35 protein-coding genes and 1 pseudogene (1 of these 36 running past the window's edge) are annotated in these 42,476 nt (G+C 71.9%); 30 read left to right on the forward strand and 6 right to left on the reverse strand.

The annotated features are described in order from the left end of the window. Nucleotides 1–47: the 3' portion of an Rdx family protein gene (locus BMZ82_RS26295; RefSeq protein WP_093779870.1), read on the forward strand. 238 nt of this gene lie to the left of the window's left edge; only the last 47 of its 285 coding nucleotides appear in the window; its start codon lies off the left edge, out of view; it ends in the stop codon at nt 45–47. Nucleotides 48–64: 17 nt separating this feature from the next. Here BMZ82_RS26295 and aceB read toward each other — a convergent pair whose 3' ends face one another. Together aceB and BMZ82_RS26305 are read right to left on the reverse strand one after the other, a co-directional pair. Continuing rightward, complete coding sequence (gene aceB, locus BMZ82_RS26300; RefSeq protein WP_093779871.1) at nt 65–1,699, reverse strand: malate synthase A; 1,635 nt, start codon at nt 1,697–1,699, stop codon at nt 65–67. Nucleotides 1,700–1,882: 183 nt separating this feature from the next. After that, a complete protein-coding gene (locus BMZ82_RS26305) occupies nt 1,883–2,494 on the reverse strand; it encodes a nucleotidyltransferase family protein (RefSeq protein ID WP_093779872.1) in 612 nt (203 codons plus the stop codon). Between the two features lie 217 nt (nt 2,495–2,711). Between BMZ82_RS26305 and BMZ82_RS26310 the strand changes: the two genes are divergently transcribed. Beyond that, nucleotides 2,712–3,005 (forward strand): DUF5955 family protein, encoded by a 294-nt coding sequence (locus BMZ82_RS26310; protein WP_256252118.1) that lies wholly within the window; start codon nt 2,712–2,714, stop codon nt 3,003–3,005. A gap of 30 nt (nt 3,006–3,035) precedes the next feature. Here BMZ82_RS26310 and BMZ82_RS26315 read toward each other — a convergent pair whose 3' ends face one another. Beyond that, nucleotides 3,036–3,833, reverse strand: coding sequence for an IclR family transcriptional regulator (locus BMZ82_RS26315; RefSeq protein ID WP_093779874.1), 798 nt, complete (start codon nt 3,831–3,833; stop codon nt 3,036–3,038). Nucleotides 3,834–4,139: 306 nt separating this feature from the next. Between BMZ82_RS26315 and allB the strand changes: the two genes are divergently transcribed. The 5 genes and pseudogenes from allB to BMZ82_RS26340 all read left to right on the forward strand — a co-directional run bounded on the left by allB (nt 4,140) and on the right by BMZ82_RS26340 (nt 10,789). Continuing rightward, nucleotides 4,140–5,477 carry an allantoinase AllB gene (gene allB / locus BMZ82_RS26320; protein WP_093779875.1) on the forward strand — a complete coding sequence of 446 codons (1,338 nt, stop codon included), beginning with the start codon at nt 4,140–4,142 and terminating at the stop codon, nt 5,475–5,477. A gap of 92 nt (nt 5,478–5,569) precedes the next feature. Continuing rightward, the gene (alc, locus tag BMZ82_RS26325) at nt 5,570–6,685 is read left to right on the forward strand and encodes an allantoicase (RefSeq protein WP_093779876.1); all 1,116 of its coding nucleotides are present in this window, start codon (nt 5,570–5,572) and stop codon (nt 6,683–6,685) included. Nucleotides 6,686–6,769: 84 nt separating this feature from the next. Next, nucleotides 6,770–6,988, forward strand: a pseudogene (locus BMZ82_RS26330) (dihydrofolate reductase); the annotation flags it as partial. Between the two features lie 64 nt (nt 6,989–7,052). Beyond that, nucleotides 7,053–8,006 carry a class I SAM-dependent methyltransferase gene (locus BMZ82_RS26335; RefSeq protein WP_143098915.1) on the forward strand — a complete coding sequence of 318 codons (954 nt, stop codon included), beginning with the start codon at nt 7,053–7,055 and terminating at the stop codon, nt 8,004–8,006. A gap of 47 nt (nt 8,007–8,053) precedes the next feature. After that, nucleotides 8,054–10,789, forward strand: coding sequence for a helix-turn-helix transcriptional regulator (locus BMZ82_RS26340; protein WP_093779878.1), 2,736 nt, complete (start codon nt 8,054–8,056; stop codon nt 10,787–10,789). Between the two features lie 726 nt (nt 10,790–11,515). Here BMZ82_RS26340 and BMZ82_RS26345 read toward each other — a convergent pair. Together BMZ82_RS26345 and BMZ82_RS26350 are read right to left on the reverse strand one after the other, a co-directional pair. After that, nucleotides 11,516–11,848, reverse strand: coding sequence for a phosphopantetheine-binding protein (locus BMZ82_RS26345; protein WP_093779879.1), 333 nt, complete (start codon nt 11,846–11,848; stop codon nt 11,516–11,518). A 31-nt stretch (nt 11,849–11,879) separates the two neighbouring features. Next, nucleotides 11,880–12,911 (reverse strand): ketoacyl-ACP synthase III family protein, encoded by a 1,032-nt coding sequence (locus BMZ82_RS26350; protein WP_093779880.1) that lies wholly within the window; start codon nt 12,909–12,911, stop codon nt 11,880–11,882. A gap of 652 nt (nt 12,912–13,563) precedes the next feature. Here BMZ82_RS26350 and BMZ82_RS26355 point away from each other — a divergent pair. From BMZ82_RS26355 to BMZ82_RS26395, 9 genes are all read left to right on the forward strand, one after another. Then, nucleotides 13,564–14,211: a response regulator transcription factor gene (locus BMZ82_RS26355; RefSeq protein ID WP_371271305.1), complete on the forward strand. Its 648-nt coding sequence runs from the start codon at nt 13,564–13,566 to the stop codon at nt 14,209–14,211. A gap of 415 nt (nt 14,212–14,626) precedes the next feature. Further along, nucleotides 14,627–15,115 carry a PhzA/PhzB family protein gene (locus tag BMZ82_RS26360; RefSeq protein WP_093779882.1) on the forward strand — a complete coding sequence of 163 codons (489 nt, stop codon included), beginning with the start codon at nt 14,627–14,629 and terminating at the stop codon, nt 15,113–15,115. A gap of 33 nt (nt 15,116–15,148) precedes the next feature. Further along, on the forward strand, nt 15,149–16,324 hold the full coding sequence (locus BMZ82_RS26365; RefSeq protein WP_093779883.1) for a 3-deoxy-7-phosphoheptulonate synthase: 1,176 nt from the start codon (nt 15,149–15,151) through the stop codon (nt 16,322–16,324). A 175-nt stretch (nt 16,325–16,499) separates the two neighbouring features. Beyond that, nucleotides 16,500–17,123 (forward strand): isochorismatase family protein, encoded by a 624-nt coding sequence (locus BMZ82_RS26370; protein WP_093779884.1) that lies wholly within the window; start codon nt 16,500–16,502, stop codon nt 17,121–17,123. Continuing rightward, complete coding sequence (locus BMZ82_RS26375; RefSeq protein ID WP_093779885.1) at nt 17,120–19,003, forward strand: anthranilate synthase family protein; 1,884 nt, start codon at nt 17,120–17,122, stop codon at nt 19,001–19,003. The genes BMZ82_RS26370 and BMZ82_RS26375 overlap by 4 nt, the downstream gene beginning before the upstream one ends. After that, a complete protein-coding gene (locus tag BMZ82_RS26380) occupies nt 19,000–19,863 on the forward strand; it encodes a PhzF family phenazine biosynthesis protein (protein ID WP_093779886.1) in 864 nt (287 codons plus the stop codon). The genes BMZ82_RS26375 and BMZ82_RS26380 overlap by 4 nt, the downstream gene beginning before the upstream one ends. Nucleotides 19,864–19,959: 96 nt before the next feature. Continuing rightward, entirely contained in the window at nt 19,960–20,601 is a 642-nt protein-coding gene (phzG, locus tag BMZ82_RS26385) for a phenazine biosynthesis FMN-dependent oxidase PhzG (RefSeq protein WP_305729218.1), read from the forward strand. An 80-nt stretch (nt 20,602–20,681) separates the two neighbouring features. Further along, complete coding sequence (locus tag BMZ82_RS26390; protein ID WP_093779888.1) at nt 20,682–22,295, forward strand: amino acid adenylation domain-containing protein; 1,614 nt, start codon at nt 20,682–20,684, stop codon at nt 22,293–22,295. Further along, a complete protein-coding gene (locus BMZ82_RS26395) occupies nt 22,292–23,734 on the forward strand; it encodes an FAD-binding oxidoreductase (protein WP_256252119.1) in 1,443 nt (480 codons plus the stop codon). The genes BMZ82_RS26390 and BMZ82_RS26395 overlap by 4 nt, the downstream gene beginning before the upstream one ends. 83 nt (nt 23,735–23,817) lie before the next feature. Here the strand turns inward: BMZ82_RS26395 and BMZ82_RS26400 are convergent, their stop codons facing one another. Next, nucleotides 23,818–24,177, reverse strand: a complete 360-nt coding sequence (locus tag BMZ82_RS26400) for a YdhR family protein (protein WP_256252120.1) — start codon at nt 24,175–24,177, stop codon at nt 23,818–23,820. A 145-nt stretch (nt 24,178–24,322) separates the two neighbouring features. Between BMZ82_RS26400 and BMZ82_RS26405 the strand changes: the two genes are divergently transcribed. From BMZ82_RS26405 to BMZ82_RS26470, 14 genes are all read left to right on the forward strand, one after another. Next, nucleotides 24,323–25,450, forward strand: a complete 1,128-nt coding sequence (locus BMZ82_RS26405) for a phenylacetate--CoA ligase family protein (RefSeq protein WP_093779909.1) — start codon at nt 24,323–24,325, stop codon at nt 25,448–25,450. Further along, complete coding sequence (locus tag BMZ82_RS26410) at nt 25,450–26,865, forward strand: aldehyde dehydrogenase family protein (RefSeq protein ID WP_256252121.1); 1,416 nt, start codon at nt 25,450–25,452, stop codon at nt 26,863–26,865. Before BMZ82_RS26405 ends, BMZ82_RS26410 begins: the two co-directional genes overlap by 1 nt. 142 nt (nt 26,866–27,007) lie before the next feature. Continuing rightward, the gene (locus tag BMZ82_RS26415; RefSeq protein WP_177244676.1) at nt 27,008–27,373 is read left to right on the forward strand and encodes a phosphopantetheine-binding protein; all 366 of its coding nucleotides are present in this window, start codon (nt 27,008–27,010) and stop codon (nt 27,371–27,373) included. After that, nucleotides 27,370–30,189 (forward strand): type I polyketide synthase, encoded by a 2,820-nt coding sequence (locus BMZ82_RS26420; protein ID WP_093779891.1) that lies wholly within the window; start codon nt 27,370–27,372, stop codon nt 30,187–30,189. The genes BMZ82_RS26415 and BMZ82_RS26420 overlap by 4 nt, the downstream gene beginning before the upstream one ends. Beyond that, nucleotides 30,186–30,998 (forward strand): thioesterase II family protein, encoded by an 813-nt coding sequence (locus BMZ82_RS26425; RefSeq protein ID WP_093779892.1) that lies wholly within the window; start codon nt 30,186–30,188, stop codon nt 30,996–30,998. Before BMZ82_RS26420 ends, BMZ82_RS26425 begins: the two co-directional genes overlap by 4 nt. A gap of 20 nt (nt 30,999–31,018) precedes the next feature. Next, on the forward strand, nt 31,019–32,074 hold the full coding sequence (locus BMZ82_RS26430; RefSeq protein WP_093779893.1) for an aldo/keto reductase: 1,056 nt from the start codon (nt 31,019–31,021) through the stop codon (nt 32,072–32,074). A 50-nt stretch (nt 32,075–32,124) separates the two neighbouring features. Next, nucleotides 32,125–34,473: an acyltransferase domain-containing protein gene (locus BMZ82_RS26435; RefSeq protein WP_093779894.1), complete on the forward strand. Its 2,349-nt coding sequence runs from the start codon at nt 32,125–32,127 to the stop codon at nt 34,471–34,473. A gap of 78 nt (nt 34,474–34,551) precedes the next feature. Continuing rightward, nucleotides 34,552–35,796: a crotonyl-CoA carboxylase/reductase gene (ccrA, locus tag BMZ82_RS26440; protein ID WP_093779895.1), complete on the forward strand. Its 1,245-nt coding sequence runs from the start codon at nt 34,552–34,554 to the stop codon at nt 35,794–35,796. Nucleotides 35,797–35,895: 99 nt separating this feature from the next. Next, nucleotides 35,896–37,686, forward strand: coding sequence for a fatty acyl-AMP ligase (locus tag BMZ82_RS26445; protein WP_256252122.1), 1,791 nt, complete (start codon nt 35,896–35,898; stop codon nt 37,684–37,686). Between the two features lie 132 nt (nt 37,687–37,818). Continuing rightward, entirely contained in the window at nt 37,819–38,700 is an 882-nt protein-coding gene (locus BMZ82_RS26450) for a LysR family transcriptional regulator (RefSeq protein ID WP_093779897.1), read from the forward strand. 30 nt (nt 38,701–38,730) lie between these two features. Beyond that, entirely contained in the window at nt 38,731–40,059 is a 1,329-nt protein-coding gene (locus BMZ82_RS26455; protein WP_093779898.1) for a cytochrome ubiquinol oxidase subunit I, read from the forward strand. A 51-nt stretch (nt 40,060–40,110) separates the two neighbouring features. Continuing rightward, nucleotides 40,111–41,103, forward strand: coding sequence for a cytochrome d ubiquinol oxidase subunit II (locus BMZ82_RS26460; RefSeq protein ID WP_093779899.1), 993 nt, complete (start codon nt 40,111–40,113; stop codon nt 41,101–41,103). 4 nt (nt 41,104–41,107) lie between these two features. Further along, the gene (locus BMZ82_RS26465; protein ID WP_093779900.1) at nt 41,108–41,761 is read left to right on the forward strand and encodes a maleylpyruvate isomerase family mycothiol-dependent enzyme; all 654 of its coding nucleotides are present in this window, start codon (nt 41,108–41,110) and stop codon (nt 41,759–41,761) included. A gap of 145 nt (nt 41,762–41,906) precedes the next feature. Beyond that, nucleotides 41,907–42,476 (forward strand): carboxyl transferase domain-containing protein (locus BMZ82_RS26470; protein ID WP_305729219.1); only part of this gene is annotated, 570 nt, incomplete at its 3' end.

Raw genomic sequence — 42,476 nt, forward strand, 5'->3', positions numbered from 1 at the left:
TGGCCCCGGGAAAGTCCCTGGGCCACTCGGACCAGCCTGCCTCTTGATGCTCAGTGCTTGATGCTCAGCCCTTGAGCTGCTCGTACGCGGGGAGGGTGAGGAAGTCCGCGTAGTCGTCGTCGAGGGCGACCTCCAGGAGGAGGTCGTGGGCCTGCTGCCAGTGGCCGGCGGTGAAGGCCTCCTCGCCGAGCTCGGCGCGGATGTTCGCCAGTTCCTCGGCTGCGACCTCGCGGGCCAGCTCGGGCGTCGCCTTGACGGTCTGCCCGCCGTGCTCGAACTCGACGCCGGCGTTGATCCACTGCCAGATCTGCGAGCGGGAGATCTCGGCGGTGGCCGCGTCCTCCATGAGGTTGAAGATGGCGACCGCGCCGAGGCCGCGCAGCCAGGCCTCGATGTAACGGATGCCGACCTGCACGGCGTTGACGAGACCGGCGTACGTCGGCGCGGCCTTCAGCGAGTCGATCGCGATCAGTTCGCCCGCCTCGACGTGGACGTCCTCGCGCAGCCGGTCCTTCTGGTTCGGCTTGTCGCCGAGGACCTTGTCGAAGGACTCCAGGGCGATCGGGACCAGGTCGGGGTGGGCGACCCAGGAGCCGTCGAAACCGTCGCCGGCCTCGCGGTCCTTGTCGGCGCGGACCTTCTCGAAGGCGACCTTGTTGACCTCGGCGTCCCGGCGGGACGGGATGAAGGCCGCCATGCCGCCGATCGCGTGCGCGCCGCGCTTGTGGCAGGTGCGCACAAGGAGTTCGGTGTACGCGCGCATGAACGGGGCCGTCATCGTGACCGCGTTGCGGTCCGGGAGGACGAACTTGGCACCGCCGTCACGGAAGTTCTTGACGATGGAGAACAGGTAGTCCCAGCGGCCCGCGTTCAACCCCGAGGCGTGGTCGCGGAGTTCGTAGAGGATCTCCTCCATCTCGTACGCGGCCGTGATCGTCTCGATCAGGACGGTGGCGCGGACGGTGCCCTGCGGGATGCCGACGTAATCCTGCGCGAAGACGAACACGTCGTTCCACAGGCGGGCTTCGAGGTGCGACTCGGTCTTCGGGAGGTAGAAGTACGGGCCCTTGCCGAGGTCGAGCAGACGCTGGGCGTTGTGGAAGAAGTACAGGCCGAAGTCGACGAGCGCGCCCGGGACCTGACTGCCGTCGGCGTCGACGAGGTGCCGCTCGTTGAGGTGCCAGCCGCGCGGGCGCATGACGACGGTGGCGAGCTCGCTGTCGTCCTTCAGCGCGTACGACTTGCCCGACCTCGGGTCGGTGAAGTCGATGTTCCGGGTGTACGCGTCGGCCAGGTTGACCTGACCGAGGACGACGTTCTCCCAGGTCGGCGCGGAGGCGTCCTCGAAGTCCGCGAGCCAGACGCGGGCGCCCGAGTTGAGGGCGTTGATGGTCATCTTGCGGTCGGTCGGGCCGGTGATCTCGACCCGGCGGTCGTTCAGCGCCGCGGGGGAGGGGGCGACCCGCCAGGAGTCGTCCGCGCGGATCGCGGCGGTCTCCGGGAGGAAGTCGAGCGTGGAGGTGCGGGCGATCTCGGCGCGGCGCTCGGCGCGGCGGGCGAGGAGCTCGTCACGGCGCGGCGTGAACCGCCGGTGCAGCTCGGCCACGAAGGCGAGCGCCGCCTCGGTGAGGACCTCCTCCTGCCGCGGCAGGGGCTCGGCGTCGACGATGGCCAGCGGGGACGGCGCTGGTGCGGACATGAACGGTCACTTCCTTCAGCGGTGGCACCAGGTGCCAGTCGAACCGGGGTACGGCGAGCAGGTCCCCGGACGGGCCGGGGCTTCTGAACAGTGGATACTAGTTTCCTCATCGTGGAAGTTCAATGGTTTGTTGATATCAAGATTCTCCGGGTCGAGGCAAGGTGGCTCTCGGTGCCAGGCTCCTCACTCAAGGTGCACCAGGTCTTCAGGGGTGTCGATGTCGAACGGCCGGGCCACGTCCCCGCACTCCACGAGCATGATCGCCGCCTGGTGTTCCGTCAGGTAGGCACGCGCCCCCCGGTCGCCGGTCGCGCTCGCCCCGATGCCCGCCCAGTGAGCGGCCCCGAACAGGACGGGGTGGCCGCGTACGCCGTCGTAGGCGGCGGAGACGAGCGACGACTCGTCCTCGTACCCGGCACGCACCCGGGCGACCGCCTCCGGCCCGATGCCGGGCTGGTCGACGAGCGACACGAGCGCGGCCCGCGCCCCCGTCCCGGCGAGCGAGGCCAGCCCCGCCCGCAGTGACGTGCCCATGCCCTGCGCCCACTCCGGGTTCGGCACGATCACACACCCCGCCAGCCGCGCCCGCGCCCGTACGGTGTCGGCGGCGGCCCCGAGGACGACGTGCACGCGCGTGCAGCCCGCCGTACGCAGCACCTCGACCGCGTGCTCCACCAGGGGCCGCCCCCGGTGTTCGAGCAGCGCCTTGGGCCGCCCGCCGAGCCGCCGGCCCCCGCCTGCGGCCAGCAACAGGCCGACCACCTCGTCGTCGGGCGGGTCTTGCTTGTGCGTCATGGGTCCTGCATACCCGACTGCCTGCCCCGGTACCGACCGCGCGGTCTGCCGGGGCTGAATTTCCGTCCGCGTGGTGGCGCACCCGGCATCGGGTGGCGTTAACTGACCCGCGCGTCCTCCGGCGCCCGACGCGCCATGGGGACGCGGGGCGGGACCACGCGCGCGTGCGTGTGTGCGAGGGGGGAGAGCTGTGTTGCGGAGCTTGGGGCAGAGAGCAGTGACCGGCAGCGACGAGGATCCGAGGGTGGCGGGACTGCGGACCGCGGTGTCCCGGCTGCGCCGCGAACTCGCCGCGCACCCGGCCGAGTTCCCCGACCGGGTCATCGCCGAGGACGAACTCGCCGCGCTCGCCGCGATGGCGACCCACGGCGTCCCCGAGATCCGCCGGTTACGCCGCTCCCTGCTCCTGATCGTCGGCGCGATCGGCTCGGTGAGCGCGCTGAACCGGGGCCTGTCGGACGTCCGGGACGCCGTGGAACGGTTCGGGGACGCGCAGCCGCCGCATCGCTGAGCCGTGCCGGGTGTCTGCGGGTGGCAGGGTCTAGGCCGCCGGGCCCGAACTCGTCAGCGCTTCCGACAGTTCCACCGCCACCTGTTGCAGGACCGGCACGATCCGCTCGATGGCCGACTCCGTGACGCGGCCGGCCGGGCCGGAGATGGAGATGGCCGCGGCGGTGGGGGAGTCCGGCACGGTCACCGCCAGGCAGCGGACGCCGATCTCCTGCTCGTTGTCGTCGACCGCGAACCCGGTCCGGCGTACGTCCGCGAGCGCGGCGAGGAAGCCGTCGGGTGTGGTGATCGTCTTCTCGGTGGCGGCGGGCATGCCGGTGCGGGCGAGCAGGGCGCGCACCTCGCCGTCCGGGAAGCCCGCGAGGAGCGCCTTGCCGACGCCCGTGGAGTGCGGCAGCACCCGGCGTCCGACCTCGGTGAACATCCGCATCGAGTGCTTGGACGGCACCTGCGCCACGTACACGATCTCGTCGCCGTCGAGCAGCGCCATGTTCGCCGTCTCGCCGGTCTCCTCGACCAGGCGGGCCAGGTAGGGGCGGGCCCAGGTGCCCAGCAGCCGGGACGCGGACTCGCCGAGCCGGATCAGCCGCGGGCCCAGCGCATAGCGGCGGTTGGTCTGCTGGCGGACGTAACCGCAGGCCACCAGGGTGCGCATCAGACGGTGGATGGTGGGCAGTGGCAGCCCGCTGCTCGCGGAGAGTTCGCTCAGGCCCACCTCGCCTCCCGCGTCCGCCATCCGCTCCAGCAGATCGAAGGCGCGCTCGAGGGACTGGACCCCTCCGCCGGCGGATTTGGCGGAGTCGGTGGTGCTGGCGCTGGACGTCGGCACGGCGCGTTCCTTTCGAAACTGGCGGGAAGGGCTGAAGCCTACCCGTCGGTCGGTTGACTCCTCGCTTGTGCGTAGCTACGTTCTGCTTGTCGGAATACTAATTCCGCTTTGTGGAAACGTCCAGAGTGGCGGTGGTCGGCGATGGCGGGTGCACTGGGGAAAGTGTGCCCTTGACGGTACGAAGGCGGGAGTGAAGACTCCTTCAACAGAACGTTGAATTCCGTTACGTGGAAGTTTCTGACGGAAAACGAGCGGAACACGAGCGGAAAACAAGCGGAAATCAAGCGGAACACGAGAGGGGTCCGGGTGTCCGACGCCGAACTGGTACTGCGCTCGACGCGCGTCATCACTCCCGAAGGGGAGCGGCCCGCCGCGGTCGCCGTCGCGGGCGGCGAGATCACGGCCGTCCTGCCGTACGACGCCCCCGTCCCCGAGGAAGCCCGGCTGGAAGACTTCGGCGACGACGTCCTGCTGCCCGGCCTGGTCGACACGCACGTGCATGTCAACGACCCCGGCCGCACCCACTGGGAGGGCTTCTGGACCGCCACGCGCGCGGCGGCGGCCGGCGGCATCACCACCCTCGTCGACATGCCCCTCAACTCCCTCCCGCCGACCACCACGGTCGAGCACCTCCGCGTCAAGCAGCGGGTCGCCGCCGACAAGGCGCACGTCGACGTCGGCTTCTGGGGCGGCGCGCTCCCCGACAACGTCAAGGACCTGCGCCCGCTGCACGACACCGGCGTCTTCGGCTTCAAGGCGTTCCTCTCCCCGTCGGGCGTGGACGAGTTCCCGCACCTCGACCGGGACGGACTCGCCGCGTCGCTCGCCGAGATCGCCGCCTTCGACGGCCTGCTGATCGTGCACGCCGAGGACCCGCACCACCTGGCCGCCGCCCCGCAACAGGGCGGCCCCAAGTACGCCGACTTCCTGGCCTCCCGCCCCCGCGACGCCGAGGACACGGCCATCGCGCACCTCGTCGCCGAGGCGAAACGCCTCCACGCGCGCGTGCACGTCCTGCACCTCTCCTCCAGCGACGCGCTGCCGCTGATCGCCGCCGCGAAGGCGGAGGGCGTCCGCGTCACGGTCGAGACCTGCCCGCACTACCTGACCCTCACTGCCGAGGAAGTCCCGGACGGGGCAAGCGAGTTCAAGTGCTGCCCGCCCATCCGCGAGTCCGCCAACCAGGACCTGCTGTGGCAGGCCCTCGCGGACGGCACCATCGACTGCGTGGTCACCGACCACTCCCCGTCCACGGCCGACCTGAAGACCGACGACTTCGCGACCGCGTGGGGCGGCATCTCCGGCCTCCAACTGAGCCTGGCGGCCGTCTGGACGGAGGCGCGCAGGCGCGGCCACGGCCTGGAGGACGTCGTCCGGTGGATGTCCGCGCGCACCGCCGCCCTCGCGGGCCTCACCCGCAAGGGCGCGATCGAGGTGGGCCGCGACGCCGACTTCGCCGTCCTCGCCCCCGACGAGACCTTCACCGTCGATCCGGCCGCCCTCCAACACCGCAACCGCGTCACGGCGTACGCCGGCAAGACCCTGTCCGGCGTCGTGAAGTCCACCTGGCTGCGCGGCGAACGGATCGTCGCCGACGGCGAGTTCACCGACCCGAAGGGCCGCCTCCTCACCCGCACCCCCTGAGGGGTTACGGGCACCCGCACCCCATACGTCATACGCACCCCCCCGCACCCGCACCCGCACTGGCCGACCCCCGAAAGGCAGACCTGATCACCGTGACGGCGATAGAGAGCTTCACCGGCGACGCGAACCCCTACGGCGGCGGCGACCCGTACGCGGACTACCGCACCGCCGACTTCCCCTTCACCCGGTACACCGACCTCGCCGACCGGCAGCTCGGCGCCGGCGTCATCGCCGCCAACGACGAGTTCTTCGCCGAGCGCGAGAACCTGCTGCTGCCGGGGCCGGCCGAGTTCGACCCCGAGCGCTTCGGGCACAAGGGCAAGATCATGGACGGCTGGGAGACCCGCCGCCGGCGCGGCGCGTCCGCCGACCACCCCTGGCCAACCGCCGATGACCACGACTGGGCGCTGGTCCGCCTCGGCACGCCCGGCGTGATCCGCGGCATCGTCGTCGACACCGCCCACTTCCGCGGCAACTACCCGCAGGCGGTCTCCGTCGAGGGCACCTCGGTGGCGGGCTCGCCGTCCCCCGAGGACCTGCTCGGCGACGACGTGAAGTGGACGACGCTGGTCCCGCGCACGGCCGTCGGCGGCCACGCGGCGAACGGCTTCGCGGTGTCGGCGGAGCAGCGCTTCACTCACCTGCGGGTCAACCAGCACCCCGACGGCGGCATCGCCCGCCTGCGCGTGTACGGCGAGGTCGTCCCCGACCCCGCGTGGCTCGCGGCGCTCGGCACCTTCGACGTCGTCGCCCTGGAGAACGGCGGCCGGGCCGAGGACGCCTCCAACCTGTTCTACTCCCCGGCCTCCAACACCATCCAGCCGGGCCGCTCCCGCAAGATGGACGACGGCTGGGAGACCCGCCGCCGCCGCGACAACGGCAACGACTGGATCCGCTACCGCCTCGCGGCCCAGGCGCAGATCCGCGCCCTGGAGATCGACACCGCGTACCTGAAGGGCAACAGCGCCGGCTGGGCCACGGTCTCGGTCAAGGACGGCGAGAGCGGCGAGTGGACGGAGATCCTCCCCCGCACCCGCCTCCAGCCCGACACCAACCACCGCTTCGTCCTACCGACCCCGGCCGTCGGCACGCACGCACGCGTGGACATCTACCCCGACGGCGGAATCTCCCGCCTACGCCTCTTCGGCTCCTTGACGGACACAGGCACAACATCCCTGACAGCCCGCCACCAGGAACTGGGCGCCTGACCCACCGTCCACCACGGCGAACCACGAAACCGACGCGAACCACGTGAACACCCCGGCGGGAACGGGGTGTTCACGTGTTTTGCGTACGACAGCTTGGCCGGGTACTGGCCGAAGAACACCGATCCGGCCGACCCGGTCGCGGGCAAGCCGAACGCGCTGCCGAAGCATGTGGTCTCCGCGACGCTCGGCGACCCCGCCTGGGCGGGCACCACCGTGCTGCGCGGCGACGACCTCGCCAACGAGGTCACCGCCCTCAAGGAGCGCACCGACGGCGAACTCCAGGCTGTTCGCTCGTACGCACTCCCGGACGACGGGGCAGTGGCATAACGCTTCTTGATGGTCGAAAGAAGGGTTTGCTATTGGACACGTGGCCGAAAGCGTGTTGGTATTGCCCCGAAATATCGTGGGTGTCGGTGCGGAGTTCGGTCGAATCGGGGAGAATTGTATGGGCAGCGCTGAGAACACCGAAGAGATGTACAACCTTTTCAACAAGACGGCGAAAGCGTACGACCAGAGCGGTGTGGAGTTCTTCCGGCCGATCGGGCGCCGCCTTGTCGAGTTCTCGGGAATTTCTGCCGGGAATTCCGTTCTCGATGTCGGCGCGGGTCGTGGAGCCGCGCTCTTCCCCGCCGCCGAGGCCGTCGGTGAGAGCGGCGAGGTGATCGGCGTCGACATCTCCGAGGAGATGGTCAAGTACGCGCGGGGGGACGCCGAGGAGCGCGGTCTGAAGCGGGTCTCGGTCGAGGTCATGAACGGGCAGCGGCCCGAGTTCGCGGCGGGCCGGTTCGACGCGGTGATCGGCAGTTGCAGCCTGTTCATCTGGGTCAAGAGCTCCGACGACGTACGCCCGTACCGGGAACTGCTGCGTGCGGGTGGCCGGTTCGCGACGGCCGCGCCGTCGTTCTTCTCGACCACGCGCGGCAAGTGGGCGCTCTTCCCGGAGATCGTGAACGAACTGCTGATGCCGTACATGCTGCAGTCGCTGAAGCAGAGCGGCGCCTACGACTCCCAGTTCGCCGAAGCCGGCTCGAACTGGCTGATCACCGCGGAGTCCATAGCGAAGACCCTCGAGGACGCCGGATTCGTCGACGTCGAGGTGGTGGAGGAAGAGCTGCCGGTCGTCGTCGAGTCGGGCGAGCAGTGGGTTGAATTCACGTACACCACCGGAATGCGTGGAATGTGGGAGCGTATCGAGGAGAATGAGCGCCGCGAGGTCGTTTCGGAGGTCTCCCGGCGACTGGACACGCTGCGGGACGAGAATGGCGAGATCACTGTTCCGGTGCCGATCGTCTATATGCGGGGGAAGGCGCCGCAGGCCTGATATTCGGTGATATGCGAGGCGTCCGCAGTCTGCACGGGGGAGAGACAGTGGTCGAAGGTGTGTGGCCCGTTACCGCGAGGGAGTCGGAACTCGCGGAGATCAAACAATGGACGGCTGCGGGGGTCGGCGCTCTCCTGGTCGGCGAGCACGGGACGGGAAAGAGCACGCTCCTGAACGCCGCGCTGGAACAGGCGGAGCGTACGGGCACCCGGGTGGTGCGCGGTGACGTGCCGGGGAACCACCTGCGCGCAGCGCTCCCGTCCCAGCCGCTGTCGTCCCCGGCGCGGGCGGCGCGTCGACAGGTCGCCGTGGCGATCGACGACGTGCACCTGGCCGACCCGGTGACCCTGGGCCTGGCGTGCCGACTGGCGGACAGCGGCCAGGCGCTGCTGCTGGCCACCGCCCCGCCCGGCGCCCTGCCGGGCGGGGTGCGGCGGCTGCTCATCGGCAAGCGCGTGCGACGGCTCGGCGTCGACGCCCTCGACAGGTCGGGGAGCGTGCGCATGCTCGCGGCGCGGCTCGGCGGGCCGGTGGCCGTCGACACCGCCGAGCGCTTCTGGAGACTCACCCGCGGCAATGCGCTGACCCTGCGGGAACTGGCGGACCAGGCCCTCGCCGAGGGCACCCTGCGACCCGTACGGGGCAGGTGGCAGTGGCCCGGTCTGCTCGGGGTGCCCGACAGCAGGCTGGTCGATCTGGTGGAGCTGCTGCTCGGCGACCTCGGGCCGGGCGAACGCGAGCTGGTCAACATGCTGGCGCTCGCCGGCTCGCTGCAGACCGGGCTACCGATCGTCGACGAACTCGGCGAGGCGGCGGAGTCGCTGAACCGGCGTGGTGTACTCGTCGCCCGACGCGCGGGATTCCGGCTCGACCTGCGACTCGCCCACCCCCTGTGCGAGGCCGTCGTCGCGGCCACCCTCCCGGAGCTGACGGCCCGCCGGCTGCGGCAGCGGATCGCCGACGCGGTCGAGGACGCGGGAGCCCACCGCCCCGGCGACGCGGCCCGCATCGCCGTACTCGGCCTCGGCGCGGGGCGGCTGCCGGAACCCGCCCGGTCACGGGCGGCGGCCGTGAGCGCGCTACGCGCCGAGGACTACCCACTCGCCGAACGACTGAGCCGTGCAGCCCTCGCCGGCGGGGCCGTCTCTGGGGCCACCACCGGGGCCACCGTCGGGGCCGCTGCCCGGCCCGTCTCCGGGGCTGCTGCCGGGGTCGCCTCCGGGGTCGCTTCTGGGACCGCTGTCGGTGCCGTCTGCGGGGCTGCTGCCGGTGCCGCTGCCGGGTTCGTCACCGGGGCTGTCTCCAGCACCGCTGCCGGGTCTGTCACCGGGGCCGTCTCCGGAGCCGCTGCCGGAGCCGCCCCCGGAGCCGACGACGTCGTCGTGGTTCGGCTTCTTGGTGAGGCGCTGGTTGGACAGCGCCGTCATGTGGAGGCGGAGGCCTACTTCGCGCAGGCCGCGCAGGACGCCGCCGTGCTTCGTCCGCGCGCTCTCAATATGAGCCTCGGTCTGGGGCGGCTCGCGGAGGCGGAGGCGGTCGCCGAGACGGATCTCGGGGCGCGGGCCCTGGTGCGGTTGGTCAAGGACCGGATCGTTCACGCACGGCAGTTGGCCGAGGCGGCGCCGGACGCCGAGCCCCTGCTCGCCCTGCTTCACCACGTGTCGGGCGACGACGACGCAGCCCTTGCCGTGCTGTCCGCGTCCCGCCCGGCCCTGCCCGGCCGGGACGAGGCGACCCGCCTCGACCACCTCTGTGTCACCGGGTGGCTCACCGCGTACACCAGGGGACCGGCCGAGGCCGGGGAGGTGCTGGCCGCCCTGCGCGAGCAGGCCGCGGACGACGACGCCCGCGCCCGCACGTACGCCGATCTCCTGGAGGCGCGCATCCTGCGCGGCGCGGGCCGTACGGCCGAGGCGGTCCCGCTGCTGCGGCAGGCGGCCGCCTACCGCGCACCCACCGACTGGCTCAGCACCCGCTCCTGGCGCATCGCCCAACTGGCCGGTGCCGTCGCGGAGTCGGGGGATGGACTGGAAGCCGTCTCCCTGCTGGAAGAGGCCCGGGCGGCGCAGCAGGACGAGTGCCGGTACCCGCTGATGGCGGACGCGGTGGAGTTGGAAGCCGCGCTCGTGGAGGCCTGCCTCGGCGACCGCGAGGCCGCGGCACGCCGGGCGTTGCGGGTCGCCGGGCGGGCCCTGTCCGCCGCTCGGCACGGACAGGCGCTCGCCGCGATGCATCTGGCGGCTCGGGCAGGCGCGGCGACCAGCGCCGTGGCCGTCTGGGCGGCCGCCTGCGGTGGTCCGCCCGCGACGACCGACGCGGTCCGGCCGCGGCACGTCCTGGCGCTCTCGCGGGACGACGGCGACGCCCTGGACGAGGTCGCCCGGCGGTACGACGCCCTGGGGCTGCTGCCACTCGCGGCGGAGGCCTGCGCGCAGGCGGCGCACGCGCACCAGGCGTCCGGCGACCGGCGCAAGGCCCGGGCCGCGCAGCTCGCGGGCGTCGCACTCGTCTCCCGCTGCGGCTCCGAGCCGCCTCAGTGGGCCGTGCCGGCCGAGCGACGGGGCCGTGGTTCCCGTACCGGACTCACCGCCCGCGAGCGGGAGATCGTGACCCTCGCCGTCTCACACCTGTCCAACCAGGAGATCGCCGACCGGCTCGTCCTGTCCGTACGGACCGTGGAGAACCACCTCTACCGCGCCTACGGCAAGCTCGGCGTCACCACCAGGTCGGAGCTGGCTCCCCGGCTGGGCCTGGGGCCCGCCCGCGTCGGGCGCATCGCCTGAGCGGGCGCGCCGGGGCGGACCGGGGTGGCCCGGGGCGGGCCAGGGCGCGCCAGAGCGGGGTGGGCCGGGGTGGAGCGGGGAGGGTTGGAGTGGAGTGGGGCGGGTGTCGTGTGCTCGGGTGCGGATGCCCCGCCGCCCCGGCCGGTGGACCGCTGCGACTGGGTCCCCGGCCGGTGGAGCGCTGCGACCAGACCCTCTGGAAGGTGGGCCGCTGCGACCGGGCCCTCTGGCTGGTGGGTTCGGGGCGGGTGTCGTGTGCTCGGGTGCGGATGCCCCGGCGCCCCGGCCGGGTGGACCGCTGCGACTGGGTCCCCGGGACGGTGGCGCTGCGGCTGGGCCCCCGGGACGGTGCGCCGCTGTGGCCGGGCCCCGGACGGTGGAACGTTGTGATCGGGCCCTTTGGAAGGTGGGCCGCTTATCGGGCTCTCTGGCCGGTGGGTCCGGGGCGGGTGTCGCGTGTTCGGGTGCGGATGCCCTGGCGCCCCGGCCGGTGGACCCGTGTGGCCGGGCCCCCGGGCCCGTGGGCCGTTGCGACCGGGCCCTTCGGACAGTGGGCAGCTCTGGCCGACCCCCGGACTGGTGGGCCGCTGTGGCGGCCGGGGCCTCCGGACGGTGGGCTGCTCTGGCCAGCCTCGCCTGGACGGGTAGGCCGCTGTGACCGGGCCCCCGGGACGGTGGAACGTTGTGACCAGCCCCCCCCGGCCGGTGGACCGCTGTGAACGGTGTTCAGCCCGTCTTCTCTGTCAGTTCCTGGGTGATGCGGTCGTTCCAGGCGGCGAATGTCGGGGTGCTGGTCAGTTCTCCGAAGTCCACGCCCAGGCCTGCGCGGCGCCACTTGGTGACCAGGCGCATCATCTCCAGGGACCCGAGGCCCAGCCGGATGAGATTGGCGTCGTCCTCGATCTCGGCCGGGCTGACGCCGATCAACTCGGCGAGCACCGAACGCAGTTCCTCGCCGGTGACGGGCGGAGCCGGCGTTGCCGGTGCGGGCTTCGTTCCGCGAGTGCTGTCGGTTCCGTTGGTGGTTCCGTTGGTCTCGGTACGGTCGGTCCGGGGCATCTGGTGTGTCCTTTCAGGGGCGGCGGGGTGGTCACTCGGCGGGTTCGGCGACGATCTCCACGATGGCGACACCGGCCTCGAAACCCGGACTGCCGGTGAAGAGCATCACCTTGTCCCCGGGGCCGACCTGCCGGGTGCTCCACACGTGCTCCAGGCCGATGAAGACATCGGCGGCGCTGATGTGGCCGACCTTGCTGGTGTGCTCCCAGATCCCGCTGTCGAGGGTGAAGTCGATCGGGTCGAGGAACTGATCGCGCAGCGCGTCGAGCGTGGCGCTCGGGTGGCAGACCCGTTTGATCTCGTCGGCGGTGATGCCGGCGTCCTCACACGCCTCGTCGAGGGCCTTGCGCAGCACCTCGCCCGGGTGCTGCATCGGGGGAGTGTTGCCCTTGGCCCACTCCTCCATCCAGAACCTGACGCGGGCCTCGTAGTCGAGCTCCCTGCCGACGGTCACCGCCGGCGGGAAGATCGGCTCGCTGCCGCGGTGCAGCGCCTCCATCTCGGGGGCGGAGCACGACGCGACGGACAGCAGCCTCGCGACACCGCCCTCGCGGGAGACGACCGCCGCCGCCGCGCCGTCGCCCAGGATGGACAGGCGCGAGGTCGTCCAGCGGTCGACCAGCGGGGCGGAGTAATTGTCCGCCGCGGTGAGCAGGACCGCCGACTTGCGTGGGTCGCAGGCGAGCCGGTGTGCGGAAATGGCAAGGGCGGAAAGCATTCCCTGGCAGCCCTGCTTGATTTCCAGCGCCGTGATCGGTGTGTTCAGGGTATTCGTAAGGACATAGTGCGCCGGCGACCAGCCGTCGGGGCCCTGGTGATATGCGGAGCTGTGGAAGAGCGCGGCGAAATCCTCGGGTGCGTGCCCCGAGCGCTGAATTGCCTCTTTGGCCGCCAATACGGCCATCTCCGGGGCCGACAGCGAATCGGAGACGGCGACCGACTCGAGCCCCGAGGCCTCGCGGACGTCCGCGCCGTACCAGCCGGACTCCACCGCCTGCTGCGTCGTCACCAGGCCGGGCACAAAGGTGCCGAGACCGGACAGATAGACGTCATCGAACTTCATCGTGGATCCTTTCCGACGCTCTTCACGCGAATTTCGGCGTGGCCTGTGCGGGCGTTGCCGACCCAAGCCGACCACGCGGACGCTGCGCTGCGCCTGAGTGGCCACTACTCAGATTCGGGGGCGCGGCGCCCGCCGCTACGCAACTGGACGACATGTCAACTGGACGGCGTGGAAGGGGGGTTGTGCGTAAGGGAGGTTGCGTGCCGCGTGTCATCACGGGAGGCGGCGACCGGAACCGGAACACCTGGCGGGCGGGGCGTGGGTGGGGTGTGGGTGGCCTACGGCCCGCGATCCGGCGAGCCGACGATCCTGTGATCCCGCCAGGAGATTTTATGCCCGCTTAATCTCCCGGGTTCAATATTGACCGATGTCGTCGGGTGCTGAAGTGTGGGACGGTGCCGACGTGTTGAAAATTAAACCTTTCCTATCCGTTTGATGTTCGGCTATGAAGGTTTGTTACTGTGCGCACCGCCCCGGCTGGTGGCCAGTTGGCTTGGGTGGTATCTCAAAGGGGGAAACTGTGGTCGTCCGTTCTGACCCGATGAATCGTCATTTGCCGGGAGTCCCCGGTGTGCAGAGGGCAGGCTGGACCGGGAACGAACTTCCGACCTCACGCAGACAGCAGGGGTATCGAGCGCCGGCCGTCTGGCGGGTGCTCGTGGTGGAGAACGGCGACGAGGACGCGGAGTTTCTCGTGAAGGGCCTGCAGCGGCACGGCCACGATGTGGAACGGGTGGACGCCGGACTCGCGGCCCTCAACGTGTACGAGGGCGCCGATCTGGTCCTGTTGGACCTCGAACTGCCGGATCTGGACGGACTGGAGGTGTGCCGCCAGATCCGCTCCGAGGGAAACACGGCGATCATCGCCGTCACCGCGCGCGGCACGGAACTCGACCGGGTCCTGGGATTGCAGGCCGGCGCCGACGACTACCTCGTCAAGCCTTACGGCTTCAGGGAGTTGATGGCTCGGATCGAGGCCGTCATGCGTCGCGTCCAGACGTCCACTGTGACCCCGACGTTGATCACCCACGGCCCCCTGTGCATCGACGCGGCCGCTCGTCAGGTGAGCCTCAACGGCCGCCCGGTCGAGGTCACCCGCAAGGAGTTCGACCTGCTCTACCTGCTGGCGGCACAGCCCGACGCGGTCGTGCCACGCAAGAGGATCATGCAGGCCGTGTGGGGTGACGTCTGGTCCCGGCGCACCATCGACACCCACATCAGCAGCCTGCGCGGCAAGCTCGGCAACAGCGACTGGATCCGCACGGTGCGCGGCGTGGGCTTCCAACTGGGTTGTGCCTGACCGGTCTTCTGCTCATCTCTGGCCATTGTCCGGCCCTTCTCTCCTTCTGTACGCCCGGCTGGGGTCTCCCCGGCCGGGCGTTCTCACGTCCGACCCGGACCCGGTGCCGGTATCGGTGCCGGTCCCGAAGGCGCTCGACCATCCTGGCAGGCCGATTGGACCAACCGCACCTAGTTACCCGGGAGTTGACACTCCTCTGACGAAGCTGGACTGCGCCTGCGGAACCTGCAACGAGTCTGACGTCGAGTTGAGTTGTTGTTTCTTGTACGGGCTCCCCGCGACCGGCAAGATCTGTGGAGGCCGCCCAGCGTGCCCGACGGTGTCGCCCCCACACCGGTCGGTTGCCCCCAGGCGCCTTTCCCTTCTTCTCTGCTCCCCTCCCTTTCCTTCCCCTCCCTTCTCTTGGAGTTCAGCCATGCCTGAATCGACCCGGAGCAACGAATTCGCCGACGAAGCCGAACTGCGCGGCAGGAACCGGGCCACCGTCGAGACGTACATGGCCGCCCTGGGCGAGGCCCGCCTGAAGCGGCATCTGCTCTTCACCGAGGACGGCGTCGGCGGTCTGTGGACCACCGACACCGGCGCCCCGATCAGCATCAACGGCCGCGACCGGCTCGGTGAGCACGCGGTGTGGTCGCTGAAGACCTTCCCGGACTGGGAGTGGTACAACGTCCAGATCTTCGAGACCCAGGACCCCAACCGCTTCTGGGTGGAGTGCGACGGCCGCGGCAAGATCCTCTTCGCGGACTACCCCGAGGGCTACTACGAGAACCACTTCCTGCACTCGTTCGAGCTGGAGAACGGCCGGATCAAGCTTCAGCGGGAGTTCATGAACCCGTTCGAGCAACTGCGCGCCCTGGGCATCCCCGTCCCCGAGATCAAGCGCGCCGGCATACCCACCTGACCGGCCGCTCATCCCGCCGCATAGGAGGACCTCGTGGACGAAGTCCTGCGCGACATCCGCACCCGCAAGGCACTGCAGCAGCCCGACTGGCCCGACCCGCAGCAGGTCGAGCGGGTGGCCGACACCCTGGCCGCCGGCCCCGCGCTGGTGCGGGCCCACGACGTGGGCGTGCTGCGCGACGCGCTCGCCCGGGTCGTCGCAGGCGAGGCCGTGGTGGTCCAGGCCGGCGACTGCGCCGAGGACCCCGACGAGTGCTCGCCCGCGGACGTCTCCCGCAAGGCCGCGCTCCTGGACCTGCTCGCCGGCACCCTGCGTATGAACGCGGGCCGGCCCGTCGTCCGGGCCGGCCGCATCGCGGGCCAGTTCGCCAAGCCCCGTTCCAGCGCGACCGAGTTGGTGGGCGACGTCCGACTGCCCACGTTCCGGGGCCACATGGTCAACGGACCCGAGCCCGACCCCGAGGTCAGACGCCCGGATCCGCTGCGCATCCTCACCTGTTACATGGCGGCGAGCGAGATGATGAGGCACCTCGGCTGGCACGGGGACGCGCCGCTGCGCGACCCCCTCGGCCCGCCGGTCTGGAGCAGCCACGAGGCACTGCTGCTCGACTACGAGATCCCCATGCTGCGCACGGACGACGACGGCAGTCTGTTCCTCGGCTCCACGCACTGGCCCTGGATCGGTGAACGCACGCGCCAACTCGACGGCGCGCACGTGGCGTTGCTCGCCGGGGTGAGCAACCCGGTGGGCTGCAAGGTGGGCCCCTCGATGGAGCCCGGCGAGCTGGTGGCGCTGTGCGAGCGCCTCGACCCCGACCGCGTGCCCGGACGGCTGACGCTCATCGCCCGGATGGGCGCCGACCGGATCGCGGAGCGGCTTCCGCCGCTGGTCGAGGCGGTGCGCAAGGCGGGACACCCGGTCGTCTGGCTGACCGATCCCATGCACGGCAACACCTTCACCGCGCCCGACGGCAGCAAGACCCGCCACGTCGCGACGGTCTCGAACGAGGTGCGGCGCTTCCAGGAGGCCGTCAACGGCGCCGGCGGCGTGTGCGGCGGACTGCACCTGGAGACCACCCCCAGCGACGTCACCGAGTGCGTCTCGTGCGAGGCGGACCTCGGCCATGTCGGCGACAAGTACACGACGTTCTGCGACCCCCGGCTCAACCCACGGCAGGCCCTCTCCGTCGTGGCCACCTGGAACGTCTGACCCCGGACCCGTCCCGCACCTCTCCGGCTCCGATCCCTGACCCTCGTCCCGCACCTCTCCCGCTCCGATCCCGGACCAGTCCCGCACCCCTCCCGCACCCCCCCGCACCCCTCCCGCACTCGTCCCGCACCCGCCCCGCCCCCTCCCGTTCCGAGTCAGGCCCTGGAAGGAAGAAATGGTCGGCATTCCCCCCATCGAGCCCTACGCGCTTCCGGTCGCGGGCGACCTGCCCGCCAACACCGCCCGGTGGACGCCCGATCCGGACCGCGCCGTGCTGCTCCTGCACGACATGCAGCGCTTCTTCCTGGCCCCCTTCCCGGACGGCGTCCGCGAACCGCTGGTGGCCAACGCGGCGTCCGTGCGCGACCGGTGCGCCGCCCTCGGCGTCCCCGTGGCCTACACCGCCCAGCCCGGCAGCATGACCGAGCAGGAGCGCGGTCTGCTGGCGGACTTCTGGGGGCCCGGCATGCGCAGGGACCTCGCGGACCGCGGCGTCGTCGACGCGCTCGCGCCCCGCGCCGACGACTGGCAGCTCACCAAGTGGCGCTACAGCGCCTTCCACAACTCCCCCCTGCTGGAGCTCATGCGCAAGGCCGGCCGCGACCAACTGATCATCTGTGGCGTGTACGCCCATGTCGGCGTCCTCATGACCGCCGTCGAGGCGTTCACCCACGACATCCAGACCTTCCTGGTCGCCGACGCCGTCGCCGACTTCGACGAGAGCCACCACCGGCTCGCCCTCGACTACGCCGCCGGACGCTGCGCGATGGTCGTCACCGCCGAGGAGGTCCTCGTATGACCGGGGCGAACGGCGACCTGCTCGACCGCGTACTGTCCGGCCGCGCCGGGGACTTCGCCCTGCTGTACCGGCCGGAGGCGGGCGCGGACGGTGTCCTCGACGTGCTGGTCGGCGACGTCTCGACGCCCGCGACGCTCGCCGGCATCACCCTGCCCGACGCACCGGCCGAACCCGGCGGCGCCCATCACGAGGTCCTCGCCGTCGTCCCGTACAGGCAGATCGCCGAACGCGGCTTCGTGGCGGCGGACGACGGCGCGCCGCTGCTCGCGCTGAGCGTGACCGACCAGGCGCGCATTCCGCTGGCCGAGGCGCTGGGGCGCATCCCGCAGGTGCCGTCCGCGCTGGCCGACGCGCACTTCGACATCGACGACGAGAGCTACCAGGGCATCGTCCGCAAGGTCGTCGACGACGTGATCGGCGCGGGCGAGGGGGCGAACTTCGTCATCAAGCGGTCCTTCGTCGCCACCATCACCGACTACCGGCCGGCCAGCGCGCTGTCGTTCTTCTCCCGGCTCGTGCGGCGGGAGGTCGGCGCGTACTGGACGTTCCTGATCCACGCGGGGGAGCGCACCCTCGTCGGCGCCTCGCCCGAACGGCACGTCAGCCTCGACGCCGGCACCGCCGTGATGAACCCGATCAGCGGCACCTACCGCTACCCGCCGGGCGGCCCCACCCTGCCGGACGTCATGGACTTCCTGGCCGACCGCAAGGAGGCCGACGAGCTGTACATGGTCGTCGACGAGGAACTCAAGATGATGGCCCGGATCTGCGAGTCGGGCGGGCAGGTCAAGGGCCCCTACCTCAAGGAGATGGCCCGGCTCGCGCACACCGAGTACTTCATCGAGGGCCGCACCGGGCGCGACGTACGGGACATCCTGCGCGAGACCATGTTCGCGCCCACGGTCACCGGTTCCCCGCTGGAGAGCGCCTGCCGGGTCATCGACGCCTACGAGGAGAAGGGGCGCGGCTACTACAGCGGTGTCGCGGCCCTCGTGGGGCGCGACGAGCACGGCGGACGGGCCATGGACTCCGCGATCCTCATCCGCACCGCGGACATCGACGCGTCCGGCCGGGTGGAGATCGGCGTCGGCGCCACACTCGTACGCCACTCCGACCCGGCCCGCGAGGCCGCCGAGACCCGGGCCAAGGCAGCCGCCCTGGTCAGCGCGCTGGAGTCCGGCGGCGTCGGGAGCTTCGCCGACCACCCCGAGGTCCGCGCCGCGCTGGAGCGGCGCAACGACTCCATCGCCGGGTTCTGGCTGAGCGGGGCCGCCGACCGACCGGCGCCGCACTCCGCGCTCGCCGGGAGCCGCGTCCTAGTCGTCGACGCCGAGGACACCTTCACCTCCATGATCGCCGGCCAACTGCGCGCCATGGGCCTGCACGTCACCGTGCGCCGCTTCGACGAGGAGTACGCCTTCGCCGACCACGACCTCGTCGTGATGGGGCCGGGCCCCGGCGACCCCGCCGACACGGCCCATCCCCGGATCGGCCACCTCCACACGGCCGTACGCACCCTGCTGGCCGAGCGCCGCCCCTTCGTCGCCGTCTGCCTCAGCCACCAGGTGCTCAGCCTGGCCCTCGGTTTCGAGGTGTCCCGGCTGCCCGCCCCCAACCAGGGCCTCCAACGCGAGATCAACTACTTCGGCGCCCGCGAGAAGGTGGGCTTCTACAACGCCTTCGCCGCCGCCAGCGACGACGACAAACGCGATGTCGACGGCGTCGGCGTGGTGGAGATCAGCCGGGACCCGGTGACGGGGGAGGTGTACGGGCTGCGCGGCCCGCACTTCATGAGCCTTCAGTTCCACGCCGAGTCCGTACTCACCCAGCACGGCCCGCGCATCCTGGCCGCCGCCCTTCAGGACGTGATCACCTCATGACGACACGACAGCGAGAGATCTCCGCGTACCCCTATGTGGTCGTCGACGCCTTCGCGACGGAGCCGCTCAAGGGCAACCCGGTGGCCGTGTACTTCGACGCCGACGACCTGACGGGTCCTCAGATGCAGCGCGTGGCACGGGAGATGAACCTCTCCGAGACCACCTTCGTGCTGCGGCCCGAGGAAGGCGGCGACGCACGCGTCCGGATCTTCACCCCGGTCAACGAACTCCCTTTCGCCGGGCACCCGTTGCTCGGCACCGCCATCGCCCTCGGCAACCGGGGACCGGCCGACCAGCTCAAGCTGGAGACGGCGATGGGGCTCATCCCCTTCGAACTGGTCCGCACCGGCGGCGTGGTGACCGCCGCGTGGATGCGCCAGCCCGTGCCGACCTGGCAGCCCTTCGAGCGGCGCGCGGAACTGCTGGCCGCGCTCGGCGTCCGCGACCCCGCCCTGCCGGTGGACGTCTACCACAACGGGCCCCGCCACGTCCTGGTCGGCCTCGGCAGCGTGGCGGAGCTGTCCGCGCTCACCCCGGACCACCGCGCGCTGAGCACGTTCGAGGACCTGGCCGCCAACTGCTTCGCCGGCTCCGGCACGAACTGGCGCAGCCGCATGTTCTCGCCCGCCTACGGCGTCGTGGAGGACGCGGCCACCGGCTCCGCCGCCGGTCCGATAGCGATCCACCTGGCCCGGCACGGCCTGATCGAGTACGGGCAGGGCATCGTGATCACACAGGGCGTAGAGATGGGCCGGCCCTCACCCATGCACGCGCTCGCCGAGGGCACGGGAGAGCTGGTCACCGGCGTCGAGGTCGGCGGCGACGGCGTCGTCACGATCGAAGGAACGCTACGCCTGTGACGTAACCATCCACTCCAGCCTGTATCGGCACATGCCGCACATGCCCCGCAGAACCGCCAACCGGAGAGACGTATGAGCAACGCCAGGTCGGAAAGCATGACCGGGACCATCGAGGTCGCCTTCCCCGAGTACGCCGAGCCGCCCGCCGAGCCGGTGGGCCTGCTGCGCGCGTGGCTCGACGGCGCGGTGCGCGACGGGGTCCGTGAGCCCCGGGCGCTGGCCCTGGCCACCGCCGACGCGGCCGGGAGGCCCTCGACCCGGACCGTGGTGATCAACCAGGTGACCGACACCGGGCTGGTCTTCATCACCCACGCGGGCAGCCGGAAAGGGCGTGAACTGGCCGTCAACCCCTGGGCGTCGGGCGTCCTGTACTGGCGCGAGACCAGCCGGCAGATCGTCGTCGACGGGCCGGTCGTACGACTGTCCGTCGCGGCGGCCGACGCCCTGTGGCGGGAGCGCCCGGTGTTCACCCACGCGATGTCGAGCGTGTCGCGGCAGAGCGAGCCGGTGACCGGACCGGACGCCGTGGAGGCGCTGCGCCGACGGGCCCTGGAACTGGGGGAGAGCGGCGCGCCGCTGCCCCGCCCCGAGGGCTTCGCCGCCTACGAACTCCGGTTCCACGGCGTTGAGTTCTGGGCCGACGGCGCGGACCGGCTGCACGAACGACTGCGCTACGACCGCGACGGCGCGGGCGACGGCGAGGGGGAGGGCTGGCACGTCGGCCGCCTCCAGCCGTAGCCCGCCGCCGAGCTACCCCCCACGTCGAACCCGCCGAACCCGTCGACCCCGCCCAACCGTCGAAACGGAACGTGACCACCATGAAGGCAGCAGCGCCCCTCTTCCTCCACTCCGGATTCCGGGCCTCGGTCCGGCGCGTTCCGGAGAAACCCGCGCTGTCCCTGCGCGGGCGGACCTGGACGTACCGGGAACTGGACGCCGTCGCCCGGCTCTGGGCCGCCGCGCTCACCGGCCTGGAGAAGCCGCCGAAGCGCGTGGGCATCCTCGGCCACCAGAGCCTCGTCACCTACGCGGGCTTCCTCGCCGTCCTGTACGCGGGGGCGACCGCGGTGCCGCTGAACAAGAAGTACCCCGTGGCCCGCAACCAGGACATCATGGAGCGCGCCGAGGTGGACGTCGTCCTGGCCGACCCGGGCTCCCTCGCCCAACTCGGGCCGCTGCTCGACGGTTTGGCCGACGCCCCCGTCGCCATACTGCCGGAGAGCGACGAAGCGCCCGCGAACCTCCCGCCGGGGATACGGGTCCTCACCCGCCGCGATGTCGAGGACGGCGTGTCCCTCGCCGAGCCCGTGCCCGGCGACCCGCGAGGCCACGCCTACCTGCTGTTCACCTCCGGCTCCACCGGCCGCCCCAAGGGCGTGCCGATCTCGCACGCCAACCTGACCGCGTTCCTGTCCACCAACGTCCAGCGGTACGACTTCACCGAGGACGACCGGTTCACCAACACCTTCGACCAGACCTTCGACCCGTCCGTCTTCGACCTGTTCATGGCCTGGGGAAGCGGCGGATGCCTGTTCCCGATGGACGCCTTCGACCTGATGACACCGCTGGACTTCGTGCGCGACAACGCCATCACCGTCTGGTTCGCGGTGCCCTCGGTGGCCGTCCTCCAGCACCGCCGCGGGGTGCTGGCACCGGGCAGCCTGACGTCGCTGCGCTGGAGCCTGTTCTGCGGCGAGGCGCTGCCCGAGGACACCGCCCGGGCGTGGCTGGCGGCCGCACCCGGGTCCATCCTGGAGAACCTGTACGGGCCGACCGAGGCGACCATCACCTGCCTGGTGCACCGCTGGGACCCGCGGACCTCGCCGGACGCCGTCGTCAACGGGACCGTGTCGATCGGCTCCCCCTACCCGGGCATGGCCGCGGCGGCGCTGGCCGAGGACGGCCGCCCGGTCCCCGACGGAGAGCCCGGCGAGCTCTGCCTCTGCGGGCCGCAGGTCTTCGAGGGGTATCTGAACGCGCCCGAGCAGACCGAGAGCGCCTTCCACCTCACGCGGTCCGAGGACGGCCGCACCCGCCGCTGGTACCGCACCGGCGACCTCGTCCGGCGCACGGCGGGCGGCGAGTACGGCTACCTGGGCCGGCTGGACACCCAGGTCAAGGTGCTGGGCCACCGCATCGAGACCGGCGAGGTGGAGGCCCACCTGCTCCGGCAGAAGGGCGTCGACCAGGCCGTCGTCGTCGCCGTCCCCGGCGCGGAGGAGGGCGTGACGGTGCTCGCCGGCATCCTCGCGGGCGACGACCTCGACATCTGCGAGGTGGACGCCGAACTGCGCCGGACACTGCCCCCGCACATGATCCCGATGACCTACCACCTGCTGGACACCCTGCCGCTGAACCCCAACGGCAAGGTGGACCGCACGACGCTGCGCGGGCAGGTCGTCTCCGGGGAACTGGCGGCCCTCGTCCCGTGAGCGAACACAAGGGAACGCAACGGACGAACACCGCCGCCGCCAACGACGACGCCGACGTCGCCGCGCTGCGCGAGCGGGTGCGCGGCCGGACACTGCTGCCGGGCGACGACGGTTTCGCCGCCCGGTGCGCGGGCTTCCAGACGGCCTACCGTCACCGGCCCTCCGTACTGGTCCGCGCGGCCGACCCCGAGGACGTGGTGGCGGCCGTGGCGTACGCCGCCGCCCGCGATCTGCCGGTGGCCGTCCAGGCGACCGGGCACGGCCTCTCGGTGCCCACCGACGGGGGCCTGCTCATCGACACCGCCGGGCTGTCGGGTGTCACCGTCGACGCCCCGGCCCGTACGGCGCGGATCGGCGCCGGCACCCGGTTCGCCGCCGTCGTCGAGGCCGCGGCCCGCCACGGTCTGGCCCCGCTGAACGGCTCCGCCCCCGGAGCAGGCGCGGTCGGCTACGTCCTGGGCGGTGGACTGGGCCTGCTGGCAAGGGAGTTCGGCTACGCGGCCGACCGGGTCGGCTCGATCGACATCGTCACCGCCGACGCCCGGCCGCGCCACGTCACCGCGCGGAGCGAACCCGAACTGTTCTGGGCCCTGCGCGGGGCAGGCGCGAACTTCGGCGTGGTCACCGGCATGGACATCGACCTCGTGCCGGTCAGCCGGCTGTACGGCGGCGAGCTGGTCTTCGATCTCGCCCGCACCCCGGATCTGCTCGCCGACTACCTGCGCTGGACCGAGACGCTCCCCGACGAGCTGACGTCCTCGGTGTCCCTGCTCGACCACCCCGATCTGCCGCTGTTCCCCGCCACCGTGCGCGGCCGGTTCACGGCGCACGTGCGCATCGCGTACACCGGGGACGGCAGAACGGGCGAGCGGCTGGTCGCCCCGCTGCGCGCGCTCGGGCCCCGGCTGTCCGACACGGTCGCGGAGATGCCGTACACCGAGTGCGGCGCGATCTACAACGATCCGCCGATGCCGCACGCCTACCAGGGCGACAACATCCTGCTGCGCGCCTTCGGCCCGGAACAGGCCGCCGAGGTCACGCGGCTGGCGGGCGCCGGTACCGGCCTGCCGTGCGTGGTCGACGTACGCCACCTGGGCGGAGCCCTCGGCCGACCGGCCGCCGTACCGAACGCGGTCGGCCACCGCGCGGCCCGCTACCTGCTGCGCGTGCTGACGCCCCTGATGGGCGCGGAGCCGGACGCGGCGGCGGGCGTCCGGGACAAGGTGCTCGGCGCGCTCGCCGCCGAGTCCGTCGGCGGCCGGTTCCAGAACCTGGTGTACGGCGGCTGCGCGAACGGCGCTCCGAAGGCGCCCGCCCAGGACTTCTGGGAACCGGCCGACCACCGCCGACTGTCCGCGCTGAAAGCCGAGATCGACCCGGCGAACCTGTTCCGGTTCAACCGTAATATCGAGCCGGCGGGCTGGAACACGCCCCGCTGAAACACGGCGTACCGCCTATCGCCTATCGCCTATCGCGTATCGCATTTCACGGCGCCCCGGGTTTTCCCCGGGGCGCCGTTTCGTTATATCTCGGTTCCGTATGTCTCTGTTCCGGGGCCGGATTCCAGCGCCAGGGAATGCGGCCCCTCGACGGTCGCCTCCACGTCGAACCAGGCCCGGAAGTCGAGCGGATGGCCGATGAGTTCGGCCGGGCTGCGGGGCAGCACCGCCGATTTCGCCGCTTCCTCGGACTCCCACAGCAGCACCGCGCCCCAGCGTCCGGTCGACGGGTCGGAGAGCCAGATCTTCAGGAGGAGGCCGGGAACGTCCGCCCATTTCTGCTCTTCCTCGCGAATGAATTCACGGAGTGTTCCGGGCGTCTGCCGCGACTCGGTGAGGTCCCACCACGCGATCATCGCCTTCATGGTGTCAGTGGTTCTCATGGCGTGAGTGTATGAGCCGACGGCGGCCGGGCGACAGGTGTCACTCATTCAAAACGCCTGAGTGAAAGGGCAATTGAGTAGTCGTTACTCAAGTACGGGCGACTGCCCGGTGATCGGATGGGGACATCGGTCGGCCGGCCACGTCATGCCGGCTGTTGACATTGGAGGACGAGTGGCGCCTACCGAGCTGTCGATCCTGGACCTGCCCCACCACGAGGCTCCGGACCCCGACGAACTCGTCCGGGCCGCGATGGAATGGCACTTCAGCCCGCGGACCGGTTCCGCCTTCTGGCTGAAACGGGCCGAAACGCTCGACTTCGACCCCGTCTCCGACGTCAAGGGCTTCGCCGACCTGGGCCTCTTCCCGAACGTCGCCAACGAACTGCGCGACGTGCCCGCCGCGGACCTCGTACCGCGCGGCTACGGCGAACACCCCGACATCGTCGGCGTGTTCGAGAGCGGCGGTACCACCGGCGCGCCCAAGCGGGTCGTCTGCCCGGCCGACTGGCTGGCGAAGCTGGTCGGCTGGAGCAACGCCAACCTCGACGCGCACGGCTTCCCGCGCGACGTCGACTGGCTGGGAATCACCCCCTCCGGCCCGCACATCGTCGGTGAGATATTCCGTCGCTCGGCCCGGACCCACGGCCGGTACGGATTCCAGGTCGACCTGGACCCGCGGTGGGTCAAGCGCCTGATCGCCGAGGGCAAGGGCGGCCAGGCGGACGCCTACGCCGAACACGTCATCGACCAGGCCGCGTTCATCCTGCGCACCCAGGACATCGGTGTGATGACGGTGACCCCGCCGCTGCTGGAGCGCATCGCCCAGCGCGAGGAACTCGTCGAGCTCGTCAACCGCAAGGTGCGGGCCATCCGTTGGGGCGGCACCCGGCTGGACCCCGACACGGAGGCCCTCTACCGCACCGAGATCTTTCCCGGCACCACCCTCTACGGTCACTACGGCAGCACGATGATCCTCGGCATCGCCGGTCAGCGCCACGGCACCGCACCGGGCGAGGCGTGCGTCTTCGACACCTTCTCGCCGTACATCACCTTCCAGGTCGTGGACCCCGCGACCCGTGACGCCGTGGCTTACGGGGAGCGCGGCCAGGTCGTGATGCATCACGTCAGCAAGGCGCTGCTGCTGCCCAACAACCTCGAGCGGGACACCGCGATCCGGGTGCCCGCGCCCGAGGGCCGCGTCGGAGACTCGGCCGCCGACATCGCCCCGGTCGCCCGCTTCGACGACGAGGCCGTCATCGAGGGGGTCTACTGATGTCCGCCGAACAGCAGACCGACGAGGTGCAGACCGCCGAGATGCGGGCCGCCGAGGTGCTCGAACTGGACGCGCTGGGTCCGGCCGGCCCGTACCGTGCCCACAGCGGTCAGGACATCACGGATGTGACGGGTGCGGTCACGGCCCGGATGAGCCTGGTGCCCGCGCTCTTCGTGAACCGGGCGATGAAGGCCCTGCACGCCGCGACCCCGCTGCCCGCCGCCGCGCGCGCGAGCGCCCTGGCCCGCGCCGCGGAGCTGTTCCGCACGGCCACGCTGGGCGGGCTGCCGGTGCGGGAGTACGAGGCGGCCGTCACCGGCGTCTCCGGGCTGCCGGCCGAGGTCGTCCGGGTCGCGACCCGCACCTGCGCCGACCGGGTCGCGCACTCCTACCGCAGCGTCCAACTGGCCCGGCCCGCAGGCGCCGTACCCGACTGGCGCGACCCGCTGGTGCGCACCTCCCACGCCGTGTGGACCCGGCGCGGCGAGGTGCTCGCCGTCCACGTCCCCGGCAACCACCCCGGCACCCACGGGTTCTGGCCGGAGGCGCTCGCCCTCGGCTACCGGGTCGCCGTCCGCCCCTCCGCCCGGGAGCCGTTCACCGCGCACCGCCTGGTCCTCGCCCTGCGCGAGGCCGGGTTCGGCGCCGACCACGTCGCCTTGCTGCCCTGCGGCCACGAGGCGGCCGACGCCCTCGTGCGCGGCGCGGACCTGGCCTACGGCGGCGACGAGGTGATCCGCAGGTACGCGGACGACCCGGGGGTGCTGTCCCTCCAGCCCGGCCGCTCGAAGATCCTGCTGACCGCCGACACCGACTGGCGCGACCACCTCGACATGATCGTCGACTCGGTCGCCCGGCACGCCGGCAGCGGCTGCGTCAACGCCACCGCCGTCCTCGTCGAGGGCGACCCCGCCCCGCTCGCCGGCGCCGTCGCCGAACGGCTGGCCGCCCTGCCCAGCCTGCCACCGCACGACGACAAGGCCGTGCTGCCGGTGCAGAACACCAAGGCGGCCCGGGCCCTGGAGAAGTTCGTGCTCGACCGCGCCCAGGGCGCCCGCGCCTGGCTCGGCGGCACCGGCTTCGTCGACGAACTCGGTGACGGCAGCGCCGTGCTGCGCCCGGTCGTCCACCAGGTGGACTCCGCGCACGCGCCGCAACTGGCCGCCGAAGTCCCCTTCCCCTGCGTGTGGGTCGGGCCGTGGAGCCGCGAGGACGGCGTCGAACCACTGCGCGACACGCTGGTCCTGACGGTCGTCACCGAGGACGACGACCTCGTCCAGGCGCTGATCGACGAGCCCACGATCAGCAACCTGCACGTGGGAAGCCACGCCACGCACTGGCACCGCCCCGGTCTGCCGCACGACGGCTACCTGGGCGAGTTCCTCATGCACAGCAAGACCGTCGTCCGCGCCTGAACCGAATCAAGCGGACCAGTCAGAACGCCTGCCATAAACGACAGTTCTGCCCGGTGAAGAAGGTATTTATTGGACGCCTTCCCCGTGGCGGCAGATGATTCCAGGGAACCGCCAGATCGGCGAGCCGAAGGGGAGGAGTGGAGTGGATCACGTATCCCACGGAAATCCACCGGGAAACGAAACAGCGGCCGTCGTCGCCGAAATCTGGTGCGAAGTCCTGGAGGTTCCCGAGGTGGGCGACGGCGACAACTTCTTCGATCTCGGCGGGCATTCGCTGCTCCTCCAGATGGTTCGTGAACGGGTCGTCCAGCGGCTCGGAAAGGAAGTCGAACTCATCGAGTTCTTCACCCACCCGACCGTCCGCTCCTTCGCCCACCACCTCGACCACGGCGGGGCCGCAGAAACGGGCAACAGCCGCCGCCGGCCGACCGGTCGGGTGAACCGCCTCGGAAACCGGCGGGCCCAACTCGACGCGAACACACCGCGCGGCCGGGGGGAATTCGAGTGAGCGACCTCGAATCCCGCGACGACGCCCACGGGTTCATCGCCGTCATCGGAATGGCAGGCCGTTTCCCGGGCGCAGCCGACCTCGACGAGTTCTGGGCCAACCTGGCCGCCGGCGTCGACTCGATCACCCGTGACACCCCCCAGGTCCTGCCCGGCGGCGCGCCCGACGGCGGCGACCTCACCTACGTGCCGTCCCGAGGCCGGCTCGACGCGGCCGAGTGGTTCGACGCCGACTACTTCGGCTACGGCGCGCGGGAGGCCTTCCTGATCGACCCGCAGCACCGGGTCTTCCTGGAGTGCGCGACCGAGGCCCTGGAGGACGCAGGCCAGGACCCGGACCGCTTCCCCGGCGCCATCGGCGTCTACGGCGGCTCCACCGAGACCCGGTACGCGCAGGCGCTGCGGGAGCGGCGCGCACAGCTCGCCGGAGTCACCGAGGACGACATCCTCCTCGGCACCGCACCCGACTTCCTGGTGTCCCGCACGGCCGAGCGCCTCGGCCTGCGGGGACCGGCCGTCGCGGTGCAGTCCGCCTGCGCGACCGCGCTGGTGGCCGTCCACCTCGCCGGGCGGGCGCTGCTCGCCGGGGACTGCGACATGGCCCTGGCGGGCGGCGTCGCCGTGCACGTACCGCCGAAGCAGATCCCCTGGACCGGCCCCGACGGCACCCTGGCACCGGACGGCACCTGCCGCGCCTTCGACGCGCGGGGAGCGGGAACCGTCGCGGGTAACGGCGTCGGCGTCGTCGTCCTCAAGCGACTGGCCGACGCGCTGGCCGACGGCGACCTCATACGCGCCGTCGTCCGAGGGTCCGCCGTCACCAACGACGGAGCGGGCCGGATCGGCTTCACCGCGCCCAGCGTGGACGGCCAGGCGGCCGCGGTCCGCGAGGCGCAGCTCACCGCAGGCACCGACGCCCGCACCATCACCTACGTGGAGGCCCACGGCACCGCGACCCCGCTGGGCGACCCCATCGAGATCGCCGCCCTCACCCAGGCCTTCCGGGACGACACCGACGAGCGCGGCTTCTGCTCCATCGGCTCGGTGAAGACCAACATCGGACACGCGGACGCGGCGGCCGGCGCGGCGGGCCTCATCAAGACGGTCCTGGCACTCGGCCACCGGCGGATCCCGCCGAGCCTCCACTTCACCGAGCCCAACCCGCAGATCGACTTCGCGTCGGGCCCCTTCCGGGTCGCCACCGAGCTGCGCGACTGGAAGCCCGCGGGTCTGCCCCGGCGCGCCGGGGTCAGCTCCTTCGCGGTGGGCGGCGTCAACGCCCACCTGGTCCTGGAGGAGGCCCCGGAGCGGCCCACGCCCCCCGCCGAACGCCGCGCCCAGTTGCTGGTGCACTCCGCGCGCACCGCCACCGCGCTGCGCGCCCGACTGGACCGGTTCGACGCCCACTTGGCGGGCGACGCGGCCCCGCCGTACGCCGATGCCGCCTGGACCCTCCAGACGGGCCGGCGCGAGCACCCGCACCGGGCGTTCACGGTCGTGGGCGACGGCCCGGCCCTGGAACCGGTCCGGTCGGCCGGACTCCCGCGCGAGCGGCCCGTGGTGTTCCTCTTCCCGGGCACGATCGGCCCTGCGGAGGGCTGGCGGCTGTACCTCACGGAACCCGCCTTCCGGCAGGCCTTCGACGCGGCCCTGGAAGCCGCCGAACCCCCGCTCGTCGGCGCGGTCCGGGAGGTGGCCCGAGGCCTGGCCTGGCCCGCCGACCCGGTGGTGCGCGACACCTACGTCTTCGCCTTCGAGTACGCCCTCGCGGCGCTGTGGCAGCGCTGGGGCGTACGCCCGGCCGCGGTCCTCGGCACCGGCGTCGGCACCCTGGTCGCCGCCGCCGTCGCCGGAGTCTTCCCGCTCGCCCACGCCCTGCGACTCATCGCCGAACCGGGCCGCTCCCGCGCGGGCGACGAGGAACTGCGCAAGCTGGTGCACTCCGTGGGCCCGCGGGCGCACCGGATCCCCGTCGTCCTCACGGACGGCACCTGGTACGACACCGGCGCGCCGATCGACGCCGACCGGTGGGCGAGCGAGCTGCGCGACCCGGCGACCCCGGACGCCGCGCTGAACACGGTGCTGGCCGACCCCGAGCGCATCCTCCTCCAGGTCGGAGCCGGCTCCGGCCTGGTCACGCTCGCCCGGCAGCAGCCCGCGCACACCGCCGCCCACCTCCTGCTGGCCGCACTGGCCGGTCTCGACGAGGGCGGCGACGCACTGGCCGTCCTCTACCAGGCCCTCGGACACCTGTGGCTGTCCGGGACGACCGTCTCCTGGGCGGGCGTTCACGACGGCGAACGCCGGGTCAAGGTCGCGCTGCCCACCTATCCCTTCGAGCGGCTCCCCTATCTGGTGCGGCACCCGGCAGAGGAGGCCCGTACCGCCGCCGGGGCGGGCGCATCCGGGACCACGGCCGCGGCCGGTCGGCCGGTGGACGACGAACCGGTCACCGGAAGCACGGCGACCGCCGACGGCGGCAGTGGCAGCGGGCCGCAGTCCGACGCCGACCGTCCCACCGACGACACCCCCCTCGACACGCCCCTCGGCCTGGTCCTGCGGCTGTTCGGCGAGGCCCTCGGGCTGACCGACATCGAACCCGACGAGAGCTTCTTCGAACTCGGCGGCGACTCCCTCATCGGCGTCAAGCTCCTCGCCCGGATCCGGGAGACCTACCCGGTGGAGATCAAGATGCGCTCGCTGTTCGCGTCGGCGACGGCGGCCGACCTGGCCGCACTGATCGAACGGCGACTGGCCGATCCCGACCACGACCACGACCACGACACGGAAACGGAAACGGAAGAGGAGTCCGCATGAGCGGCACCGGCCAGGCCGACACGGCAGCCGACCTGCGCAGCCGCTGGCTCTCCAGCCGCAGGCCGAAGACGCCGACCACGCTCGACCTGTACTGCTTCGCCCACGGGGGCGGCTCGGCCGGGGAGTTCATGCGCTGGTCCGGGGCCCTGCCCGGGATCCGGCTCTGGGCGGTCAGACTGCCCGGCCGCGCACCACGGCAGGACGAACCCCCGTACTCGCGGATGAGCGAGCTGATCGCCGACCTCGTCGCACAAGTCGACTTCGGGCAAGGTGACTTCGGACAAGGTGACTTCGGGGAGCATGACGTCGAGCAGCGTGACTTCGCGTTCTTCGGCCACAGCCTCGGCGCGTTGATCGCCTTCGAGACCGCCCGCGCCCTGCGCCGGGCCGGGCTGCCGCAGCCGAGCGCACTGCTGCTGTCCTCCATGCAGCCGCCGCCCGTCGTCACGCGCCACCGCGCCCATCTGCTGCCGGACGACGAACTGCTGGCGGAGATCGAGCACCGCTGGGGCGCGCTGCCGCTCGTGGTCCACGAGGACCCGGAACTCCGGGAGTTGGCCCTGCGCTACCTCCGCGCGGACGCGGCACTCGCCGAGACCCACGAGTACGTGGCCGAAGAGCCGCTGGACATCCCGGTCACGGCGTTCGTCGGCGACCAGGAGGACCCCGGCCAGCTCGCCTGGGACGTCCACACCCGGGGCGGCTACGCGGCGCACGTCCTGCGCGGCGGCCACTTCTACTTCCGCGACCCCGAGCAGCAGGCCGCACTGCTGCGGCTCATCGTCGGCGCACTGAGCACGCAGAACTGACCAACCGCTAGGGGATACGCATGCGTTACACGACGTTCGGCCGCAACACCGGCCTGCGGGTGTCCGAGTACGCGCTCGGCACCGCCAACTTCGGCACCCTGTGGGGCGGCGGAGCCAACCGTGAGGAGTCCCGCAAGATCTTCGAGCGGTTCGCGGAGGCCGGCGGCACCTTCCTCGACTCGGCCGACAACTACCAGGTCGGCGAGTCGGAGAAACTGCTCGGTGAGTTCCTCGGTGCCGACCGCGACCACTTCGTGATCGGCACCAAGTTCACCCTGGGCGCCGGGCGGGCCCGCATCTCCCACACCGGCAACAGCCGTAAGAACATCCGCCGTTCGGTCGAGGCCAGCCTCAAGCGGCTCGGCACCGACCACATCGACCTGTACTGGGCCCATCTGCCCGACTCGGTCACCCCCCTCGAGGAGATTCTCGGCGCGCTCGACGACCTCGTACGGGCAGGCAAGATCCTGTACGCGGGGCTCTCCAACTTCCCCGCCTGGCGGGTCTCCCGCGCCGCCACCCTCGCCGAACTGCGCGGACTGAACCGGTTGGTGGGCGCCCAGTTCGAGTACAGCCTCGCCGAGCGCGGCGCCGACCGTGAGCTGCTGCCCATGGCCGAGGCGCTGGGCCTGGGCACCGCCCTGTGGTCGCCGCTCGGCGGCGGCCTCCTCACCGGCAAGTACCGGCAGAGCCGCCGCGGCCGCCTCAGCGACTGGGACGGGCAGGCCATCCGGGTCGAGGACTCCGAGCAGCGCACCGAGATTCTCGACTGCGTCCTGGCCGTCGCCGAGGAGACGGGCGCGTCCGCCGGACAGGTCGCCATGGCCTGGCTGCGCGCCCGCGCGGCGCGCTCGGCGACCACGATGGTGCCCGTGATCGGCCCCCGCACCGTCGATCAACTGGAGGACTATTTCGGCTCGCTCGAAGTCGCCCTGGACGACGCCCAGTTCGACCGGCTGGAGCAGGCCGGCGCGGTCCGGCTCGGCCAGCCCCACGAGCTGATCGCCGGCCACCGGGACGCCGCACTGGGCCGTATGTCCGGCCAGTTCGTCCGCCCGACCACTCCGGTGGCCTGAACAGCCTGCGTGAGCGGCGGACTTGATCCAGCTCAGGAAGGGCGGACCGCATGACTGACCTTGCCACGGCCGACATCGACCCCGAAGCGCAGATCGCGATCGTCGGAATGGCGGCGCGCTTCGGACCGGCCGCCGACCTCGACGCGTACCGGGAACGGCTGCGCACCGGCGACGGGGCGGTGGCCACCGCCGAACCGCTGGCCGACCCCTACGCGTTCGACCACCGGTTCTTCGGCGTCTCGCCGCGCGAGTCGGTGCTGCTCGACCCGCAGCAGCGCCTCCTGCTGGAGTGCGCCCAGCACGCCCTGGAGGACGCCGGCCACGACCCGACGCGCGAGGAGGCCGTCGTCGGCGTCTACGCGGGCGGCGCGACCACGTCCCACGCGGCACGCCTGTACCGGCAGGCCGACCGGTCGCCCGGCATCGACGCCCGGCAGATCCGGACCGCCACCGGCGCCGACTTCCTCGCCTCGCGGGTCGCCTACAAGCTGGCGCTGACCGGCCCCGCCGTATCGGTGCAGGCCGCCGGGGCCACCGCCCTCGTCGCCGTGCACACCGCCGTACAGGCGCTGCTCGGCGGCGAGTGCGACCTCGCCCTGGCCGGGTCGGTCACCGTGCACTCGGCCGACGGCGCGGCCGCTCCGACCGGTGGCTGCGCCGTCGTCGTACTGAAGCCGCTGCCGGCGGCGCTGGCGGACGGCGACCGGATCTACGCCGTGGTGCACGGCACCGCCGTCGGCACGACCGGGCCGGGCGAGTCCGCCGCGGCGGGCCGCGCCCGCGTCGCCCGCGACGCGCTCGCGGTGAGCGGCGTCGCCGCGGACCCGGTCGTCGTCGTGGACACCCCCGAGGGAGCGGGCGTCACCGACACGGCACCCGCCGCCGCCTCCTTCGTCCGGGCCGTCCTCGCCGTGTACGAGGGGCGGCGGCCTGACGGCGGCGACCGGCCGCGCCGCGCCGCGGTGAGCGGGTCCGGCGTCTTCGGCACGCACGCCCACGCCGTCGTCGAGGAACCGCCTGCCCGGCAGCCCGAACCCGCCGTACCGGGCTGGCAGTTGCTCCCGTTCGCGGCGAAGTCCCCGACCGCCCTTGCCGGGTTGGCGGCGCGCCTCGGCCACCACCTCGCCCAGGCCGAGGACGGCGGCGGCACACTCCAGGACGTCGCCTGGACCCTCCAGACCGGCCGGACGCCGTACGCCCACCGGGGTTTCGTCGTCGCCCGCGACCACGCCGAGGCCGCCACCGCGCTCGCGGAGATCAAGGTGAAGGCCAAGGCCGGGGCGGGCGGCACCACCGGGCAGGCCCCGCCCGTGGTGTTCACCTTCCCCGGGCACGGCGGCCAGCACGTCGGCATGGGACAGGGCCTGTACCGCCTCGACCCGCACTTCCGGGCCGACCTGGACGGCTGCGTCGCCCAGGTGCGGGCCGCCGCCGGAGTGGACCTGGGCGTCGTCTTCGCCCCGGAGGGAGCGGCGGCGCAGGAAGCGGCGAGCCGGTTCGTCGCGGACGGCGGGATCGCCCAACTCGCCGTCTTCGTACTGGAGTACGCGCTCGCCCGGGCCTTCATCCGCTACGGCGTACGGCCCTCGGCGGTCGTCGGCCACAGCCTCGGCGGTTACGCCGCCGCATGCGTCGCAGGGGTGTTCTCCTTCCCCGACGCGATCCGGATGGTCCTCAAACGCACCGAACTGCTGCTGAGCCTGGCCCCCGGCGCGATGGCGGCCGTACGCCTGCCCGAGGCCGAGCTGCTGCCCCTGCTCCCCGAGGGCGTGGGCATCGCCGTGCTCAGCGGGCCCGACCAGGTGACCATCTCCGGGCCGCGCGAGCCGGTGACCCGGTTCGTCGAGGAGCACGCCGCCAAGGGGCTGGACACGCGGCTGCTGAAGATCCCGGGGGCCGGCCACTCCTCGCTGGTCGACGCGGTGCTCGACGAGTACGAGGCGTTCCTCGCCGGCGTCACCTTCCACGAGCCGCGGATCCGCGTCGTGTCGGACACCACCGGCACCTGGGCCGACCCGGACGAGATCCGCACGCCCGCGTACTGGTGCCGGCACATGCGCCACGCCGTGCGCTACCACGACGTACTCCGGACGCTGCACGCCGTGCGGGGGTGCGCGCTGGTCGAGGTCGGTCCCGGCACCACGCTGACCTCGCTGGCCCGCCGGCACGGCGAACTGCGCCACCACCACCCGATCCTCCAGGGGCTGCCGCATCCGACGGACCCGACGCCCGACCCGCAGATCCTGCTGTCGACGATCGGCGCGCTGTGGGCGGCCGGCGTCGACATCGACTGGCCGGCCCTGCACCCGCTGCGCGCCCCTCGCCGGGCCGCCGCCCTGCCGGGCTACCCCTACGAGCGCGCCGCGTTCCCCGCGCCCGCGCCCGCCCCCGCGGCCTGACCGGGCCGCCGCCCGCGCACCTACGCCCGCTTTGTCCCACCACCGGTTCACGACGATGACGATCAGGAGACAGTGACCATGGGCAAGAGCCTGTACGACCTGGGTGAGATGCCGCCGCTCGGGTCCGTTCCCGAGCAGATGTACGCGTCCGTGATCCGCCAGGAGCGTTTCGGCGAGCCGCAGAAGGCCTTCGCCACCGAGGTCGTGGACACCCCCCGGCCCGGCCGCGGCCAGGTCCTCGTCTGGGTGATGGCGGCCGGGATCAACTACAACAACGTCTGGGCCGGGCTCGGTTACCCGCTGGACGTCATCGGCGCCCGGCGCAAGCGCGGCGAGCCCGAGGACTTCCACATCGGCGGCTCCGAGGGCTCGGGGGTGGTCTTCGCCGTCGGCGAGGGCGTCGCCGGGGTCTCCGTCGGCGACCGGGTCGTGCTCTCCGGCGCCCAGTACGACGAGACCGCGCCGGACATCCGTCTCGGCGGCGACCCCATCTTCTCGCCCACCATGCGGGCCTGGGGATACGAGTCCAACTACGGCTCCTTCGCGCAGTTCGCCCTCGTTTACGACTACCAGTGCCACCCCAAGCCGAAGAACCTCACCTGGGAGGGCGCGGCCGCCTTCATCCTCACCGGTGCGACCGCGTACCGGCAGTTGTTCGGCTGGGCGCCCAACACGGTCCGGCCGGGCGACCCGGTGCTGATCTGGGGCGGCGCGGGCGGCCTCGGTTCGATGGCCGTCCAACTGGTGCGCAACGCGGGCGGGTTGCCCGTCGCGGTGGTCTCCAGCGAAGAGCGCGCCGCGTACTGCCGGGACCTCGGCGCCGTCGGCACCGTCAACCGCCGCGACTTCTCCCACTGGGGCCGGATGCCCGACCTGAACGACCCGGCCGCGTTCGGCGCGTGGATGGCGCAGGTGCGGGGCTTCGGCCGCGCCTACTGGGAGGCCCTGGGCGAGCGGCGCGCGCCGCGCATCGTCCTGGAACACAGCGGCCAGGACACCATCCCCACCTCCATGTACCTGTGCGACAACGGCGGCATGGTCACCATCTGCGGCGGCACCTCCGGGTACGCGGCCGATGTCGACCTGCGGTTCCTGTGGATGCGGCAGAAGCGGCTCCAGGGTTCGCACGGCTTCAACGCGGCCCAGTGCCGGGAGGTGATCCAGCTCGCGGCCGCCGGACACCTCGACCCGTGCCTGTCCGGGCTGTTCGGGCTGGACGAGATCGGCGAGGCCCACCAGTTGATGCACGAGAACCGCCAGCCCCCCGGCAACATGGCGGCGCTCGTCAACGCGCCCCGGGCGGGCCTGACCGACCTCGCCTGACCGACCTCGCCCGAGCGGCCTCCGAGGAAGTCCGCCTGCCACCTTGACGAACGGACGGCCATGACCACAGACCCCGTGACCCCTCCCTCCATTCCCTCCATGACAGAGCGCGCCGCGCTGCCGCTGCCCGCCCTGCTGGCCCGGCGCGCGGCGGAAACGCCCGACTCCGTCGCCTACGTCTATCTGCGCAACGGCGAGGAGATCGGCGAGCAGATCACCTACGGGCAGTTGCACGCCGACGTGACCGCGCGGGCCGGCGCCCTCGCCGAACTGGCCGGCGACCGGCGCAGCGCCGTGCTGATGTACCCCAACGGTCTCGAGTTCATCAGGGCCTGGCTGGCCTGCACCGCGGCCGGCCTCAAGGGGGCGCCGGTCCAGGTGCCCACGCGCCGGCCCGCCGTACGGCGGCTGCGGACCATCGCCGACGACGCGTCCGCGACGCTGGTGCTCACCACCCGCGAGGTCCGCGACCAGGTCCTCGCCGACTTCCACGGCCTGCCCGAACTGGCCGGTCTGCACCTCGTCGCCACCGACGAACTGCCCGCGCCCGCCGCCGGGACCGAACTGCCCGCGCCCGGGCTCTCGGACGTCGCGCTGCTCCAGTACACCTCCGGCTCCACCGGAGCCCCCAAGGGCGTCATGGTCACGCACGCCAACTTCTGGTCCAACGCGTGGGAGACGGACGAGCTGTGGCCGATGGGCGACGACGGGGCCGTCGTCTCCTGGCTGCCGTTCTTCCACGACATGGGGCTCGTGCTGGGCATCGTGCTGCCGCTGTGGGCGGGCCGTCCGTCGTACCTGATGGGGCCCGAGGCGTTCATCCGCCGTCCCGGCCGCTGGCTGGAGGCGCTGTCCCGGTTCGGCGGCACGCACTCCTCCGCCCCCGACTTCGCCTACGGCCTGTGCGTGCGCAGCGACAGCGTGCGCGGCCCGCTCGACCTGTCGCGCTGGCGGATGGCCGTCAACGGGGCCGAGCCGGTCCGGGCGCACACGGTGCAGGACTTCGTCGGCAAGTTCGCCGCCGACGGCTTCGACGGCCGCGCCATGTGCCCGAGTTACGGCCTCGCGGAGCACACCCTGAAGGTCAGCGGCAGCCCGCTGGACACCGAGCCGGCCCCGCTCGTGCTGGACGCTCGGGCGCTGGGCCGGGGCGCGGTGGTCCCGGTCGCCGAGGACGCCGACGCGTCCGTCGTCACCAGCACGGTCATGAGCGTGGGCCGCACGGTGGGGGACACCCGGGTCCGCGTCGTCGACCCGGTGACCCACAGGGCGGCGGGGCCCGACGAGGTCGGCGAGATATGGGTGAGCGGACCGTGCGTGACCGCCGGTTACCTCGGCCGCGAGGAGGAGAGCGAGCGGACCTTCCGGGCGCGCATCGCGGGCGCGGAGGCGGACGGCCCGTTCCTGCGCACCGGCGACCTGGGGTTCGTGCGCGGCGGCGACGTCTTCGTCACCGGCCGCCTCAAGGACGTGATCATCGTCAAGGGCCGCAACCACTATCCGCAGGACCTGGAGCACACGGCCGAGAGCAGCCACGCGCTGCTGCGTCCGGGCTCCGCCGCCGCGTTCGCGGTGGACGACGGTGCGCGGGAGTCCGTCGTCGTGGTGGTCGAGGGCGACAGCCGGGTGGGCCGATACGCGAGCGCCGACGAGGTGACGACGGCCGTGCGCGAGGCGCTGCGCCACCACCACCGCATCGACGTGTCGGACGTGGTGCTGATCCGCCGCGGGACCCTGCCGAAGACGACGAGCGGCAAGGTGCGCCGTCGACCCTGCCGCGAACAGTACGAGGCCGGCACCCTCGCGATGCTCGCCGTATCGGCGGTATCCGCCGCATCCGGTGTATCCGCCCTATCCACCGGGTCCTCGGTATCCGGTGAACGGACTTGACCTGGATCTGACATTCGCGTTGCAGAGATCTGACATGGAGCGCACACGGATTTGAATAACAGGGCAGATTCTGCTCCCTGGTTGTCCTCGCTGTGAGGCATTCACAGAAGGGCCGACCGGTACGATGAATGCATGGAGTTACGCCAGTTGGAGTACCTCGTAGCCGTCGCGGAAGAGGCCAGTTTCACTAAGGCCGCCGCGCGCGTTTTCGTGACCCAGCCCTGTGTGAGCGCGCAGATCAGGCGGCTCGAACGGGAGTTGGGGCAGGACCTGCTCGACCGCGGCGGGCGCACCATCCAACTGACCGACGCGGGCGCCGCCGCACTGCCGTATGCGCGCGCCGTACTGGCCGCGGTGGACGGTGTGCGGGGCGCGGTGGAGAGCGTCTCCGGCGTCGTGCGCGGACAGGTCGCGATGGGTTCGGTCGCCTCCTCCCTCTCGCTGCGGCTTCCCGAGCTCCTGGCGGACTTCAGCCTGCGGTATCCGGAGGTGGAGATCTCCCTCAGCGAGGGCAACACGGACAAGCTCGTCGACGGCGTACGGACCGGCGTGATCGACGTCGCGGTCATCGGCGTCCGCGCCGAGCCGCCGGCCGGCCTCGAGACCCTGGTCATCGCCGACGAGTCCCTGATCGGGGCCGTCGGGCACGACCACCCGCTCGCGGGGATTGACAGCATCCCCGTCGACGAGGTGGAGTGCCACGCGCTGATGTGTCTGCCCGGCGGCAGCGCCCTGCGCGCCGCGTCCGACGCCGCCTGGGCCGCCGCGGGCGCAAAACCCCGGGTGGCCTTCGAGGCCGGCGACCCCCGGGTCCTGGCCCAACTCGCCGCGCGCGGAATGGGGATGGCGATCCTGCCGGAGCGGTACGTGCTCTCCCAGCCGGACCGACTGCACCCCGTCCGGATCTCCAGCCCGCATCTGCGCGGCGGCCTCGCGCTGGCCTGGCGGTCCAGCGGGCGCATCAGCCCGGCCGCCCGCGCCCTCCTGGCCCGGGCGCGCGCCCTGCTCGGCTAGCCCCCTGTCCCCTCCCACTGGAAACGCCCTGTGAACGCAGTTGACCTAGCCCGACTCCAGTTCGCCGTCACGGCGACCCTGCACTTCCTGTTCGTCGCCCTGACCCTCGGACTGGTCACCGTCGTCGCCCTGACGCAGACCCGGGCCGTACGCACCCAGGACCCCGCCCTGCGCGCCACCAGAATGCGCCGGGTGCGTTTCTGGGGCGGTCTCTACGTCATCAACTACGCGCTCGGCATTGTCAGCGGACTCACCCAGGAGTTCCAGTTCGGGCTGAACTGGTCCGGCCTTTCCCACGTCATGGGAAATGTCGTCGGCGCACCGATCGCCGTCGAGAGCGTCGCCGCGTTCTTTCTGGAATCGACTTTCCTGGGGCTGTGGGCATTCGGATTCGGCCGGGTGCCCGCCCGCGCCCATGCCGCGCTGATCTGGGGCGTCGCTCTCACCGCGTACGCCTCCACCTTCTGGATCATGGTGGTCAACGGTTTCCTGCAAAAACCGGTCGGCTACGAGATGCGCGACGGCACCGCGTACGTCACCGACTGGGGCGCCATCCTCACCAACGGGGCGACCTGGTACGCGCTGCTGCACATCGCGGGCGCGGTGGCCCTCCTCGCCGGGCTGTTCATGGCCGCCGTCAGCGCCTACCACCTGCGCCGCGACCGGGACGTCGACTTCTTCCGCCCCACCCTCGTCCAGGGCTCGATCCTGGCGGGCTGCGGCGCGCTCGTCGCCGCCGCGGCGGGCGCCGTGCAACTGACGACCCTCAAGGCCTACCAGCCGGAGAAGTACGCCACGTTGATGGGGGAGAGCGGCGCGGAACTCGACAAGGTCCGCGCCACCGCCGAGGCCTCCTACGGTCCCGGCGACTGGCTGCCGCCCACCTGGGTGGGCACGGCGTCCGTGCTCATGCTCGTCATCGGCGTCGCGCTCGTCCTCCTGGCCTGGATCCCGGCCACGGCCGCCCGCGGCAACCCGCCGGACGGGTCGTACGCGCACCGGCGGCTGCGGCTGCGGCTGCCCGCCGTGCTGCTGCCCCTCGGCTTCCTCGCGATCATCTGCGGCTGGCTCAGCCGCGAGGTCGGCCGGCAGCCGTGGATGGTCACCGGCGAGCTCACCGTCCGCGACGCCGTCGCCGACGTCTCGCCCGGCGGGATGCTCGCCTCGTTCGTCGCCTTCACGCTCGTGCTCACCACCCTCGCCGTCGTCGACTGGACGCTGATCCGCCGCTACGCGCGCCTCGGACCGGACGAGGGGCTGCTCGGCGACACGGGCCTCTTCCCGGACGCCACCGAACGCATGCTGCTGCGCGAGAGCGACGAGGCGTCGCTCCCGACGGACGCACGCCCCTCCTACTGACCCCACCTCCCACTCCCACCGTACGTACGCCGAGCTGACGGGCCATCAACCGTGGATGTCTTCTACTACGCCCTGGTCGGGCTGCTCCTCGCCGGATATCTGGCCCTGGAGAGCGTCGACTTCGGCATCGGGATGCTGCTGCCGTTCGCCGACACGGAGCCCGGCCGCGCGCGCCTGCGCCGCTGCGTCGTCCCGCTCTTCCTCGCCAACGAGGTGTGGCTGGTCGCCTTCGGCGGACTGCTGTTCGGCGCCCTGCCCCGGTTGGAGGGGGAGTTGCTGTACGCGCTGCGGCTGCCGTTCCTCGTCGTGCTCTGCGCGTGGTTCCTGCGCGACGCCGCCCTGTGGTTCCGTACCGCGCACCCCGGCGTCGGCTGGCGGCGGACCTGGGACACCGTGCTGCCCGCCGCCAGCCTGATCCTCGCCGCCGGCTGGGGGACGGTCCTGGCCACGCTGATCCGGGGACTGTCCACCAACGCCGACGGGCACGCCGTGGCCGACATGTCCGACCTGACGCATCCCTTCACCCTGCTCTGCGAGGTCCTGGCCGTCGCCGGCAGCCTGCGCCAGGGTTCGCTGTTCGCCGCCCGCGGCCTGCCCGAGGGCAACGCGCTGCGCGTCCGGTTCGGCCGCCTGACCCGGATCCTGACGCCGGTCCTGCTCGTGCTGCTCCTGCTCACCGGAGCCGCCGGCGCGGCGGTCACCGACGCCCCGGCGGCGGCGGTCCTCGTCGCGGTCCTCGCCGCCGCCGCCGTATACGGCTCCGACCGGGTCCAGGCGACCGGCCGCACCGCGCCGGCACTGCTCCTCGGCACCGCACCGCTGCTGGCCCTGCCGGCCATGGTGGGCGTCGCGAACGGCACGACGGTGCTGGCTACCCGCTCGGGGACCGGCAGCCTGGAACTGTCGAGGGCGATCGCCGACTCCGCCTCCCTGGCCCTGCTGTCCGCGACCGTGCTCCCGGTACTGATAGCGGTCGCCTTCGGACAGGTGTGGATCTGGCGGGTTTTCACACGCGTACCCCAAAGGCACACGACGATAGGGTGATTTCATGAGCGAATTGGCACAAGGGCGTCCGGAATCCGAGATCCGCGCGGCGATCGCCGCCGAACGCCGGGAACTCGCGGACCTGTTCGACAAACTGCCCGCATCGACATGGGACGAGCCGTCGCTGTGTTCCGGCTGGCGGGTCCGCGAAGTGGTGGCCCATATGTCGTTGGGATTCCGCTATTCCATTCCCCGGACCGCGAAGGAACTCCTCGCGGCACGCGGCAGTCTGCACCGCATGACCGACCGCTGCGCCCGCCGGGACGCGGCCGAGTTCTCCCCCGACCGGCTCGCCGCCTTCCTCCGGGACAACGCCACCCACCCGTGGAAGCCGCCGGTCGGCGGCATCGTCGCGGCGCTCGGCCACGACGTGGTCCACGGCCTCGACATCACGGTCCCCACGGGCATCGGCCGTACGGTCCCCGAGGACCGGCTCCGCATCCTGCTGAACGCCGTCGACCCCCGGTCCCTGAAGTTCTTCGGCGCCCGCCTCGACGGCGTCCAACTGCGCGCCGACGACCTCGACTGGACCTACGGCACCGGATCGCCGATCACCGGCGCCGGACAGGACCTGCTGCTCCTCGCCTACGGCCGCAAGCTGCCCGAGGGACGCCTCGACGGCCCGTCGGCAGGCCGTTTCACCTTCCCCAGGAAATGATCCAGAATACGAGAATAGGGGACGGCCATTAAGTCCGGGTAAATTCGGGCGGAGCGGAAAAAGGGGGTTTTCCCCGGCGGGTACGACAGGTAGCGTGAGGAATTCACATCGCGCTTCATAGGCGTATGACCGACGGGGGTGGTCGATGAATACGGGGACAGCGGCCAGGAATTCGGGGCATGCGGAGCCGCCCGGTTCCGATGTCCGCGGGCGGGTGGCCGAACTGCGCGCCCTGCGCGAACAGGCACGGCGCGGCCCCAGCGACCGGGCGACCCAGGCCCAGCACGCCAAGGGCAAGCTGACGGCCCGGGAGCGTATCGACCTGCTGCTCGACGACGGCTCCTTCCAGGAGGTCGAGCAACTGCGTCGGCACCGGGCGAGCGGGTTCGGCCTGGAGTCGAAGAAGCCGTTCACGGACGGTGTGATCACCGGGTGGGGCACGGTGGAGGGCCGTACGGTCTTCGTCTACGCGCATGATTTCCGGATCTTCGGCGGGGCGCTGGGCGAGGCTCACGCGACGAAGATCCACAAGATCATGGACATGGCCATCGCGGCGGGTGCTCCGCTGGTGTCGTTGAACGACGGCGCGGGGGCCCGTATCCAGGAGGGCGTGTCCGCGCTCGCCGGGTACGGGGGCATCTTCCAGCGCAACACGAAGGCGTCCGGCGTCATCCCGCAGATCAGCGTGATGCTCGGCCCGTGCGCGGGCGGCGCG

This window comes from Streptomyces sp. yr375 (assembly GCF_900110755.1).
Lineage (GTDB): Bacteria > Actinomycetota > Actinomycetes > Streptomycetales > Streptomycetaceae > Streptomyces.

Bases quoted from the DNA above. Each gene is read 5' to 3' on its own strand.
- aceB (WP_093779871.1), bottom strand. From the start codon at position 1,699: ATGTCCGCACCAGCGCCGTCCCCGCTGGCCATCGTCGACGCCGAGCCC.
- BMZ82_RS26305 (WP_093779872.1), bottom strand. From the start codon at position 2,494: ATGACGCACAAGCAAGACCCGCCCGACGACGAGGTGGTCGGCCTGTTG.
- BMZ82_RS26345 (WP_093779879.1), bottom strand. From the start codon at position 11,848: ATGCCCCGGACCGACCGTACCGAGACCAACGGAACCACCAACGGAACC.
- BMZ82_RS26350 (WP_093779880.1), bottom strand. From the start codon at position 12,911: ATGAAGTTCGATGACGTCTATCTGTCCGGTCTCGGCACCTTTGTGCCC.
- BMZ82_RS26360 (WP_093779882.1), top strand. From the start codon at position 14,627: ATGCCTGAATCGACCCGGAGCAACGAATTCGCCGACGAAGCCGAACTG.
- BMZ82_RS26370 (WP_093779884.1), top strand. From the start codon at position 16,500: ATGGTCGGCATTCCCCCCATCGAGCCCTACGCGCTTCCGGTCGCGGGC.
- BMZ82_RS26375 (WP_093779885.1), top strand. From the start codon at position 17,120: ATGACCGGGGCGAACGGCGACCTGCTCGACCGCGTACTGTCCGGCCGC.
- BMZ82_RS26380 (WP_093779886.1), top strand. From the start codon at position 19,000: ATGACGACACGACAGCGAGAGATCTCCGCGTACCCCTATGTGGTCGTC.
- phzG (WP_305729218.1), top strand. From the start codon at position 19,960: ATGACCGGGACCATCGAGGTCGCCTTCCCCGAGTACGCCGAGCCGCCC.
- BMZ82_RS26390 (WP_093779888.1), top strand. From the start codon at position 20,682: ATGAAGGCAGCAGCGCCCCTCTTCCTCCACTCCGGATTCCGGGCCTCG.
- BMZ82_RS26400 (WP_256252120.1), bottom strand. From the start codon at position 24,177: ATGAGAACCACTGACACCATGAAGGCGATGATCGCGTGGTGGGACCTC.
- BMZ82_RS26405 (WP_093779909.1), top strand. From the start codon at position 24,323: ATGCCGGCTGTTGACATTGGAGGACGAGTGGCGCCTACCGAGCTGTCG.
- BMZ82_RS26410 (WP_256252121.1), top strand. From the start codon at position 25,450: ATGTCCGCCGAACAGCAGACCGACGAGGTGCAGACCGCCGAGATGCGG.
- BMZ82_RS26425 (WP_093779892.1), top strand. From the start codon at position 30,186: ATGAGCGGCACCGGCCAGGCCGACACGGCAGCCGACCTGCGCAGCCGC.
- BMZ82_RS26430 (WP_093779893.1), top strand. From the start codon at position 31,019: ATGCGTTACACGACGTTCGGCCGCAACACCGGCCTGCGGGTGTCCGAG.
- BMZ82_RS26435 (WP_093779894.1), top strand. From the start codon at position 32,125: ATGACTGACCTTGCCACGGCCGACATCGACCCCGAAGCGCAGATCGCG.
- ccrA (WP_093779895.1), top strand. From the start codon at position 34,552: ATGGGCAAGAGCCTGTACGACCTGGGTGAGATGCCGCCGCTCGGGTCC.
- BMZ82_RS26445 (WP_256252122.1), top strand. From the start codon at position 35,896: ATGACAGAGCGCGCCGCGCTGCCGCTGCCCGCCCTGCTGGCCCGGCGC.
- BMZ82_RS26450 (WP_093779897.1), top strand. From the start codon at position 37,819: ATGGAGTTACGCCAGTTGGAGTACCTCGTAGCCGTCGCGGAAGAGGCC.
- BMZ82_RS26465 (WP_093779900.1), top strand. From the start codon at position 41,108: ATGAGCGAATTGGCACAAGGGCGTCCGGAATCCGAGATCCGCGCGGCG.